Source organism: Halobacillus sp. GSS1 (assembly GCF_017307035.1).
Classification (GTDB): domain Bacteria; phylum Bacillota; class Bacilli; order Bacillales; family Halobacillaceae; genus Halobacillus; species Halobacillus litoralis.
The window spans coordinates 228,114-285,784 of the sequence record NZ_JAFLHE010000002.1; the positions used below are offsets into that span (position 1 = coordinate 228,114).

General features: G+C 43.3%; 59 protein-coding genes and 1 pseudogene (1 of these 60 only partly in view). 35 read left to right on the top strand and 25 right to left on the bottom strand.

Annotation, left to right across the window (positions count from 1 at the left end; all coding sequences use genetic code 11):
- Positions 1–23: 23 nt before the first annotated feature.
- Together J0K78_RS07630 and J0K78_RS20160 are read left to right on the top strand one after the other, a co-directional pair.
- Positions 24–467: a GNAT family N-acetyltransferase gene (locus J0K78_RS07630; RefSeq protein ID WP_206946123.1), complete on the top strand. Its 444-nt coding sequence runs from the start codon at positions 24–26 to the stop codon at positions 465–467.
- 115 nt (positions 468–582) lie between these two features.
- Entirely contained in the window at positions 583–705 is a 123-nt protein-coding gene (locus J0K78_RS20160) for a hypothetical protein (protein WP_255534785.1), read from the top strand.
- A 264-nt stretch (positions 706–969) separates the two neighbouring features.
- On the opposite strand, the gene J0K78_RS07635 is transcribed toward J0K78_RS20160, so the two are convergent.
- Complete coding sequence (locus J0K78_RS07635; protein WP_206946124.1) at positions 970–2,754, bottom strand: sulfatase family protein; 1,785 nt, start codon at positions 2,752–2,754, stop codon at positions 970–972.
- 170 nt (positions 2,755–2,924) lie between these two features.
- Positions 2,925–4,028 (bottom strand): GGDEF domain-containing protein, encoded by a 1,104-nt coding sequence (locus tag J0K78_RS07640; protein ID WP_206946125.1) that lies wholly within the window; start codon positions 4,026–4,028, stop codon positions 2,925–2,927.
- Between the two features lie 216 nt (positions 4,029–4,244).
- On the opposite strand from J0K78_RS07640, the gene J0K78_RS07645 reads away from it, so the two are divergent.
- The 5 genes from J0K78_RS07645 to J0K78_RS07665 all read left to right on the top strand — a co-directional run bounded on the left by J0K78_RS07645 (position 4,245) and on the right by J0K78_RS07665 (position 8,326).
- Positions 4,245–4,454: a transcription initiation factor TFIIIB gene (locus tag J0K78_RS07645; protein ID WP_206946126.1), complete on the top strand. Its 210-nt coding sequence runs from the start codon at positions 4,245–4,247 to the stop codon at positions 4,452–4,454.
- A 135-nt stretch (positions 4,455–4,589) separates the two neighbouring features.
- Positions 4,590–5,672, top strand: coding sequence for a mechanosensitive ion channel family protein (locus tag J0K78_RS07650; RefSeq protein ID WP_206946127.1), 1,083 nt, complete (start codon positions 4,590–4,592; stop codon positions 5,670–5,672).
- Between the two features lie 224 nt (positions 5,673–5,896).
- Positions 5,897–7,348 (top strand): nitrilase-related carbon-nitrogen hydrolase, encoded by a 1,452-nt coding sequence (locus tag J0K78_RS07655; RefSeq protein ID WP_206946128.1) that lies wholly within the window; start codon positions 5,897–5,899, stop codon positions 7,346–7,348.
- A 13-nt stretch (positions 7,349–7,361) separates the two neighbouring features.
- Entirely contained in the window at positions 7,362–7,901 is a 540-nt protein-coding gene (locus J0K78_RS07660) for a LytTR family DNA-binding domain-containing protein (protein WP_206946129.1), read from the top strand.
- Positions 7,902–7,906: 5 nt separating this feature from the next.
- Entirely contained in the window at positions 7,907–8,326 is a 420-nt protein-coding gene (locus J0K78_RS07665) for a hypothetical protein (RefSeq protein ID WP_206946130.1), read from the top strand.
- Positions 8,327–8,399: 73 nt separating this feature from the next.
- Here the strand turns inward: J0K78_RS07665 and J0K78_RS07670 are convergent, their stop codons facing one another.
- The 4 genes from J0K78_RS07670 to J0K78_RS07685 all read right to left on the bottom strand — a co-directional run bounded on the left by J0K78_RS07670 (position 8,400) and on the right by J0K78_RS07685 (position 12,236).
- The gene (locus J0K78_RS07670) at positions 8,400–9,077 is read right to left on the bottom strand and encodes an ABC transporter ATP-binding protein (protein ID WP_206946131.1); all 678 of its coding nucleotides are present in this window, start codon (positions 9,075–9,077) and stop codon (positions 8,400–8,402) included.
- A 1-nt stretch (position 9,078) separates the two neighbouring features.
- The gene (locus J0K78_RS07675) at positions 9,079–10,107 is read right to left on the bottom strand and encodes an ABC transporter permease (RefSeq protein ID WP_206946132.1); all 1,029 of its coding nucleotides are present in this window, start codon (positions 10,105–10,107) and stop codon (positions 9,079–9,081) included.
- Positions 10,108–10,194: 87 nt separating this feature from the next.
- Positions 10,195–11,562 carry a sensor histidine kinase gene (locus tag J0K78_RS07680; RefSeq protein WP_206946133.1) on the bottom strand — a complete coding sequence of 456 codons (1,368 nt, stop codon included), beginning with the start codon at positions 11,560–11,562 and terminating at the stop codon, positions 10,195–10,197.
- Complete coding sequence (locus J0K78_RS07685; RefSeq protein ID WP_206946134.1) at positions 11,559–12,236, bottom strand: response regulator transcription factor; 678 nt, start codon at positions 12,234–12,236, stop codon at positions 11,559–11,561. The genes J0K78_RS07680 and J0K78_RS07685 overlap by 4 nt, the downstream gene beginning before the upstream one ends.
- Before the next feature lie 220 nt (positions 12,237–12,456).
- Here J0K78_RS07685 and J0K78_RS07690 point away from each other — a divergent pair, with 220 nt between their 5' ends.
- From J0K78_RS07690 to J0K78_RS07700, 3 genes are all read left to right on the top strand, one after another.
- Entirely contained in the window at positions 12,457–13,545 is a 1,089-nt protein-coding gene (locus J0K78_RS07690; protein WP_206946135.1) for an NAD(P)-binding protein, read from the top strand.
- 550 nt (positions 13,546–14,095) lie between these two features.
- Positions 14,096–14,980, top strand: coding sequence for an NAD(P)-dependent oxidoreductase (locus J0K78_RS07695; protein WP_206946136.1), 885 nt, complete (start codon positions 14,096–14,098; stop codon positions 14,978–14,980).
- 330 nt (positions 14,981–15,310) lie between these two features.
- A complete protein-coding gene (locus J0K78_RS07700) occupies positions 15,311–16,174 on the top strand; it encodes an aldo/keto reductase (RefSeq protein ID WP_242517766.1) in 864 nt (287 codons plus the stop codon).
- A gap of 214 nt (positions 16,175–16,388) precedes the next feature.
- Here the strand turns inward: J0K78_RS07700 and J0K78_RS07705 are convergent, their stop codons facing one another.
- Positions 16,389–16,967 (bottom strand): DapH/DapD/GlmU-related protein, encoded by a 579-nt coding sequence (locus J0K78_RS07705; protein ID WP_206946137.1) that lies wholly within the window; start codon positions 16,965–16,967, stop codon positions 16,389–16,391.
- A gap of 156 nt (positions 16,968–17,123) precedes the next feature.
- Positions 17,124–17,522: a cupin domain-containing protein gene (locus J0K78_RS07710; protein ID WP_206946138.1), complete on the bottom strand. Its 399-nt coding sequence runs from the start codon at positions 17,520–17,522 to the stop codon at positions 17,124–17,126.
- Between the two features lie 290 nt (positions 17,523–17,812).
- On the opposite strand from J0K78_RS07710, the gene J0K78_RS07715 reads away from it, so the two are divergent.
- A complete protein-coding gene (locus J0K78_RS07715; RefSeq protein WP_206946139.1) occupies positions 17,813–18,235 on the top strand; it encodes a MerR family transcriptional regulator in 423 nt (140 codons plus the stop codon).
- Between the two features lie 113 nt (positions 18,236–18,348).
- Here J0K78_RS07715 and J0K78_RS07720 read toward each other — a convergent pair whose 3' ends face one another.
- The gene (locus J0K78_RS07720; protein WP_206946140.1) at positions 18,349–18,942 is read right to left on the bottom strand and encodes a TetR/AcrR family transcriptional regulator; all 594 of its coding nucleotides are present in this window, start codon (positions 18,940–18,942) and stop codon (positions 18,349–18,351) included.
- A gap of 168 nt (positions 18,943–19,110) precedes the next feature.
- Between J0K78_RS07720 and J0K78_RS07725 the strand changes: the two genes are divergently transcribed.
- From J0K78_RS07725 to J0K78_RS07735, 3 genes are all read left to right on the top strand, one after another.
- On the top strand, positions 19,111–20,106 hold the full coding sequence (locus J0K78_RS07725) for an NADPH:quinone oxidoreductase family protein (protein ID WP_206946141.1): 996 nt from the start codon (positions 19,111–19,113) through the stop codon (positions 20,104–20,106).
- Between the two features lie 144 nt (positions 20,107–20,250).
- A complete protein-coding gene (locus J0K78_RS07730) occupies positions 20,251–20,646 on the top strand; it encodes a nuclear transport factor 2 family protein (protein WP_206946142.1) in 396 nt (131 codons plus the stop codon).
- A gap of 208 nt (positions 20,647–20,854) precedes the next feature.
- Complete coding sequence (locus J0K78_RS07735) at positions 20,855–22,786, top strand: fructose-1,6-bisphosphatase (RefSeq protein ID WP_206946143.1); 1,932 nt, start codon at positions 20,855–20,857, stop codon at positions 22,784–22,786.
- Between the two features lie 114 nt (positions 22,787–22,900).
- Here the strand turns inward: J0K78_RS07735 and J0K78_RS20035 are convergent, their stop codons facing one another.
- Entirely contained in the window at positions 22,901–23,083 is a 183-nt protein-coding gene (locus J0K78_RS20035) for a YjcZ family sporulation protein (RefSeq protein WP_089650981.1), read from the bottom strand.
- Positions 23,084–23,404: 321 nt separating this feature from the next.
- On the opposite strand from J0K78_RS20035, the gene J0K78_RS07745 reads away from it, so the two are divergent.
- Positions 23,405–23,971: an RNA polymerase sigma factor gene (locus tag J0K78_RS07745; RefSeq protein WP_206946144.1), complete on the top strand. Its 567-nt coding sequence runs from the start codon at positions 23,405–23,407 to the stop codon at positions 23,969–23,971.
- Positions 23,964–24,191 (top strand): zf-HC2 domain-containing protein, encoded by a 228-nt coding sequence (locus tag J0K78_RS07750; protein ID WP_206946145.1) that lies wholly within the window; start codon positions 23,964–23,966, stop codon positions 24,189–24,191. The genes J0K78_RS07745 and J0K78_RS07750 overlap by 8 nt, the downstream gene beginning before the upstream one ends.
- A 35-nt stretch (positions 24,192–24,226) precedes the next feature.
- On the opposite strand, the gene J0K78_RS07755 is transcribed toward J0K78_RS07750, so the two are convergent.
- The gene (locus tag J0K78_RS07755; protein WP_206946146.1) at positions 24,227–24,520 is read right to left on the bottom strand and encodes an RNA polymerase sigma factor; all 294 of its coding nucleotides are present in this window, start codon (positions 24,518–24,520) and stop codon (positions 24,227–24,229) included.
- A 167-nt stretch (positions 24,521–24,687) separates the two neighbouring features.
- Complete coding sequence (locus tag J0K78_RS07760) at positions 24,688–25,524, bottom strand: protein-glutamine gamma-glutamyltransferase (RefSeq protein WP_206946147.1); 837 nt, start codon at positions 25,522–25,524, stop codon at positions 24,688–24,690.
- A 555-nt stretch (positions 25,525–26,079) separates the two neighbouring features.
- Between J0K78_RS07760 and J0K78_RS07765 the strand changes: the two genes are divergently transcribed.
- Positions 26,080–28,692 carry a glycoside hydrolase family 31 protein gene (locus J0K78_RS07765; RefSeq protein ID WP_242517767.1) on the top strand — a complete coding sequence of 871 codons (2,613 nt, stop codon included), beginning with the start codon at positions 26,080–26,082 and terminating at the stop codon, positions 28,690–28,692.
- A 154-nt stretch (positions 28,693–28,846) separates the two neighbouring features.
- On the opposite strand, the gene brnQ is transcribed toward J0K78_RS07765, so the two are convergent.
- Positions 28,847–30,217, bottom strand: coding sequence for a branched-chain amino acid transport system II carrier protein (gene brnQ / locus J0K78_RS07770; protein ID WP_206946149.1), 1,371 nt, complete (start codon positions 30,215–30,217; stop codon positions 28,847–28,849).
- A 239-nt stretch (positions 30,218–30,456) separates the two neighbouring features.
- Positions 30,457–30,636, bottom strand: a complete 180-nt coding sequence (locus tag J0K78_RS07775; protein ID WP_160912481.1) for a hypothetical protein — start codon at positions 30,634–30,636, stop codon at positions 30,457–30,459.
- Positions 30,637–30,918: 282 nt separating this feature from the next.
- Here J0K78_RS07775 and J0K78_RS07780 point away from each other — a divergent pair, with 282 nt between their 5' ends.
- The 3 genes from J0K78_RS07780 (at position 30,919) to J0K78_RS07790 (ending at position 32,934) form a co-directional block, all read left to right on the top strand.
- Positions 30,919–32,043, top strand: coding sequence for a hypothetical protein (locus tag J0K78_RS07780; RefSeq protein WP_206946150.1), 1,125 nt, complete (start codon positions 30,919–30,921; stop codon positions 32,041–32,043).
- Between the two features lie 133 nt (positions 32,044–32,176).
- On the top strand, positions 32,177–32,458 hold the full coding sequence (locus J0K78_RS07785; protein WP_206946151.1) for a GNAT family N-acetyltransferase: 282 nt from the start codon (positions 32,177–32,179) through the stop codon (positions 32,456–32,458).
- A 104-nt stretch (positions 32,459–32,562) separates the two neighbouring features.
- Positions 32,563–32,934, top strand: a complete 372-nt coding sequence (locus tag J0K78_RS07790) for an FAS1-like dehydratase domain-containing protein (protein WP_206946152.1) — start codon at positions 32,563–32,565, stop codon at positions 32,932–32,934.
- Positions 32,935–33,187: 253 nt separating this feature from the next.
- On the opposite strand, the gene sda is transcribed toward J0K78_RS07790, so the two are convergent.
- The 4 genes from sda to J0K78_RS07810 all read right to left on the bottom strand — a co-directional run bounded on the left by sda (position 33,188) and on the right by J0K78_RS07810 (position 36,046).
- Positions 33,188–33,439 carry a sporulation histidine kinase inhibitor Sda gene (sda, locus tag J0K78_RS20280; protein WP_370551093.1) on the bottom strand — a complete coding sequence of 84 codons (252 nt, stop codon included), beginning with the start codon at positions 33,437–33,439 and terminating at the stop codon, positions 33,188–33,190.
- Positions 33,436–34,071, bottom strand: coding sequence for an HD-GYP domain-containing protein (locus J0K78_RS07800; protein ID WP_206946154.1), 636 nt, complete (start codon positions 34,069–34,071; stop codon positions 33,436–33,438). The genes sda and J0K78_RS07800 overlap by 4 nt, the downstream gene beginning before the upstream one ends.
- A gap of 52 nt (positions 34,072–34,123) precedes the next feature.
- Positions 34,124–34,738: a TetR/AcrR family transcriptional regulator gene (locus tag J0K78_RS07805; RefSeq protein ID WP_206946155.1), complete on the bottom strand. Its 615-nt coding sequence runs from the start codon at positions 34,736–34,738 to the stop codon at positions 34,124–34,126.
- A 555-nt stretch (positions 34,739–35,293) separates the two neighbouring features.
- On the bottom strand, positions 35,294–36,046 hold the full coding sequence (locus J0K78_RS07810) for a DeoR/GlpR family DNA-binding transcription regulator (RefSeq protein ID WP_206946156.1): 753 nt from the start codon (positions 36,044–36,046) through the stop codon (positions 35,294–35,296).
- A gap of 180 nt (positions 36,047–36,226) precedes the next feature.
- Between J0K78_RS07810 and J0K78_RS07815 the strand changes: the two genes are divergently transcribed.
- The 6 genes from J0K78_RS07815 to J0K78_RS07840 all read left to right on the top strand — a co-directional run bounded on the left by J0K78_RS07815 (position 36,227) and on the right by J0K78_RS07840 (position 41,511).
- Positions 36,227–36,937, top strand: coding sequence for a ribulose-phosphate 3-epimerase (locus tag J0K78_RS07815; RefSeq protein WP_206946157.1), 711 nt, complete (start codon positions 36,227–36,229; stop codon positions 36,935–36,937).
- Positions 36,930–37,490: a 6-phospho-3-hexuloisomerase gene (gene hxlB / locus J0K78_RS07820; RefSeq protein WP_206946158.1), complete on the top strand. Its 561-nt coding sequence runs from the start codon at positions 36,930–36,932 to the stop codon at positions 37,488–37,490. The genes J0K78_RS07815 and hxlB overlap by 8 nt, the downstream gene beginning before the upstream one ends.
- 234 nt (positions 37,491–37,724) lie before the next feature.
- Positions 37,725–38,888 carry a mannitol-1-phosphate 5-dehydrogenase gene (locus tag J0K78_RS07825; protein ID WP_206946159.1) on the top strand — a complete coding sequence of 388 codons (1,164 nt, stop codon included), beginning with the start codon at positions 37,725–37,727 and terminating at the stop codon, positions 38,886–38,888.
- A 20-nt stretch (positions 38,889–38,908) separates the two neighbouring features.
- On the top strand, positions 38,909–39,349 hold the full coding sequence (locus J0K78_RS07830; protein ID WP_206946160.1) for a PTS sugar transporter subunit IIA: 441 nt from the start codon (positions 38,909–38,911) through the stop codon (positions 39,347–39,349).
- A 61-nt stretch (positions 39,350–39,410) separates the two neighbouring features.
- The gene (locus tag J0K78_RS07835; protein WP_305037802.1) at positions 39,411–40,856 is read left to right on the top strand and encodes a PTS mannitol transporter subunit IIBC; all 1,446 of its coding nucleotides are present in this window, start codon (positions 39,411–39,413) and stop codon (positions 40,854–40,856) included.
- A 202-nt stretch (positions 40,857–41,058) separates the two neighbouring features.
- Positions 41,059–41,511, top strand: coding sequence for a hypothetical protein (locus tag J0K78_RS07840; protein WP_206946161.1), 453 nt, complete (start codon positions 41,059–41,061; stop codon positions 41,509–41,511).
- Between the two features lie 710 nt (positions 41,512–42,221).
- On the opposite strand, the gene J0K78_RS07845 is transcribed toward J0K78_RS07840, so the two are convergent.
- Together J0K78_RS07845 and J0K78_RS07850 are read right to left on the bottom strand one after the other, a co-directional pair.
- Positions 42,222–42,656 (bottom strand): hypothetical protein, encoded by a 435-nt coding sequence (locus J0K78_RS07845; RefSeq protein ID WP_206946162.1) that lies wholly within the window; start codon positions 42,654–42,656, stop codon positions 42,222–42,224.
- Between the two features lie 3 nt (positions 42,657–42,659).
- Positions 42,660–42,854: a helix-turn-helix transcriptional regulator gene (locus tag J0K78_RS07850; RefSeq protein ID WP_206946163.1), complete on the bottom strand. Its 195-nt coding sequence runs from the start codon at positions 42,852–42,854 to the stop codon at positions 42,660–42,662.
- Positions 42,855–43,649: 795 nt separating this feature from the next.
- Between J0K78_RS07850 and J0K78_RS07855 the strand changes: the two genes are divergently transcribed.
- From J0K78_RS07855 to J0K78_RS07875, 5 genes and pseudogenes are all read left to right on the top strand, one after another.
- A complete protein-coding gene (locus J0K78_RS07855; protein ID WP_206946164.1) occupies positions 43,650–44,306 on the top strand; it encodes a methanogen output domain 1-containing protein in 657 nt (218 codons plus the stop codon).
- 378 nt (positions 44,307–44,684) lie between these two features.
- On the top strand, positions 44,685–45,638 hold the full coding sequence (locus J0K78_RS20040) for an ABC transporter permease subunit (RefSeq protein ID WP_206946165.1): 954 nt from the start codon (positions 44,685–44,687) through the stop codon (positions 45,636–45,638).
- Complete coding sequence (locus J0K78_RS07865) at positions 45,631–46,671, top strand: ABC transporter permease subunit (protein ID WP_206946166.1); 1,041 nt, start codon at positions 45,631–45,633, stop codon at positions 46,669–46,671. The genes J0K78_RS20040 and J0K78_RS07865 overlap by 8 nt, the downstream gene beginning before the upstream one ends.
- A gap of 128 nt (positions 46,672–46,799) precedes the next feature.
- Positions 46,800–47,744, top strand: coding sequence for a lipase family alpha/beta hydrolase (locus J0K78_RS07870; protein ID WP_206946167.1), 945 nt, complete (start codon positions 46,800–46,802; stop codon positions 47,742–47,744).
- A gap of 198 nt (positions 47,745–47,942) precedes the next feature.
- Positions 47,943–48,254, top strand: a pseudogene (locus J0K78_RS07875) (sortase); the annotation flags it as partial.
- A 104-nt stretch (positions 48,255–48,358) separates the two neighbouring features.
- Here J0K78_RS07875 and J0K78_RS07880 read toward each other — a convergent pair.
- From J0K78_RS07880 to J0K78_RS07900, 5 genes are all read right to left on the bottom strand, one after another.
- Positions 48,359–48,655: a hypothetical protein gene (locus tag J0K78_RS07880; protein WP_206946169.1), complete on the bottom strand. Its 297-nt coding sequence runs from the start codon at positions 48,653–48,655 to the stop codon at positions 48,359–48,361.
- A gap of 73 nt (positions 48,656–48,728) precedes the next feature.
- Positions 48,729–48,872 carry a hypothetical protein gene (locus J0K78_RS07885; protein ID WP_167355989.1) on the bottom strand — a complete coding sequence of 48 codons (144 nt, stop codon included), beginning with the start codon at positions 48,870–48,872 and terminating at the stop codon, positions 48,729–48,731.
- A 230-nt stretch (positions 48,873–49,102) separates the two neighbouring features.
- A complete protein-coding gene (locus J0K78_RS07890) occupies positions 49,103–50,449 on the bottom strand; it encodes a GntP family permease (RefSeq protein ID WP_160912554.1) in 1,347 nt (448 codons plus the stop codon).
- 24 nt (positions 50,450–50,473) lie between these two features.
- Complete coding sequence (gntK, locus tag J0K78_RS07895) at positions 50,474–52,012, bottom strand: gluconokinase (protein WP_206946170.1); 1,539 nt, start codon at positions 52,010–52,012, stop codon at positions 50,474–50,476.
- A complete protein-coding gene (locus tag J0K78_RS07900; RefSeq protein ID WP_206946171.1) occupies positions 52,005–52,739 on the bottom strand; it encodes a GntR family transcriptional regulator in 735 nt (244 codons plus the stop codon). The genes gntK and J0K78_RS07900 overlap by 8 nt, the downstream gene beginning before the upstream one ends.
- 278 nt (positions 52,740–53,017) lie before the next feature.
- Between J0K78_RS07900 and J0K78_RS07905 the strand changes: the two genes are divergently transcribed.
- The 4 genes from J0K78_RS07905 to J0K78_RS07920 all read left to right on the top strand — a co-directional run.
- Positions 53,018–54,010 carry a Gfo/Idh/MocA family protein gene (locus tag J0K78_RS07905; protein ID WP_206946302.1) on the top strand — a complete coding sequence of 331 codons (993 nt, stop codon included), beginning with the start codon at positions 53,018–53,020 and terminating at the stop codon, positions 54,008–54,010.
- 162 nt (positions 54,011–54,172) lie between these two features.
- Positions 54,173–55,381, top strand: a complete 1,209-nt coding sequence (locus tag J0K78_RS07910) for a Bcr/CflA family efflux MFS transporter (RefSeq protein WP_206946172.1) — start codon at positions 54,173–54,175, stop codon at positions 55,379–55,381.
- Positions 55,382–55,581: 200 nt separating this feature from the next.
- Positions 55,582–56,157: a TetR/AcrR family transcriptional regulator gene (locus J0K78_RS07915; RefSeq protein ID WP_206946173.1), complete on the top strand. Its 576-nt coding sequence runs from the start codon at positions 55,582–55,584 to the stop codon at positions 56,155–56,157.
- 80 nt (positions 56,158–56,237) lie between these two features.
- Positions 56,238–57,671, top strand: partial view of a bifunctional cytochrome P450/NADPH--P450 reductase gene (locus tag J0K78_RS07920; protein ID WP_206946174.1) — the beginning only. 1,722 nt of this gene lie beyond the right edge of the window; 1,434 of the gene's 3,156 nt are visible here — the first part of the coding sequence; its start codon is at positions 56,238–56,240; its stop codon lies off the right edge, out of view.

The window sequence follows — 57,671 nt, forward strand, 5'->3', positions numbered from 1 at the left end:
AAATTGTAGTAAGGAGTGGTTCAATGGAATTCAAGTTCAGGTCGATTAAGATGGAAGATGTGAAACAAATCGATTCATGGAATTATGAAGGCTTTGTAGAAAAAGTGGAAATGAAGCCTTATTTTGAGTCATTTCTGCAAACAGGTCAGTTAAGAGGTCCTGGTGGATGTGAGGGATATGCCGCTTTCGTGGATGAGGAAGTTGTTGGATTGTTTGAGTTCAAGGTAAACGGAAGCATCATGGAAATCGGGTTAGCCTTGAGACCAGATTGGATAGGAAAAGGGTTAGGGGCAACCTACGTGAAGCAGGGCATAGCCTTTGGCATTCATCACTGTGACCAAGACATGAATGAGGTACGGTTAGAGGTGGATGAACAAAACAAAGCAGCCATTCGTGTTTATGAAAAAATAGGGTTTAAGAAAGTTGAGCAGAAAGATCGTGATATTGAGATGCAAATGGTCTTATAAGACTTTGTTTCTTGAAGCGGGCAAACCTACTGACCATGGGTTTGCTTTTTTTGATGGGGACAATATAACGAGACACACCATGGCACATTTTTCTTGCATGCATAGGATGCCATCTTTGATAGTATGGTCCTTGAGAAAAGGTGGCATGAAGATGGATACGTTTGTATTCATTCTTAAATACTTGATGCACGGGTCCATCATAGTTAGAGGTGCCCTGCTCATTTACTGGTTTGAGTAAAAAGAATAAGAAAAAGATAGGTGAAAAGAATAACATGACTGAGCTTGATCATGATCATAAAAATAATAAAGGTAAATTTCGCAGATTATTAGATGGTTTGCTGGAAGGATGCGTGGGAGTGGGATGTCTTTTCCCTCTCCTTACTTGTGCGTCTTTATCGGCAGTGTCCCTATGGATCTTTTAATCTCATAGATGAAAGGGATAAAAAGGATGAACGTAAGCAGCGTTCATCCTTTTTTAATGATTTCTGATCATGAGACCTCTCTAATTTTCCTGGCAATTGCATGAGGGCATTCCAGGCACTTCGCCGCTTGAAGGCTCCAGTCTTTTTTGGTTGCACTGCTGCTCCAAGGTGTTCAACAATAATCCTTCCACAATCCTTGACTCTGGCGTCGAGTATTGAGGGTCGGCATAATTCTTTTCTTCTAGCGGGTCTGTCGTAAGGTTATAGAGTTCATATTGAGACGGAACAGGTTCTGTTTTTGTTGTGGTTACACAGCAGGAGCATTGGATGTCATTTTCTACCTCCATGGCCTTGCCTTTCTTCTGCAACGTATCACTACACCCAGGGTCACTCCAGAATTGGGGGTTGTCGTAATAGCGGGCGAACTTCCACGTTTCTTCCTCGTGATTCTTCCCGGTTTTGATTTTTGTAATGACGGCTTCAATGTGATTCGGCTGCACAACGGATTCATAAGGGATCCCGGCTGCAGTCGTCTGATTCAACCCTTTGGTAATGTCGTCATCACTCATAAAATAGAGAGGTTCGTTGGCTCTGAAAAAGTGAGACCTTCCTTTGATGAGAGGGGTCAAATCCCTTCCGACCAAGGGTTGGGCTTCGTTGTGGGAGCGGCTCAACTTCTCTCGTATTTGGCCTGCATCGATCCCAGCAAGTCCGAGCATTGTAGGCAGAAGATCGACATGGCTCGTTAACATGTCTGTCTGCTCTGTTTGGGAGAAAAGTTTCTTGCTATGGATCATAAGCGGGACGTGAATGGATTCTTCGTACATGTTATACCATTTTTGATGAAGGCCGCCGTGGGCTCCAAGCAACTCTCCATGGTCCGATGTGAAAATGACGATGGTATCTTCATAAAAGGAAGATTTCTGAAGAGCTCGAAAGACTCTGTGCATGTCTTCGTCCGCCTGCTTTTGCAGACTGTAGTAGAGCTTCCGATAAAAGGGCTGGTCGATGATGGGCTGTAACGCCTGTGGATACGTTATTCGATAACTTTCCTGCGCATCTGGTTTCGTTGAAAGAGATTCTTGATGAGTAGGTGCCGGCGGGATTTGGGGTAGTGTTGGATCGATATTGAATTGGAACGCTGGTGAAAGAGCAGTCAGGACCCCATACAGTGCGATATCATGCGGATTGACGAAGGAACACATGATGAACCAGGGCGAATCTATTTCACTGGTCTGTTTCTCGAGATCCTGGATCAGCTCGATGGTTTCAGTAGCATAAACCTCATCCCGTCCACTGGTTCCGAGAGCTGCCGAAGAGCCGGAATTACGCGGGTTCGATCCGTGGGGTTCAGGTCCAATCCACCCGGAAAATCCGAAGCGGCCCAACCGGTTTGCATCCTCGTAAATTTTCTCCTTTTGTCTATTCGGCACTCCTGTGTTCGGGTCATAGCTTGGAAAGGCATTTTTGGTACCGGGTACTAATATGTCCTCATCGGAGGCGTGCCATTTTCCTTTCCAATACGTCTGATAACCAGCTGCACGGAAATAATCCCCGATGGTCGGTACTGTGTTTGGATCGAGCCAGAAAACATCCGGATCAAACGGTCCTTTCGCTACTCCGGTGGTCTGTGTTACTCCGTGAAGCGAAGGGTATTGGCCGGTGTAAAGCGTAGCCCGGCTGGGAGAGCAGGCCGTACTTCCGGCATAATGATTCAAAAACTCCATACCATTCTTACGTAATAAGTTCTGGGTCACTAAATTTTCTTTCCGCCATTCTCTCAATTCCTTCGTTTCGTACACAGATGGATACCTTTCCTGGTCGACCATCAAAACAAGGATGTTCGGCCGCTTCTTTTTCTCCAAATGACTCACCCTTTCTTCCGTGTTCCCTGCATATTTTAAATATATGTGGCTGCATCTATTTTATTTGGTGGATGCAGGAAGCTTGTTTCAGAAGATAGCAACCCTATGTAAAGTCCTTTAACGTCTGCTTACTAAAATGAGACATAAAAAAAGAGCGTAACTGTGTAAAGTTACGCTCGGTGACTCGCCCACTGATGGCTGGGTGCGATGCACACCTTATTTCTGCCGGTTTGTTTAGCATCATAAAGAGCATGGTCGGCCTCTTTGATCAACAATTTCGGCTTACTGGTCGTTTCATTGTAACAGGCGAGTCCGATGGATACTGTTATGTGAATCATTTGGCCTGTAGTTAAGAGGAAAGAATGGTTTTCTACCTTTTCTCTAATTCTTTCACTGATTTCATTGGCCCGGTCTGTCGGACAATCCAGTAGAATGACTGTGAACTCTTCTCCACCGTTCCGACTGACAATATCGAAGGATCGTACGGTGTTTTTCAGAATCCGGCTCAGTTCTATCAACACTTGATCGCCTTCTTTGTGACCATAGGTATCATTCACCTTTTTAAAATGATCGATATCGATGTACAAGAGTGATAGTTTTTCTTCCTTATGTACCGCCTGAGATGCGATCTCGTTGAAAGATTGGTCGAATTTGCGGACGTTGTTCAATCCGGTCAAACCATCCGTAGCTGCTTCTGCTTTGTATTTATTCAATAGATTTTGGCTTCTACGAACAAATTCCACGACATAGAAAGAGACGAATCCTGCCGTATAAGAGATAATCCAAAAAGAAGGAATCAGAACCAATAAGGTGGTTTTGTTCTGTAATAGATAGACAATCATGCCTGTGAAAATGACATTCGAAGCGGTTAACGTGAGCAGAATCTTGATTCGCTTCGTCAAATTCAGTCTCGTAATGGTCAATGTAATCAGTGTAATGGAAGTGATCATTAATAGAGCAAGAAGTGATGATGTATTGAATCCGATAAGAAAACGGCCCACGACGACGAGGCACATGGCTGCAATCCCAGGGAAGGTCCCTCCGTAATAAGCGACGAGAATGATCGGGATATGACGTAAGTCAACAATGGTGCTGTCGAAGCGCATGCTGTACTGCATAAGGACATTGCTCAAGACTCCCGCCAGAATCCCTGAAACCATTTTGTTCCTGAATGTGGAAGACCGGCTCAGGGGAGCGGCCTGGGTCGTTTGGGTATAAGTGAATAATGATGCGATCAAAAGGGCTAAGTTGGATATTAATTCTTTTAAAATCAATGGAATCACCTATGTATGTAAAGAATTTTCCCCGTATGTGAGGTTATATGGTTTACCTTCACACTAATGTTCCGGGGAAGGGGAGGATTGTTTGGTCCAGCCTGTGTAGTATTATATACTTTTCTTATAAAGGAAGAAAATAGAAAACTAAAAAAAGCTGCGTTCGGTGTAAAAGATTCCAAGAACGTTTGCACCACCGCAGGAGGAGGGGACAGGGTGAAACATCCATCGAATATAGACGAATGCCCAAAATGTGGGGGAAGGGAACTAGGGAGAGGAAAGCAGAACGGATATGCTGTCATGCTTCCCGTTAATAAAGCCATGTCTTTTGGTTCTGAAGTGGAATACATCATCTGCACAAGCTGCGGGTATATCATCGAAAGCTATGTGAAAAAGCCGGAGAAGTTTAAAGGGACGATCGAATAATTGAGGGATCGACTTGTAAGTGAAAGGGAGCAGGCGTCTGTCCAACAACGACAAGGGGAGGAGTTTTCTATTATGTTGTTTAATATATCCTGAGAGGGAATAAAAGGATTATAGACTTGTATGGAGTGAGTATTTATGTCAATCAACCAGGTAACCAACTGGCCTTGGTCAGATATTCTTATCGTGCTGGGCTTCTTATTGTTTCTATTCTTGATCCGTTTGGGATTGAGCTTATTGATCAACCGGGTATTCCGGGACAGGGGAAGTATCCAGCGGGCCGCCTTTTCTTTGATCAATTGGGTTGTGTTCAATGGCCTGCTTTTATTCGTGATTTTCTATTTCTCTGATTCCGCCTGGCTTTTATTTCCGCTATTCACTATCGGCCAAGTAGAGATTACATTATTTCTAATCATTATTGCCGTGCTGATCATTACTTTTGCCTACAGGCTGTCAAAGGTTCTGAATGAACACCTGCTGCCATTTTTCTTTGAGCGACATCATTTGGATAAGGGGATCCAGTTCACGATGGAGCGGATTGTCCATTATATCATTATGGTCGTCGCGGTATTGGTCAGTTTGACGACGGTCGGCATCGATTTGAGTGCCCTGACTGTTTTTGCCGGGGTCTTAGGTGTGGGAATCGGTTTCGGAATGCAGAACATCGCCTCTAACTTCATATCCGGATTGATCCTTCTCTTTGAACGACCGATAAAAGTCGGGGATCGAGTACTTATAGATGATGTCATCGGTGATGTTGAAAAAATCAGCATGCGGGCGACGGTCGTCCGTACGCTTGAGAATGAACACATCATCATCCCGAACTCTTATTTTTTAGAGGAAAAAGTAGTGAATCGTTCGTTTGCGGATCCGAGGCTTCGTTTGACGATTCCCATCGGGGTCGCCTATGGAACAGATGTGCAGAAGGTGAAAAGAATCCTTCTTGTGGTTGCCGAATTAGCGAGGCAGGAGCACTCGTTCGTCCTTGAGTCACCAGCGCCTTACGTGAATTTTAAAGGTTTCGGTGATTCGTCATTGGATTTTGAACTGTTTCTATGGATTTCCGATCCGAAAGAAGTGATCCGGATGAAAAGTGAGCTGAACTTCTCCATTTATGAGCAGCTGAATGAAAACGGGATTGAAATTCCTTTCCCTCAAAGAGATCTGCACATTAAATCTGCTCCCCCATCTTTACTAAAAGGTCAGGAAGAGGACTCTTGAGAGTTATTTAAGTCTAGGCATAAGCCTTCATTAAAGGCTTATGCCTTTTTTTGTGGGTATATAAAAGGGATTTTCCAAGCAGTTAAGAATCGTGCAGGAGTCTGCCCTTTTCACTTTACTATTTGTACCTTTGACCGTGCTTTTTGTCCCTTCTATTCATAAACAGATCCCTCTGCCGCGCTGAGCTCCTAGAATAAGAGTATCAGTGAAAAGGAGGCATGAAATTGAAGAAAAGGTACATTTTTAGTTTATTATTATTAGGGACAGTACTTATGATGTTAAGTAACGGGAAATATCTGATTGCCATAGCTGCCTGGGTGTTTCCGTTCGTTTTCATGGTTGCCGTAAAGGACTTGAGGGGCCGGTGGGCGTGGATTCTTCTTATGCTCATCATGGCTCTGGGGAATCAGTTGAGTTTTAACCGTATGCTTCCGGAATTGGATATTCCTCTATTCGGTTTTATCCCTGCGGTGGCGGGGGCTTTATATGCGCTGCCCTTCGTTTTGCAGAAAATGTGTTACCGGGTGTCCCGATCCTTTCTGGTTACTTTGATTTTCCCGAGCTCTTATGCCCTTCTAGACTATATGAATGTGTATTTGAACCCGTTTGGTACGTTTGGCGTCCTTGGGTATTCGCAGGCCCATTTCCTGTCAATGGCGCAGGTGGCCTCTCTCATTGGGGTGACAGGGCTCACATTCGTCCTTACATGGGTCGCTGCCATCGTGTATTGGCTGACGCTTGATCGGCCGAAAGTACACAGAAAGGGAGTCGCCCTGGCAACAGTCATGGTTCTTTTACTTACCATAGTCTGGGGGAGTTTGAGAGTCAACGGATCAGTGGATCATCAAACGGTTCTCGTTTCAGGCATTCATACGTTGGATCGTAACAATGAAGAGGTCCTGGAGATCTTTAATTTGCGAAATAAGGATTTGGAGGATTTTACCGAGAAAACAGAAAAGCAAATCGAAACCTTAATGGAACGGACCACGGAAGAAGCAGAAGCGGGTGCGAAAATCATTCACCATTCAGAAGGAACCGCCGTGATGGATGAATCTCAGCGCTCCTCCTACTTGAGTCGTTTGCAGCGTATGGCGGAAGAACATGAGGTGTACATCATTACCGTTCCTTATGTGTTTACAGAGGACGCCAAAAAGAATGAAAATGTCTTGTATGTCATCGATCCGAACGGAGAGATTGCCTTAGAACACTATAAATATGGCGGCAATTTTATTGAACAGACGGTAACGAAAGGGAAGGAGATCCAGGCTGTTGATACGCCTTATGGTCGGTTAACGGGCATCATATGCTGGGATAAAGACTTCCCTTCCGTCGTCAATCAGGTGGGGGAAAAAGACATCGACCATTTATTCATCCCTTCGGCAGACTGGGAAGAAATATCGCCCTATCATACGATTGTGGGGAATTTCCGCGGCATTGAAAATGGAGCGAATACCGTTACCCAAACGGTAAACGGTATGTCCATGATGACCGATTATACAGGACAGACATTGGCGAAAATGAATCATTTTACTACCGATCACTGGGTGATGCGTGGCCATATGCCTGTCCAGGGAACGCACACGTTTTATGCGTTTGCAGGGAAGTATTTTGGTGGAATGGTTCTCGTTGTGTTTATAGGTCTTCTAGTGTTTTTCTTTAAAAAAAGACGCCATTGATAAAGGAGTAGTCATGAAAATTGGATTAGTTTGTGAGGATAGGATTCGAGAGTATGTTGCTGCAAAAGTTCAGGAGCTCGGGATTGAGTTATACGCCAGTGCCGATGTGTATCTTGTGCAAGAGGGGCTGCACCAGGGATTGCTCCCTTGCATTGTTTTTCATCCTGACAACCTTGAAGGGCTGGTGGATTTACTACACCATTATGCGAGGAGATCTGTGACATCTAAGGTGACAGGGATGTTGAATGATGCGTATTACATTCTACCCCACGAAGATATTTTATATTTTGAAGCACTGGATGCCGTCGTTCTCTGTCATACCTCTGAGGAAACCTATCATCTGAAAGAACGGTTGTTTCAACTGGAAAACCGCCTGCCAGGCGACCAGTTTGTCAGAGTGAGCCGGTCTTTTATTGTGCACATCAATGCGGTGACGAAAGTCATTCCATGGTTCAACCGAAGACTTTTATTAACGTTTGCGGGGTCAAAAAAAGAAGTGGAAGTTTCCAAAAGTTACGTCAAGTCTTTTAAAGCGTTTTTAGGAATGAGGTGAGGAAGTTGCGTAAATATTTTTTTGAAGCCCTGATTCTATCGGTATGTGTCGGTGTGATGATCCGCGCATCCTTACTTATTGTGACCGGGCAGCCATTATTTTCACAGATGTTTAGTTATGCAATCAGCGTGTTGATCGCTGTAGTCTCCTGCTCCATCACGTTCTTCATTCATTTTAAGGTCTTAGTGAACAGTCGCTATACGCTACGTGTGAAGTTTACGGTTTCATCGGTTTTGATTTTATTCGTATATCTAATTGGTAACCTGATGTTTGGAGGATTATCCATTGTTTCTGAGGGAGCTTTTTATGTTTATGCAGCCCTCATTTTACTGTTATCCTTCCCGCTTATTCATTACGTAAATAAGAGAATCCATAAATACAATCAATACTTGCACTGGAAGCAGTCGGAAAACAGTAAGGCTTAATAGCCGTGGACTTGATATAAAATATAGCGTAAGAAAAGAGGTCAGAGTAAAACACTCCGACCTCTTATTCCTTTCAAGAAACGATTTTTCCGTCACTCATTTTCACAATACGATCCATGTACTCCAACATTTCTTCATCATGAGTCACGATCAGTGCCGCCATATTCTGGGTTTTAGTGACCTGTTGAATCAACGCCATCGTTTCTCTTGACCTGTTTGAATCCAAGCTGGCCGTCGGTTCATCCGCGAAAAGGATCGCAGGTTCATGGATGATGGCACGTGCCACTGCGACTCTTTGTTTTTCTCCACCGGAGAGGGAAGAGGGATAGGCAGTTAATCGATGGGACATCCCTACTTCATCCAGGATTTTCTTGATCTGTTTTTGTTTTTCCTGTTTGATTCCTCGTCGGTCAGCGATGTCCATCATGATCGAAAGTTGTTCTTCAACCGTTAGGAAAGGGACAAGGTGGGAGCTTTGGAATACGAACCCGAAATGCTGAGCTCTAACCTTTCTCACTTGTTCTGAAGTCCATTCGGCTAGATTTTGATTATTAAATAACACCCGGCCTTTAGAAAGTCGTTGCAGACCGGCAGCAATGGTTAAAAGTGTACTTTTCCCCGATCCTGAAGCCCCTATTAAAGCGGTGACTTCTCCTTCTTCAAGTGTTACATCCACACCTCTCAATACCTCTTCTTCCGTGTCACCATTTATAAATGACTTTCTTACCTGTTCTAATTGTAATCGACTCATGTCAGGCCTCCCCTTGTTGAATGGCTTGTAAAGGTTCAATTTGTTTAATCTGTAATCCTGATAAGGTAGATCCTAAGAATCCCACCACGAAAAATACAACGGATAGTTGAACAGTGGTTGAGACTGATAAGTGATAGGGCATCGTATCAGGAGCGAAAACTTGAAAAGCCTGGCTTATCAAAGCAGCCACAATAAGTGAAGCCATGGTGATCAGGGCCATTTGACTCCAGATCATTTGGAACAAATCAGTTGTACGAATGCCTAGAGCTTTGAGTATTCCATACATGCCTATTTTTTGGACATTCATCATATAAAAGAATATGGAAAATAACAGTCCGCTGATCACAATGAGAAACCAGACAATCATATTCAAAGTCATTTGCTCCGCTTGATAACTTGGGATCGTCGACAAGAATTCACTCTTTGAGAATGCATGTAATCCTCCTATGTTTTCTGTTATCTCTTCACTATAGATCAGCTGATATTCTTTTGTTCTGAACATGCGGTTAAAATCCTTTGAATGGATAAATGCCACAGGGGAATGATTGAACTTCTGGTTATCGATAAAGTCGACAACTTCAAACGTTCCCTCAGACTGTGGACTGGACAGTCGGTCACCAATCTTTATGCCTTCGTCTTTTAATGAGCGGTCGAGGATGACTTCTCCACTTTTCACAGTATTAAGGAGCGGAGTTTCTGTGGAAGTCAGGAAAGCCACACTCTGTTGATTGTCGGACGATGCTTTCAGAGCCCCCATTTGAAGTGAAAAAGCGAATGAATGCTCATCTTCTGTTTTAAAGTTCTCCAGTTTCTGCTTGTCTATATGGGACTGGGTGTAGGAATCATTAGAATCCCCGCTCATATAAAACGTTCCTTCTGGCATATTTTTTATCAAGGATACGTTGTCTTGTGATAGTCCATTCGCCAAACCGGAAATGATGAACGTCAACAGACTGATGAGGGAAACGATGGAGCCTACAATTAAAAATTTCACTTTATTCTTTTTCATTTCTTTCCAAGCCATATGCATGGATCCTTTCATCCTTTCTAAAAAAACCTTTTGTTCTTTTCACTGATTACTTTAAATCAGGCAAGTGAACAAAAGGTTAATGATCCATTACATATGGGGAAGAAGGATTTTAAATGTCGTTCCTTCTTCCAAGCGGCTATATACTGAAATGCTCCCTCCATGGAGGTCGATAACTTCCTTCACGATGGATAACCCTAAGCCTGTCCCTTGTTTGGTTCTGGCAGAGTCTGCACGGTAAAAGCGGTCAAAGATTTGTTCTTTCTCTCCGGATCTTAAACCTATCCCTGTATCTGTGAAAATCACTTCGATTTGATCACCTGACTTATACACCACGATGTCAATATTCCCGCCCGGTTTATTATATTTAACCGCATTGGTTAACAGGTTCTCCCAAACAGCATGAAGGAGTTCCGGATTCCCTTTCACCCACACCTCGTCAAGAGAGTAGGTTAATGAAAGGTTGTTTTCATCCATAAGCCAAAAGTACTTATGAAGGAGATTTCTCAATTGGCCGGTGACATCCACGGGTTTTTTAGAAAATGCATGCCCGTTTGGTTCGAGTGATGATAAGGTCAACAGCTGCTTGGATAATGTAGACATCCTCTTTGCTTCCTCTTGGATCACTTTTAAGTACGTTTTTCGATCTTCCTCAGAAAGTGTGTGGCTTTCTAATAAACGGCTGTAGCCCTGAATATTCAATAAAGGCGTCTGTATATCATGCGACACGTTGGAGACGAACGTTCTTCTCAGCTTGTCTAACTCTCCAAGCCGGGAAATCATATCCTTGAAATTCAGAGCCAGCCGTCCAATTTCATCCTTCCTTTGGATGTTAAGACGGACGTCGAACCCTTCTTCTCCCACTTTATTCGTAGCATGAGATAACTTACGAACAGGGCGTATGATCATGGCGGCCCAAATGAGTACGGCGACTAAACTGAGTATGAAAACAGCTAAACCCATCCACCCCATGAGAATGTGTATTTCATTAAATAAAAGCTTGATGTTCGGCCGCAGGAATAGAGCATACGTAGTGCTATTGTGAGTAAATGGCACACCTACAGAATTTTTCAGCTCATTCGCAAAGAAACCGGTCACGAAAGTCTTTCTAGGAAAATCCTTCATTCCATGATAAGCCTGCCCATTAAGGACATCCTGTACGGTCGCTGGTGATAGATTCTTTTCATCAAAAGACCCACCAAAAGAACGCCTTTCCCCTTGACGGTCGACAACGAAAAGTTGATATCCTATAGAAGCTGTATGCTCGAGATATTGATCAAGGTTCTCCTGTGTTTCTGCGTACTCAGCGATTCTGCTGGCGATTTCCATGTTTTTGGAGTCGTTTTCCGGTTTCAGCTTATTTTGATAGTAGGCATTGGCCATAAAAAAACCGATAAACGAACTGAGTAACATGATGAATAACGTGGTCACCAGGAATTTGGAATACAAGGACTTCATGAGAAGGTCACCTCTAATTTATATCCGACACCACGGACCGTTACAATTCGAATCGTAGAGGTGAGTCTGCCGAGACGTTCACGGATTCTCTTGATGTGAACGTTTAACGTTCTCTCATCCCCTTTAAAATCCAGCCCCCATATATTCTCAATCAAGGCGTCACGATTGAAAACCTGGTTCGGGCGGGAGGCTAATAAAGCTAATAATTCAAACTCTTTTAAAGGCATAAGCAAGTGTTGTTTACCGATCTGTACTTCATAGTTTCGTTGATCAATCTTCACGTCCTGTAATTGAATGACATAATTGCTCGGTCTATCATATCTTCTTAAGACGGCCTGAACCCGGAAAATTAATTCCTTAGGTTCAAAAGGTTTGACGATATAATCGTCCGTTCCAGCCGTGTAGCCCTGCTCTTTATCATAGAGTTCACCTTTCGCTGTGAGTAAAATGACCGGAATATCGTACGTATCTCTTATTTTTCTGGTAAGCGTGTACCCATCCATGTTTGGCAACATCACATCCACAATAGCTAAATCAATCGCGGATTTTTCCAGCAGTTCCAAGGCCTCTAAACCATTTCCGGCTTTATATATATGAAAGCCAGCTTCCCTTAGAGTCACCCCTACAAGATTTACGATGTGATGATCGTCATCGATGATTAAAATTGAGGTCATCCTATTCATCCTTTCTCCACCACTTTCTATGTTACATCGTAAAAGTGAACAGAAGGTTAACAACAGCCTTATTATATATTGGATTTCGTTCGTATAGGGAGGACTCTATAGTCGTATTATGTGGTATAGAGAAAGAATGTATCGGAGCATGCCCTTTAAAGACAGGATTTACATAAATCAGCAGGTTTTAGGAACACTAGGAAAAAAAGGTGGGAACGTTGTGAAAATAGCGATCATCGGAGCAGGACTTGCCGGCCTTTCGTGTGCCGTGGCACTGGAGAAACACGGCTATAGTGCTGATGTTTTCGAACAACGAAACGAAATAGGTTTAGGTTACGATATTGCAGAATTAATGACCCCTATTCTTCATGGACCCATTAATGATTCGGTGAAATTCTTTTCTGAAACGTATGATATCCACTTCAAGCCGGCCAGCAATGTACAGAAGATCTTTGTTCATTCTGAGAACGAATCTGCCTATGTAGAAGGGAATATCGGCTTTGTCAATATGAGAGGCAGATATGAGGACTCTTACGAGAAACAACTGGCTCAACAGATAGTGCATAGCACCATCCATTATGACAGCCACGCAAATTATGAAAACATCTCCAAAGAATATACCCACGTGGTCGTAGCCACGGGTGATCCACAGGACACACAGCAGATCCAGACCTTTGACATCGCTCTCCCTTCAGCTTTTGCCGGTGCTGTCGTCAAAGGGGAATTTGTCCGAAATGAGGTACATACCTGGTTCAATAACGATTTTGCTCCCCAAGGTATGGGCTACTTGATTCCTCACTCCAATACAGAAGCGACTCTTGTCATAGTTTTCCCGCAATATAAAGACGAGTGGCTGCAGAAAAGAAGTGAGTACTGGGAAGCCATGGTTAAGGAAGCCTCTCGAAAGCTTGAGCAGGAGTTAGTAATAGAACATGAATTTACGATCAACGATTATCTGGTTGGAAAATGTCATTATCCAAGAATCGGAAACACATTCTTTGTTGGTAACTGTTTCGGAGCCATTACTCCTTTTTTAGGTTTTGGTCAGACAGGATCCATTCTGACTGGTATTTATGCAGCTCATGATATTTGTGGTCTTGGGGATTATGAAAAGTTATGCAAACCACTCTTCAACGATTATGAAGATTCCCTTGTTCTACGCAGAGGGATTGAAAGGTTGAGCAATCATCAGCTGGATCTAGTGACGAAGTCCCTTCATAATCCGTTGGTAAGGAAGGTTGTGACTCGTCCGAACATGGGTGTCTTGAAAGGTCTGAGCCACTTGCTGAAGCCTTTTATATCGAAATAAATGATTGAATGATGTGAAAGTCGATATTGAAGGTTTTCTGATTTGCCGCTTTCACGGTAGGAGAGAAAAACGTTATCCAGAACAAAATCTAAGTCCCGGTCATCGATTTTTTGATGGCTATTTCATGCAAGAAAAAGATATTTAAGTAAGAGGCCGATTCTCCATATAACAATGGGGAGTCGGTCTTTTTACTTGGGAGAGTTTGGGTATGCAAGGTTTAGGTAATAGAAGTCCAAAGGTGCCAGGGACAACTATGCGCGTTTAAAAAGGAGGATATCATTTTGGGAAAGTGAAGTTTCTCCTCTATTCGGTCATTGCGGGACTATTAGGTGTGGTGGTTACGTATGTGCTCAACGAATTTAACGCTGACTGGCCGTCATTTATTGGGATTTTCATTGGTGTTTTCATCAGTCAATTCGTCTTTTTGTTGTGGCGGCATAAGAAGGACAAACACACTTCGATCTAGTGTCTGGATTCTGCATTTCCCTTCTCTTTAGAGTGCTGAAGTTGCTATACTTGAGACAACTTTTTTTAAGAAGGGAAGAGGCAGATGACTAAACAAACCATTGGTTTCATCGGTGCAGGTGTGATGGGGAAAAGCATGGCACGCAACTTGATGCGCGCGGGGTATGATTTGAATGTGTATACGCGTACGAAAGCAAAAGCAGACGATCTGGTAGCAGAAGGAGCAAACTGGAAGCAAAGTGTGGCTCGCCTATCCGAGCACTCTGATATAATCATTACGATTGTTGGATATCCTTCAGATGTAGAGGAAGTTTATCTCAGTGGAGATGGGATCTTAGAGAATGCGAAGCCGGGATCGTATGTGATCGATATGACAACGTCCTCTCCTGATTTGGCACAGGAGATTGCTGAAAAAGCTGAAAAGGCTGGTATTCATGCGTATGATGCTCCTGTATCCGGCGGGGACGTTGGCGCAAGAAACGGGAAGCTCACGATCATGGTCGGTGGGAATCAGGAGTATTTTGACGAAGTCCTGCCCGTCCTTCAAGCGATGGGTGAAAATATCGTCCTTCAAGGTGAAGCAGGAGCAGGGCAGCATACAAAAATGAGTAACCAAATCGCGATTGCATCCGGCATGTTAGGTGTCTGTGAGGCTATTACATATGCAGAAAAAGCCGGTCTCGATCCGAAGAAGGTGTTGAGCAGCATTGAGTTCGGTGCTGCTGGAAGCTGGTCGTTATCCAATCTCGGTCCGAGGATGATTGACGGTAACTTTGATCCGGGATTTTATGTGAAGCACTTTATCAAAGATATGAAGATCGCCATTGATTCTGCGGAGAATATGCAGATTCCTGTTCCTGGATTGAAACTTGCGAAGCAATTGTATGAGGAACTGAGTGAATCAGGTGGAGATAATGATGGGACGCAGGCGCTGTATAAGTACTATCAAATGATGAATCCAGTCTCATAGAAAAGAGTCCTTGAGGAGATGAACACTCCCAAGGACTCTTTTCATATTGAATGAGGTCCTGCTTCCCAAGTAGAGATTTCATCCTTGAAATTATTAAGTCTGACCACACTAGTTAAAGCGCAGGGAAGAAGCCGATCATCAAGCGTCCGGAAATGTGCGTTTTTATTTTTCATTATAAATATGAATGATTCCAGATGTTTATCCTTGACCTAGAGTTAACTCTAGGCAATATACTGCACGTAAATCAACCACATTTGACTTGAATGTCTTTGGTTTTTTTGGCACAGAGTGAGTGCCGTTCAACACTAACTAAAAAAGGGAGATGTTCTCATGATTTTGAAGGAAACGTATAAGTTATCAAATGGAATGGAGATTCCTAAATTAGGTCTTGGAACATGGATGATTGACAATGACGATGTCGCACAGGCTGTAGTGGATGCTGTGGAAATCGGTTATCGTCATATTGATACGGCACAGGCGTATCAGAATGAAAGTGGTGTAGGTGAAGGAATTCGCGCTTGTGGTGTGGGCAGGGAAGACTTGTTCATTACGACAAAGCTGGCTGCGGAAGTCAAATCATATGAAGAAGCCGTTTCCTCCATTGATCAATCATTAGAGACGATGGGACTGGATTATGTGGATATGATGATCATTCACAGCCCGCAACCCTGGAAGCACTTTGGCGGTGAAGATCGTTACTTCGAAGGAAACCGTGAAGCATGGAAAGCCCTTGAAGAAGCGTATCAAGCGGGGAAAATACGTGCGATCGGTTTATCGAACTTCCAAAAAGAAGATGTTGAAAACATTCTCAGTGCATGTACAGTCAAACCGATGGTCAATCAGATCCTCGCTCATATCAGCAATACACCGTTCGAATTAATTCAATATACGCAGGAACAAGATATTCTTGTGGAAGCTTATTCACCAATCGCCCACGGAGAATTGTTGAAAAATGAAAAAGTGGTAGACCTTGCAGAGAAGTATGGGGTATCCGTACCTCAATTAAGCATAAGATATGTCTTGCAGCATGGACTTCTTCCACTACCTAAAACGGCAAATCCGGAACATATGAAGAATAATGCAGATGTAGATTTCACCATTTCTGATGAGGACATGGATTTCTTGAAAAATATCGAAACCATCAAAGATTACGGTGAGGCGAGTGTCATGCCTGTATTCGGTGGTAAGTTGTAATACTCTGAATCTGAAAGATCACTAAAAAACATCGATTTTGGAACAGCAAAAAGAGGCCGAGAAATCGGTCTCTTTTTTATTTGAATTTAATTCTGCCAGTTTCTTTTAAAAAAAGACAGGCGCATCAGCACCTGTCTTCTAAAATATTTCACTTGTACGCTGTCATAAACTCGTTAGATAGCTTCACATCGCTTCAAGAGATCGACTTCTATTTTTACTCCTGAGATGTATCAATTTTTTTCAGTTCCTTCGCAGGGACGCCTCCGACCATAACGTTCGATGGAACATCTTTCGTAACGACGGAGCCTGCAGCGATGATTGCTCCATCACCAATGGACACATCCTGGAGCACGGTAACATTTGCACCAATCCAGACATTATTTCCGATTTTAATAGGGGCGGGGTGGAGCGTGCTGCGCTTCTCAGGATGGGCGTCATGATTCAGCGTGGCCAATACGACATTATGACCCACAAGCACTCCATCTCCAATAATAATCCCTCCTTGGTCTTGAAAGCGGCAGCCGGAATTGATGAAGACATTCTTCCCTACTTCGATGTTTTTGCCGCAATCGCTGGAGAAGGGAGGGAACATGGAGAAACTGCTGTCGACTGGTTTTCCAATCAACTCGGAAAATAGCTCCCGAACTTTTTCAGGGGGATGGTATTTCCCGTTCAGCTCTGCAGTTATTTTCAATGCTTCCTGTGATACCTTGTGCATGACTTGATGAACCTCAGATCCACCTTCTACAGTCTTGCCTTTATTCAAGTGGTCCAAAAATCCGTTGATATCCATGGGAGTCCTCCTTATTTCATTCATAAGATCATTACTCCCATTCTACCCCTTGGAGTGGACTCTAAGGCAAAAAAGGAGGGGGGACTGTTTACAGCTGACGAGAAAAAAGCCAACCTATACATGGTAAGATTGACTTTTCCCGTTTTTTACTTCCTTTTACAACTGGTCGTACCACTCGTCATCGACAGGTTCCAACCACTCGGTTTCTCCCGGTGTCATGGCTAAGTGGACAAACCAGCTTTCGTTTGTCGCTCCGTGCCAGTGTTTTACATTCGCCGGAATATTCACCACATCGCCGGTTTCGATGAACTGGGCCGGTTTTCCTTCCTCTTGATACCAGCCTTGCCCACCCGTAACCAACAACACTTGCCCCACTGTATGCGAGTGCCAACTATTACGGGCTCTCGGAGCAAAGGTTACATTTCCGATGGCGGTGTTAAGTGGCTTCTCCTCTGTAAACACCATCTGCAAGTAAGCGTCACCGATGAAATTATCAGATTCGACTTTCTGTCCTAGCGGAAAGATTGTGCTGTTCCGCAACTCTTCATTAGCCATGCTCTTAACCTCCCAATTCTTTTAATTGAGTTTTCAAGGAAAAGTATAGACCTTCGTGTACACTTTAAGGCAAGGGGTAAAATGTAAAAGGAACATCTGGTCGTACCCTTGACTTAAAGTTAACTCTAAGTAGTAATGTATAGGTAGAAAATAAAAAAGAACGGGGAATGCAAGTTTTACGAGAAGCGAATGATAAATAATCGTAAAATATAACTTAAGGAAGAACGGATGTAGGGACATCATTATGAATTTGTTCTGTAAATGAAAAAGACAATAAGGATGTGTAAACCATGGGGTATCGTATTGGAGAACTTTCAAAATTGATCGGTGTCAGTGAACATACGTTAAGGTATTACGAAAAAGAGGGTTTAGTTGTACCAGATCGTGACAAGAATAATGTCCGTAATTATTCCGAACATAATAAATTATGGGCGGAGTTCATCCTGCACATGAAAGAAACAGGCATGTCTATGGAAGACCTGAAGAACTATACGCAGTTATGGGAATCAGGAGAAGAAGGTACTGTGGCAATGATTGATATCCTGACCAACCATAGAGATAAAGTGAAAAAGCAGATTGAGATCTACAAGAAAAACCTGAATCTATTAAATAAAAAAATTGATTTTTATCAAAGCAGTCTGGAGGAAAACCGGTCTGCGAATTTGTATGAAACGTTTGTCGATAGAAAAGGAACGGATGAAGAACTAAAATAGTTTAAAGGAGTCCGTTACATGAACAGAGGTAAATCAAACAAGGCTTTCAGAAGATATAGAGGAAAATAATACCTTGCGGACAACATTATAAAAGCGACCGACTAACGGTCGCTTTATTTTTTGTATTTTAGGATTTTCAGAATGGACTCGTAACAGGCCGTACGGTAATAGTCATGCAGTTGATCGTCATCTCTCATCAGCCATTGAATCAAGCTTCCGTCAATCATACAGCGGATGCTGATTGCTGTTTGTTCCACATCGTCCACATCAAAAATCTCTTCTTCCAGTCCTTGATGAACGATTTCTCTGCCGATGGACCAGCAGTTTTCGTAGAATTTTTGATTGATTTCTTTATACGATTCGTTATTCTTTACTTGGGATAAAAAGTCCAGGTACACGCGGTAGAAGTTTTTATTTTCTTCTGGACTGATGAATACGCGATCGATATAGGCTTCAAGCTTTCCTATAGCTGTTTCCTGTTCACTGATGGATGCAGCTTCTTTTTCATAGATGCGTGTCGTGATCCATTCAAACAATTGCGTGAAAACATCAGATTTATTTTTGAAGTAGTAATTCGTGACCCCTTTGCTGACATCGGCATAATCGGCGATATCCTGCAGGGTGACGGATTCATAGCCTTTTTCGGTTGCAGCTTGGAAGGCAGCTTTTAATATCTGTTTGCGTCTCTGTTCTGCTTTTTTTGCCATTTTCTAATATAACCTCCATTGGATGCTCTGTTTATTATACAAGAAAAAGAGAGGATATTCGAATCTTTTATACTGACTGGTCAAAATAAATTGACCGGTCAGTATAAAATGGTCTATGATAGATTTATAATCTAGTTAAATGAGGAAGCAGAAAGGGGAAATGTTCGAATGACAAAAGAATTCCATGCACTTGTCGTGAACAAAACAGAGGAAGATTTTTCAGTGAATGTGGAATCGTTGACTTTGGAAGATCTGCCGGAAGGGGATGTGACGATTCACGTCCACTATTCCAGCGTCAACTATAAAGATGGGTTGGCAAGTATTCCGAATGGCAAAATCGTTCAGTCCTATCCTTTCGTTCCTGGGATCGACCTTGCCGGGACTGTCGTCTCGTCCGAGGATGACCGCTACCAAGAAGGTGACGAAGTGGTCGTGACGAGCTATGAATTAGGCGTTTCCCACTATGGTGGTTACAGTGAATATGCACGTGTCCCTGGCGACTGGGTGGTTCCACTGCCTGAGAATATGACATTGAAGGAAGCGATGGCATTCGGTACGGCAGGATTCACCGCAGCGCTCTCAGTCCATCGCCTTGAAGAAAGCGGCGTTAAACCGGAAGACGGAACGATTCTGGTTACAGGCGCTACCGGCGGTGTCGGAAGTATGGCTGTTTCCATGCTTGCTAAACGCGGGTACCATGTGACGGCTAGTACAGGAAAAGAATCGGAGCATGAATATCTGAAAACGTTGGGCGCACAAGAAATCATTTCCCGGGAAGAAGTGACCCCTGAGAAGATCCGCCCGATCGGTAAGCAGAAGTGGGCAGGTGTGGTCGATCCCGTGGGAGGTAAAACACTGGCCTCTGTTCTCAGCAACACGAAATATGGCGGAGCCGTTGCTGTGAGTGGTTTGACTGCCGGGGTGGAAGTGCCGACAACGGTGTTCCCATTTATCCTAAGAGGAGTGAATCTGCTCGGTATCGATTCTGTTTATTGTCCGAAAGACTTGAGAGAAAAGCTATGGACGCGGATGGCTACGGATTTGAAGCCGGATGATTTAGGAGAAATTGAAAAGGAAGTTTCACTAAAAGAGCTCCCTGATACTTTATCCGATATTTTACAAGGAAAGGTAAGAGGAAGAACGGTTGTAAACCTCAGCTCCTGAATGGTCTTAGAATCAAACAATGTAGAAAGCGTAACCTCAAAAGGTTGCGCTTTTTTTTAGTCTTGAGTATTGTGAAAGCGTTTGAAATAATTAAAGAAAGATAATCTCATCGTAGACCATTAAATGAAAGGGAGGGGAATGGCTATGAATACTAAACAGAACAATGATTCAGGTTCCAACAAAGAACGGGCGGTTTCTTTTCTGAAGCAAGTGGTGGATGGAGAGGTAACAGAAGCGTATCAAAGGTATATCCATCCTGATTTTTTCCATCACAACCCCTACTTCCGCGGGGATAAAGATTCACTGAGGAGTGCAATGGAAGAAGATGCATCCAGCAACCCTGATAAAACGTTTAAGGTAAACCGTGCGATCGAAGAAAAAGACATCGTGGTTGTCCATTCTCATATAAAACAACAGCAGGAAGACATGGGAGTAGCCGTCGTCCATATGATGCGCTTTGCGGATGGACAAATCGTTGAGATGTGGGATATCGGACAGCCGCTTCCAGAAGATTCACCGAATGAAAATGGTGCTTTTTAAGTGAAGTTGTATTTTTGATGATCCCACCGTTTTATAATCGGCTGCTTTTTGGTAGAGAGATCCACTAAACGTGGGAATCTCCTTTTTTATCAAAGAGTATTGTCTTAGATAACATCCTTTGAAATAATTAAAAGGAATAGCAAGGCTTTTCAGAGCGTTTGTCTTTAAATAGGATCTCGTAGTGAATTTTGAAAGGGGATACATAACCTTGAATACAAAATACTTAGACTTACTTGCTCAAAAATACGACAGCGAAGAAAAAGTCGTCACGGAAATTATCAATTTGAAAGCGATCCTTAACCTGCCGAAAGGAACCGAGCATTTCGTCAGTGATCTTCATGGGGAATACCAGGCGTTCCAGCACGTATTGAGAAATGGCTCAGGGAGAGTCAAAGAAAAAATCCGGGATCTTTTTGAAGAGGAGATGTCTGGGAAGGAACTGGACGAATTCGCAACACTCGTTTTTTACCCGGAAGAAAAAATCAAGCTGATCAAGAACGGTTTTGATAATAATGAAGAGTTGGAAATGTGGTACACGCACACGATCGACCGGATGATCAAGCTCATTTCCTATGCTTCTTCCAAGTACACACGCTCCAAGCTGCGTAAAGCCCTGCCGACGCAATTCGTCTATATCATAGAAGAACTGCTCTACAAGACGGATGATGTAACAAATAAAGAATCGTACTATAAGAAAATTGTTCAACAGATCATTTCTCTCGGTCAGGCAGACAAGCTTATTAGTGGTCTCGCTTACGCTACACAGAAGCTGGTCGTGGACCATCTTCATGTCGTCGGCGATATTTACGACCGGGGACCGGAGCCGGATGAAATCATGGAAACACTCATCCATTACCCATCGGTTGATATCCAGTGGGGCAACCACGATGTGTTGTGGATCGGTGCTTTTGCAGGGTCGAAGGTGTGTCTGGCCAACATCCTCCGTATCTGCGCCCGTTACAACAATTTGGAAATCATTGAGGATGCGTACGGCATCAACTTGAGGCCACTGCTCAACCTTGCCGAGAAGTATTATGGCGACCATGCGGCGTTCAGACCTAAGATCCATACCGATGAAAAACCATCGGAACATGAGCAGCTGCAGATTACGAAAATGCATCAGGCGATCGCGATGATTCAGTTCAAACTTGAGAGTTCGATTATTAAAAGGCGCCCGTATTTCCACATGTCTGAGCGGCTGCTGCTTGAAAAAGTGGACTATGACCGGGAGGAAATCACCCTCCACGACAAGACGTATCCACTTGAAAATCCTTGTTTCTCAACCATTGACCCTGAAGACCCGAACCGTCTCCTGGAGGAAGAGGAACAGGTCATCGAGAAGCTGTTGTTTTCCATCCAGCATTCAGAGAAGCTTGCCAGACACATGAAGTTCCTTGTGAAAAAGGGCAGCCTGTATTTGAAATACAATGGCAACCTGCTGATACACGGGTGTATTCCGGTCGATAAGGAAGGAAATATGGAAAAAATGACGATTGAAGACAAATCCTATGCCGGCCGTGAGCTTCTCGATATATTTGAGCATTATCTACGCCATTCGTTTGCCAATCCAAAAGAAACGGATGACCTCGCGACCGATATGGTCTGGTATTTATGGACAGGGCAGTACTCATCCTTGTTCGGAAAAAGGGAAATGACGACGTTCGAGCGCTACTTCATCGCTGATAAAACGACACACAAAGAGAGAAAAAATCCTTACTATTATCTGAGGGAAGATGAAGAAGTCTGCCGGAAGATCCTTGCAGAATTCGAGCTCAATCCTGATCAGGGCCATATCATTAACGGCCACACACCAGTCAAAGAGATTGAAGGGGAAGACCCGATCAAAGCAGGCGGGAAAATGGTTGTCATCGATGGAGGTTTTTCGAAAGCCTATCAATCGACCACAGGCATTGCCGGATATACGCTGCTGTATAATTCCTTCGGCATGCAGCTGGTCGCCCATAAACGCTTCAACTCCAAGGAAGAAGTGCTGCGGGATGGAACCGATGTCTTGTCTGTGAAGCGATTGGTGGATAAAGAGCTTGAAAGAAAGAAAGTTTTGGAGACGAACGTGGGAGAAGAACTGCTGCAGGAGATCTATATTTTGAACAGTTTGATGGAATATAAGTATATGAAGTAACAGAATATGAAAAGGACGATGGCTCATGAAGAGCCATCGTCCTTTTTTAGGTTTTTATCTTTGTCAGGCTTTCGTCCATGCGTTTTGATCAACGTGGACGAAATCATCAAGGGTTTACCACTTAATGCTGCAGCCGACAATGATCAAAAGAATGAACAATACCACAATCAAAACAAAATTGTTTCGACGTGGACGGCAGTGGTACATAGGCGCAGACGGCATGTGTGGCATATTTGCCCCCATATATGGTGCATTTACGTTAGCGCCCATCGTGTACGGAGCATTAACATTTTCCATGTGAAAACATCCCTTTCCTTTTGTTTCTTTGTCACTATATTGTACTCGCCTAACAGAAAGTTGAGCCCGTCAACCTTAAAAATGGGTGCATGTCACGGGTGTACCAAAGAGGTGTTCTTCCAAATGATTTTTTAAAAATCGACTCCAAATAAGCTCTCATTCAATTTAGGCCAGCTGCAAGATCACAAGTCGAGATCTCTTTTCATTTTATGTAGCAGGAAAATGATCTAAATGGCTTCTTTCATCGTATGCTGTGTGAACCGTGCAGGCTACAGGTTTCAAAAGCTGTAAAGGTAACACGGCATCAAAGGAGAACTTTAGATGAGTAAACAAACAGATATAGACTTATATGAAAAAATTTTTTCTAAAGATAAACAAGCCCTTGAGATCCTTTACACCCGGTATGAAAAGCTTCTGTACTACTTCGCCTTTCAAATTGTGAATGATGAACATGCAGCCGAAGAAGTCATGCATGATGTATTTATGAAGCTATGGAAAGGAAGCCGGAAAGGAGCTTATCATCCTGGACGTGGGAAATTCTCAAGCTGGCTTTTGACGATCACTCGAAACGCTGCCATCGACCTTGTCCGTAAAAGGAACGTGCCGGAAGTAGAGTGGAATTCAAACGACTCAGAGGAAAATGGGGAATGGAATGTAGAAGAAAGCCTGACAGTCAAAGAGGATCATAGTTACTTGAGACGAGCGGTTAGAAGGTTGCCTGTTGAACAACGGGAGGTGATTCAGCTCGCTTACATGGAGGGGGCTTCTCAGAACGAAATCTCAGAGAAACAAGGCATTCCCCTTGGAACGGTCAAAGGACGAATGAGACTGGCGTTGGAGAAATTACGGAAATATTTAAAGGAAGAACGGAGGAATTCCATTGAATGAGGAGCTATGCCAAGAGATCGTCCACTATTTAAGAAATCAATTGGATGAAAAGGAAAGAATAACGTTTAAAAAACACTTGAATCATTGTGCGACATGCAGTGAGGAAATAAAAGTGTTACAGGGCAAAGGAGAAGCAGATGAAAGTAGGGAAAAAGGGGCTCCGCCATCCGGAATGAAGAAGCGGGTTTTCCATTCCATTCATAACGGACAGGGTCTTTAACGAGAAGGAAAGGGAACAAAGGCTCCCTGATTATTCTAATGCACGGGAGAATGCTTCTGGCCTTTTGGGCTCTTTTCAACTGTTTCAGCAATCATTTGTAAACATACTTTGGTTATCCCTACAGACACATGTTTCTCTTGGAAATAGTGATGAGGAGTCTTCCAAATAGATTTGAAGATATCAGTTAGAAGGATTTCCGCTTCCCTGGGGTTATGGATACTCCTGCTGATTAAACGGTGCAGGTAAAAGGTGTACTTCTGAGTCAGCTGATCAAAGGCATCTTTCTCTCTTAAGGAAATTCTTGTTAATAGTTCTTTGTCTTTATTCATAAATAATCTCCTGGGACAAAAGTAGTTCTTCACTTATACCCGACTGTGAAAAAAATAAACCAGGGCATAAAAGATACACTCCCCGTTGTGAGTGGGCATTTTTACCCGTGGGGAGTGTTCATCATGGAAAGGTATATAATCGTGAGCTGTTCTAGCCAACGTGAATGTCAATACTTAGGTTTATAACTTAACTCATACAAATACTGCCTGTAGGAAACGGAAGTCTTGTTGTGATGGACAAGGAAGGGCCTTGTTTTGTGAATCGTCCGTCCGCCTGAGAACCTGGCCAATGACTGGAAGGAAGGGCGGGTGATCAACCCTGACAAATAAGCGGATTGCTGGCTGTCGGGTTTTCTTTTTGTGTTCAGACCTTCTATCATTTTTTCTGAAGTCCTGATACTGAATCCATGACCAAAGAATTCATTGTCACCAATCGCGATTGCGTTGACACCTCTGAACCATGAAGTAGTTGGATCCACATCAGGGTTGTTGAAATACACGACATCGCCTGGAACATAATGATTGGCAAAAAAGGAATACAGACCGAGATCATCATCGGTGTGCCAGCTGTATAAGTAAAGGCTTGGAAAGAGCGTGGTGAAGGAAGAAGTGCCCATCGTTTTGAGGAGACCGTGATAAAAATTGATGACACAAGCGGTCGCACACTCGTATTTATACATCGCGCTGTTTTTGAAAATATCCCGGATGGCATCAGCAGGGAAAACCTGCCGTCTCAACAAAAATCCGCCAGCCGTTGTCAGTTGCCAATATTCAGGATTGCAGCGTGCCGTGCGAAAAGTGGCAAAGGGTGATTCTCCAGCGTCCATTTCTTTTGCACTCACAATGATGTTCTTCCTGCTTTGGACTTCAAACATGAGTTCCTTTTCTGATGAAAAAGAGTAGAGGTTTGGAGTTTTTTGTAAGGCTTCTATGATCGTCGTTTCCGTTGTATCTGCTTTCCACGAATCATCTGGTTGAAATGGCATCCCGGATACCTGGATCATACGGTTCCTCCTTTTCAAAGTGAAACATCTGTCCTTGTACCTATCGTATTCATAAGAGAGAGGGATAATGTTTAAGCAGTCTGTCTAAAGATTTCGATGCGAATTAGTGGTTGCCCTTGAAGGCAAATGGAAGAAACCGGGCTTTACCCATGAAATGTAAGAACGAAAAAACAAAAAGAGTAAGGTGAAGAGGAGAGAATGCGTTTTCAGACCAAGGTTTTATTTCAATTATTTTACTTAACGTTATATTTACATACTAATAATGGGAGTTTCATCCGCTATTAGGCGTGGGTGTTTATTTACCGGAGAAGGAAGACCTATCCTTAATAAGTCTTTACTTATGTAAATACAGTGTAAATGACCACCTACCTTCCGCTCAGTTTTTTTGCCTGTTAATTCAACGTAAAAAGGCGCTATGACGCTGAAAAAATTTTGATATTCCCTCCTTAAGACCTACGAAAAACCTCCTCTGATATCGTTTGCTAATTATTCAGATAATGAAATAAGCTTGAAATGTGGATGTTATGCCACAAAAACAAAAACGAGGTGATTGTATTGCAGAAGAAACAGAGAACGAAGAATGTGGGCAGAAGTTTAGCTACGGTAACGGTAGCCACAACACTTCTACTTCCGGCTGTCATTCCGGAATCCAATGTACAAGCGGTAGCGGATACCTACCCGGAAAAAGAATTGGACAAAGCCGCAGCCATGCAGCAGAAGCTTATGGTTCAATCGGTCCAAACGGTTGAAGATGGTGTGAAAATCGTCTTATCTGATAACTATAAGGCTCACATCAAGCTCAAGACTGAAGATGTAGCTAAAATTTCGATCTTGAAGCAGGGAGAAGAGGAAAAAGAAACGGCTGCGATCACAGAAAACGACTGGGATACTCCCGACTTTGAAATGGAAGAAGACGGAGAGACCATTTCTGTTTCTACTGATGAGATCACCGTGAAAATCAGCAAGAAGCCATTTGGCATCAAGTTCCTGGATAGTGAAGGGAATGTCATCAACCAGGACAACCAGGATTATGGCGCAGGTTATGAAGAAGGAAAACCATATGTGTTCAAAGACACGTCGAACGAGGAAGCATTCTACGGTTTTGGAGAGCAGGCGGGTGACCTGAACCGACGTGGAGACAGCATGGGTATGTGGAACAATGATGCTTATAATTATAAAGAAGATACGAAATACTTATATACGACGATTCCGTTTTTTATCGGGCTTAAAGATGAGAAAGCCTATGGAATCTTTTTCGATAATAGTCATCGCTCTTATTATGAGATGGCTAGTGAAAGCGATGATTACTACTACTTTTACGCCAATGACGGGCAACTATCTTATTATTTCGCCTATGGACCGGAAATTCAGGATGTGTTGACGCGCTACAGTCAGCTCACAGGGACGATGCAGCGACCTCCAAAATGGTCGATCGGACTTCACCAGAGTAAATGGGGATACGAAACAGCGGATGAGATCAAAGGAATTGTAGAGAAGTATCGTGAAAAAGATATTCCGCTCGATGGTGTTCACCTGGATATCGACCACATGGATGGTTACCGCAATTTCACTTGGGGAGAAGACTTCACTGAAGATCCTGCTGCTTTCAACCAGTGGCTCGAGGATAAAGGTGTGAGTTCTGTTGCTGTCAGTGACCCTGGTATTAAAGTGGATGAAGGTTACTACATGTACGATGAAGGTACAGCGAATGATTATTGGGCCAAGAACCCAGATGGCTCTCCTTATGTTGGAGAAGTGTGGCCTGGAGATTCTGTCTTCCCTGACTTTGCTAAAGAAAATGTCCGTGATTGGTGGGCGGAAAGCCACCGTCGTATCTTTGATGCCGGAGTCGATGGCATTTGGAACGATATGAATGAACCTGCTGTATTTGATACACCTACAAAAACTCAACCTCTAGATGTACAATACGGAGACATGCTGCACTCCGAATTCCACAACATGTTTGCTCATTACGAAGCGATGTCCTCAGACAAAGCCTTCGATATTTTAAAACCCAACAAACGGCCGTTTGTTCTTACGCGTGATATGTACGCAGGATCTCAACGCTACAGCACGCTGTGGACAGGTGATAACGAAAGTTCCTGGGAGTCCATGCGTTTAGCCATTCCGATGAATAACAATGTCGGATTATCCGGTGTACCATTTGTCGGAAATGATATTGGAGGATTCGCCAAGCGTCCGAGCCCTGAACTTTTCGCTCGTTGGATTGAATTCGGAGTCTTTGTTCCTTTCTCCCGTATCCATGCCGACAACGGAAGTACAGTAGCCTTCGATCCGGATGCGAAGGATATTCCAGGGCAGGAACCATGGCAGTATGGCGAAGAAGTTGAAGCCATCAGTAAGAAGTATATTGAGCAGCGTTACAAGCTGATGCCATACTTGTATAATGCCTTCGTCGAAGCCAGTGAAAATGGCACGCCTGTCCAACAGCCGCTGGTCTATCAGTTCCAGGAAGATGAAAACACGTATGACATCAACCAGCAGTTCATGTTCGGATCTTCTCTCATGGTGGCCCCAGTAGTAGAAGAAGGTGCGACATCAAGAGACGTCTATCTTCCTGAAGGAGAAACGTGGGTCGACTATTGGACTGGAGAAGAACATGAAGGTGGACAGACGATCAATAGAGAAGCTGACCTTGGCACGCTTCCTCTTTATGTTAAAAAAGGAGAGATCGTTCCTCATCGTAATGTGCAAAAACATACAGGTGAGAAACCACTCGAGAATTTGATCCTGGATACGTATCTTGACGATGAGTCTTCCTATACGTTTATTGAAGACGACGGAGAGACGGAAGACTACAAGAATGGAGAGTTTAACCAGACAGACTTCCATGTGAAACGTAAAGGGAAACATGTCGAATTTACATCGGATCAGGAAGTTTCTAATTATGATTCTGCTCTTGAAACCTACACATTGAAATTAAACAATGAAAATATGCCGAGAAAAGTCCAGGCTGCTTCTACGAAGTATAAAGAAGTAGATTCTGAAGAAGAAGTGAAGAATAACGAAAACACTTACTATTATGATGAAGAAAATGGAACGACGTTTGTCAACGTACCTGTAGACGAAACGAAAAAAGTGAAAATCTTCTTCCATAATGATAAGAAAACAGCAAAAGCAAAAGGCAAAGGAAAGAATAAAAAGTAAAGAAAGTGAAAAGGCCCAGGAGCAAAATCTCCTGGACCTTTCTTTTTTGTGATTCCTATCCTATAGAAATGGGAAGACCCTGCATAAGAACGCAGGGGAAATAATAAAAGACCAAATCTCTAAGATTTGGTCTTTTGTGTTTTATTAGAAATGCTCAGTATTCCGTATGAGCAAGCACGGGAGATTCTGTATGTTTTCGTTCTCTCCAAAAGTATCCGAGAAAGGCACCGATCAGAGCTGGGAGCATCCATCCGAGTCCGATTCCGTAAAGTGGAAGGTAGGATTGATAGAAAGCGCTGACCGACTCCATCAGAGGATTAGCGACACCAGGAATCGTTCCCAGGAGCGCATTGTAGCCATCGATGGTACTTACGAAAACAGTCAACATCATAGCGCCGGCATAGACGCTTTGTTTGTGCTGAAAAAGTTTGGAACTGAGTCCGAGCAGGATCAGGACAATCGCCATCGGATATAAGAACATCAGGACAGGGATTGCATATTGAATGATGTTTGTCAGTCCGAAGTTTGCAATCATGAACGATAGCAGCGATAGGATCAGCACGAATGTTTTATAGCTGATTTTCGGATAGACGGTATGGAAAAATTCACTGCAGGCGATGATCAGTCCGATACTTGTCTTCAAACACGCAAGAACAATGATGATAGCGAGCAGAATCGCGCCATATGGACCGAAGTAATGCTCGGCAACCGCTGCGAAAGTAAGGCCGCCATTTTCAAGATTGCCAACGACCGATACGCTGGAAGCTCCCATGTAGGCAATCAGCCCGTAGATCAGCATCATGAGTACCATGGCAAAAATTCCTGATTTCCATGTCGTCTGAGCAATCGCCTTCGTGTCGGTGATGCCCATGTGACGGATCGCGGTGATCACCACAATTCCGAGTGCCAACCCGCCGAGGGCGTCCATCGTATTATAGCCTTCCGTGAATCCTGTCATGAAAGGGACGGAAGCATAATCTCCGATCGGTGCACCGAAATCACCCATAGGTTTGGCGATGGCGGTAATGATGAGAATGGATAAAAACAGTAAGAATGTCGGTGTTAAGTACTTTCCGATGATATCCATAACTTTGGCTGAGTTCAGAGAAAAATAATAGACGAGTGCGAAAAATACGAAACTGAACACGGCAAGCCACAGTTGTGTTTGATCAGGTTGGATGAATGGCTCAAATCCCACCACAAAAGGGACCGTTGCTGTTCTTGGAATCGCGAAAAATGGCCCGATTGTCAAATAAAGAATGATGGCAAATGAAATTCCGAATAACGAATGGATCCGGCCTGCCAGGTCATTCAAACCTTGACTGCCGGACAAAACGATCGCAAGGATACCCATTAAGGGAAGGGCGATGGCTGTTACAAGAAACCCGATCAATGCAGGCCAGAAGGAAGTTCCCGCCATTTGACCCAGTTGGATGGGGAAGATTAAATTGCCTGCTCCGAAGAAGAGTCCGAAGAGCATCGTCCCGATGACGGCATACGTAGAGAATGAGTTTTTCTGTTTCATAAGTTCGTTCCTTTCATGATGTATTGGTTTGCTTTAAAGGAATAAAGATAATCCTAACAAGAATCTCGACAAGCGACAATAGACTTTTCGATATTCTTAGAAAATATCCGTTTGATACCGCTTACTTTAGAAGTGAAGGGAATTCCGGATCCAATAAATGCAAAAAGGACTTCCTGAATAAGGAAGTCCTTTTTGCTCTAAGAGCTCTTTATGAATGACTGGGACGGAAAGGATGTCCTCTATGCGTCTTGTTGAGTTAGTTGATGATCATTGTTTCCACATTCCGGACACTGCGTCCAAACCACATAAGCCGTTTTGTCTTCAAATTCTTTCGGAACGACTTTAATTACTTTTAGAACATTATGGTAGCAGCTTGTGCATCTTTCCTGGATGGACTGCCCCACATCAAATTTTAACATTTGCTCACTCCTGATCACTTATTTCTAATGAGTACCGAAGCCTCAAGAGTTTTTCTAGTATAACGTTTATAAGGAGAGGAGTCAAAAAAGTAGATTGACCTGTTCATAAAAGAACAATCTTGTGAAAAGAGTGATAGGGAGAGTCGTTTAGTGCTCCTCCTACTTTTTATTCTGATTGTTCTGAAATTCATGTTAAAATATGGGAGTTGCTTCACTTTACATAGGGAGACACGGTGAATCAAACGAAAACAAAATAACGGATAGGAAAAGAGGAAACGGTACGTGAAGTTTTTAACGAAACAATCGGTAACAGAATTTGAACAGGTCAACCGGGCGTTGGAAAACGAAGGCTTGAACACGCTGTCTGGAGAATCGGACATCAAACGCTTAGGCGAGGGATCCTGGCACTGTGCTTACTTAGTGGAGAGCGATCAGCTTGTCCTCCGGATTCCTAAAAAGGTCGCTTACGAGGAAGCCGTCGTCTTCAACCGTGACCAGTTAACAGCTGAATACGGAGCGACCGAAGCGTTTTACAAGACAGCGAACCAGGCGCAGAAAGGCATGTGTCCGGAATACTTCCATTATTTTATCGATGAAGACCTTACCTACACGCTTGAATCTTATATGGGTAAAACAATAGGGCTCAAAGGACAGACGCAAAAACAGTCGGAGCAATACGGAAGAGAGATGGGTGATTTCTTCCGAGCCCTTGAAGAAATCGATCCTCCCTATAAAGGGATCGGTTATTTGGAAGTGGCGAAAAACGGAGGATTAAAAGGCGGACTCGACATGGATCTGAGCGCGTGTATCGTCGAAGAGAGAGGAGAATATGAAGAAGAACTTCATAACCTTCTTTCAAGTGCCTATGATTTCAATAAAGAAAAAGTGGCTGCCATCGGAAAGGAATTCATCCCAAACCGCTCCATTGATCGGGAGAAACGTATCCTCACCAATCAGGATACATCGCCAGAAAATTTGATCTTCACAAGTGACGGTGTGAAAATGATTGACCCTGTCCCGCTTCTTTACACAGGAACCTCACTTGCTGCTAACCATGTGTTCAACTATCACACCTTTTTCCATACGGTCCATGATACAAGGCGATATGCAAAAGGAAGTTATCATCAATATGGCCGTCTTTTAAAAGTGCATGCCGATGGCTTTGTGGAAGGTTATACGCAAGGATCAGAACAAAAACGAATGGACCTGCATATTGAAGTGTTTTTGAAACTTGTGTCGATGGCTCATACTCATCTTGAACTGCTTCAGGAAGCAACATTAACTATAGAACAGATCATCCGGTTTGGAACAAAAGAACAAATCGAAAAGCGTCTACAAATCTACCTGACGGAATTAGAGAAATTTACAGTGGAAGTTTCCCGTGGAAAGGGGAGCGATGGTTTTTGAAAAAAGAGGACAGTCGGTCTCTGGAGGTTCTGCCGTTACATAAAGCGGTGGAGGACGAAGCCAGGAATCTTATGGATTTTTAGAGCGTTTTGGATTTATCGATCATTCGCTCAACCCCGACTTGAAAGATCTGATGGGCACCTATACGAAAGAAGGCCATGTATTCTTTGTAGCTCTTGATGATGGTGAGCTTGTAGCAACGGGGGCCGTTACGAAAGAGGATCACCTGGTAGGGAGAATTGAACGGATGTCTGTGAAAGGTTCCTACAGAAGGCAGGGGATCGCACAACGAATGCTTGAAAAGCTTGAGGATACGGCACGTTTCTGCAAGTATGAAAGACTTGTACTGGAGACGCACAACTCATGGAAAGTGCCATACAGCTTTATAAATCGAATGGCTATCACCTTGTTTTAGATGACGGCATGCGTTCTCATTTTGAAAAAGTAATAGGAGATTAAGATTTCACCATGAAGGTGGTGAAATGGACTTCTTTCAATCATGTAAAGGAGATGAGTTCGATGAAAGAAGGAGATGTGTACATTTGGAAGCGCACGTTTACGAATGAGGAAGTCTTGGAGTTCGGCCGGATATCCGGTGATCAGGGCAGACACCATGTGGAACCCGATGACGAGGGAAGACTGATGGTTCAAGGGTTACTAACAGCTACGATCGGTACAAAAATCGGCGGTGATTTGCATTATATAGCAAGGGATATGGTCAGTGAGTTTCTCCGCCCTGTTTTTACTGGGGATACGATTACCTGTGAAGTAAACTTGGAAAAGGTTGTTCAGGCGGATGGGCATAAGAAAGTGGAGATGAAGTCTGTCTATCGCAATCAAAATGGAAAAGAAGTGTTGGTTGGTTCGAGTCACGGAATTATCAGGGATTAGTACATAAAAGATCGGGGAAGGCCTGAATTCTCTGGAGTGCTGGTGGAGTTTGTGGCCTGCCCCGGATGCTGAAGTGGCAATGCACTGGATGCCGGACCGACTTCTATACCTGAATAAAATGAATGGTCATTCTAGAAGGATGGCTTCCTTTGCTATGCTAAACTAATGAATCAGTCCTTTTAAGTCTATGTGTACTGCATGGATAACTGTGCTTCTATAAAAAGGTGGCTTCTAATTTCCAATGAACTTTTTTCTATAACACGTCCGGCGGGCCAACCCTCTGGACATCATTTTTTTGCGGTTCTAAAGAAGGATCATCTTTCCAATTAAGGGATGTTCTATCGTAACAGTTCTGCTTCCTCCTGAGTATTTCTTGATTTAATAGTTCAATGAAATCAGGGCGAAGTTCAAGTTTCTGGGCTTGAATATAAGTTTTTTTCAGTATGTGGTCGCTTAAGTCTCTCACCCTCAACTTTCCTCCTTCAGGAATGAGTATGGGAATCATTTATTTAACAAAGAGTGGTCTCTTTGTTCCATTTGAGATTGGTTTTCTATAAAGAGCGAAAAAAAAGCTAGATATTCTGAATCAAAATGAATGTTTACATAGCTCTTTAGGTCTGCAAGAGCCTGCACATAAGTGAGATTGGGTTTATTGGCATTCATGGAAGACATAGTTGTATAGGCATCGATGATTCGTACAATTTTTGCTGAATCGGGAATGCTGTGATGTGTGAGCTGCGAGGGATAGCCCGTTCCATTTATGTTTTCGTGATGGTGAAGGATTATTAGTGGATCTATATCAATTTCCGGATACTGAGAGACGATGTTTAAACTATATTCGGGATGCTTTTTTATTAGGGTCGAGTCATATCGTGTTAAAGCATACTGGTTATCCAACATGGAGGGAGGAAGTAATAGATTTCCTACATCCCTCATAAGTACGGAGCGTAAGGATTTAATGGTCAAGCATTCATTTAATGAAGAGAATCTACAAAAATCATAATACATGGCAGTGGTTAAAGTGGAATGTTCATAAGAGTCTGCGTGGTGTTTTTTCAGTTTACATAACAATTTTTTAATGGGAGGTGAGTATAAATACAGCAGATGTGAATCCATTTGCTCTTTATTATTTTTCATTCCATAGCCTCCTGCGACAACCTCAACATTTACCGTCATCCTATGTTTTGATTCATTTGGTTGCCAAGTTGGAATTCGAATTAGTGGGTTCCAGGCCTCTCCAAAAAGTGTCGAAAATGGTTTGGAGCAACTGTTCCTTTTCTGGTACGGCATCATAAACGTGAGAGAGAGTGGCACCTTCAAGCAGACAGTAATAAGCACTGGCAAGGTAAAAGGGTTCATGCTCAGGTTCAATTTGTCCTGTTTCTATCCCCATTTGAAAAATGCTTTCCAAGTAGGTAATCACAACCTCTTTGGCAAGTTTGAGCTTGACATCAATGATATCTTTCAAGTCGATCGGTGGAACGATCAGAGCCGTCTGCCAAAAAATAGAGATGAACTTTTCTTTATTCGAAGTCGTATAGGCCGTATATAAAATATCGGATAAAGCTTTCTTTGTATTCGTTTTTCTAATGCTTTTTTTTCTTCGATCCCAATACTCGTAGTGGAATTCCAATAAGTGATCTAAAACGGCAAGATACAAATCTTCCTTGCTGTTGAAATAACTATAGATGGATGATTTAGTAATCTGTGATTCTTTTGCAATGAGAGCCATCGAAGCTCCTTGGTAACCATGAACAGCAAAGAATTGAAGAGCATTCTGAATGATCGCTTGTTTTGTTTTCATAAGTTCCCCCCATTAAACATTTATCGTTCTATCTTTCATTATAAAGGATTACATGATGAGAGGAACATAGTGGATTAGGTTTCCGAACGGTCGGTCATCAAATTTCAAAAAAAAAGATTGCTGACGATCCTTACTGTAGTCATTAAGAATTAATGAATAAATGATTTTTTAGTGGTATTTAATACTCTAAGAGAGGGATCCCTCCTTATGTATCTTCATTCAAAGAGGATATTACTATATTATTTTTAACACTTTATATGACAATTGGTAATAGGTCTAAAGTTCTTATTTCTGAAAAATCTAACAACGAATGCGCCCTTGGATTTTAAGTTATTAACCGAACGGTCGGTTGTAAATTCTGATGTGTGAGCAGCTCTGCGCATATGCCGAAAACATCATGTGATTTACATGTTTTGCGTATGGTTTCCAAAGTGGTTAACCAATGAATCTGTGACATAAAGAAAGCCGGCCCTTTCAGGCCGGCTTTTTATTGGTATTCATACATTTCATGAAGAAGGGGCAAGAGTTTGGGCTGCACTCAAATAGAAAGCGGGCTCACTTATCAATGATCGTAATGCCCTGTTTTTCATACAAACGTTTAATATCCTCATGCACATTTTCTGTGATTAAGTACGTCAAATGGTCGGTCGGACAAACAATATGGTTGGAAACGGTATCCAGCTTATCGTTGGTTACCATGCCTAACACTTCAGTAGAAATCGACGCCATTTTCCTTTTGATCAGTGCTTCTGAGGAACGGGGGATACTGATTCCGATTTCAGGATCTATGTTGTAAATTCCCATGATATATAGATCTGCTCTCATCGTATTCAGTGCTTCATAGGTGTCGATCCCTAAATTCACCATGGATTGTTTAAATAAGGTTCCTCCGATCATGATGACCTCGATGTCGTTATGGTTGGAAAGCGCCATGGCTATCGGAGGGCTGTTGGTAATCACCGTCCCTTTTAATGATAAAGGAAGCTGGTGGACCAGTTGTAAGTTCGTTGTCCCGCCATCGATCAACAGGACCATATCATCTTCAATATATTGTAGGGCTTTGTTCGCCAGGTTCGATTTCGTTTCATTGAAAATTTCCTGTCTTGTAGAAAAGTCCTGAACGGGAGGTCCTTTCCTTAATGCCCCGCTATGGACTCTTTTGATGACGCCCTGGCTGTCTAATTCTTTCAAGTCTCTTCTAATGGTATCTTCTGAAACAGACAGGCGTCTGCTTAAGTCGCTGGCAATGACTTTGTGCTCTTCGTTTACAATATCGATAATGGTTTGCTGGCGTTCTTGTTTAAGCATACACGAAAGACTCCTTCTATGATTTCTTCCAGTATATCACGGATCTTCGCTTTCATAAATCTCAAAACAGCATTAAGGTGCAAATAAAAGCAAAAACATGCAAGAAAACGCTTTACATTTTCTTGTTTATGCCTTAATATTTTGACAAAGGCGCATAAACACAAATAAGGAGGCACAAACATGCAAAGAAGTATAACGATTGCACCGTCTATCATGTGTGCGGATCTCTGCAATCTTGAAAAAAGTGTCAGAGAGATTGAAGAAGCAGGATTGGATACGTTACACATTGACATCATCGATGGAACCTTCAGTCCAAGCATGCCTTTGGGAATCAATACGATTGAACAATTAAGAAAGATAACAGATATGAAATTCGATGTTCACATTATGGCTAATACCAATGAATTCTTTATACAGGAAATGCTGCGGATCGGAGTGGAACAAATCACCTTCCATGTGGAGACAAGCTTCCACCTTGACCGTTACATCAATTTAATTAAAAAGCATGACACCAAAGTGGGAATTGCATTGAACCCAGCGACATCATTATCGGTCCTGGATTATGTGTTACCGCAAGTAGACACGGTTCTCTTAATGCTGATCAACCCTGGATTTGCGACAGATAAAGGTGAAAAGCAAGTGTCATATGCTACGAAAAAAGTAGAGGATCTGGCTAAGCTGATCCGTTCCAAAGATTTGGATACAAAGATTGAAGTGGACGGCCGCGTATCCTTGAATACGATTCCGACACTGGTCAGAGCCGGGGCGGACATCCTGGTGGCCGGAAGCACGAGTTTGTTTGAAAAGAGTAATAGTTTGAAAGATAACAAAAAATTGATGGAATCACTAATACAAGAAGGATTGCAGGAGGAGGTTGGAATCAATGGTTAACTATAAGGAAGCAGCAGGAGTCATTACCAATGAAATCACATCCACACTGAACAACGTGGACAGCCAGGAGATTGAACGTTTGATCGAGCAGATCAATCAAGCAGAAAAAGTTTTCTTCGTAGGTGTAGGACGGGTGCTTTTATCATTGCAATCCATCGCCAAAAGGTTAGCGCACCTCGGTGTTCAGACTTTCGTGGTCGGTCAGATTACAGAACCAGCCATGACAGAGAAGGACCTCTTGATCGTTGGATCCGGAAGCGGCGAAACAGCCTTTCCTCTCATCATCGCTAAAAAAGCGAAAGAACTGAACGCAACCGTCGCCCATATCGGTACGAATCCGAATAGTTCCATGAGCCAATATGCAGATGTGTTCGTACGACTTCCTATTAGCTCCAATCCAGAAACTGCTGAAGAAGTACAATCTCATCAACCGATGAAAAGCCTGTTTGAACAAAGTCTTCTTCTTTTGGGCGACACCATCGCATTGATGATCGTGAAAAAAGAAAAGATCGAGCTGAATTCCCTTTGGGAATACCATGCGAACTTAGAATAATAGATTCATATAAATTCCAGGCACTTTTGATATAGAAAGGAAGATCAGCTGGGGTGATCAGGAATCCTCAGGCGAATCTTCAATTAATAATCTGTTGAGATATATTGTAAATTTATACAAAAAGGGTATTTTTCTTTTTTCTCTATAGACGCTCTATCATTGTCCTATTATACTGGTTTTTATGGTTTACTGGCTGGACGAAGCAGGAGAACCTGACATAAAGGAGGCCTACAAATGAAAGCGCTACATTTTGGGGCAGGTAATATCGGTCGAGGTTTAATCGGATACCTTCTGAACAAGACGGGGTGTGAAGTCTGCTTTGTGGATGCAGACCAACAGCTGGTTGAAAGCATGAATGATAAAAAGCAGTATGTGATCGAGTTACTGGATGAAAATCACACGCAGGAGATCGTTTCCCCGGTGAAAGCTTTGCATACAAGTGCTGAAGATAAAATTATCGAAGCTATGTTAGAAGCGGACCTTATCACGACATCCGTAGGAGCACAAAATCTTTCAAGAATGGCTCCGGTCTTATCCAGAGGACTTCTGTTAAGACAGCAGCAGGGCAAACCTCTCATCGACGTGATCGCCAATGAAAACACGATTAACGCTTCTTCTCAGTTGAAAGAGGAAGTGAGACAAATAGTTTCCCAACAACAAATGGATGATATCCTATCTGCCGTTGGTTTTCCGAACACTGCGATTGACCGTCTTTCACTGTCCGAAAAACGGACGGAAGGGGAGACTGCCCTTGTGGAACCCTATTACGAATGGATCATCAACCATTCGGAGATGGTGAATAGGGAGCTTCCTCCAGTGAAAAATGCCGTTTACGTGGACACTTTGAAACCCCATATTGAGCGCAAATTGTACATGGTGAACATGGGGCACGCTGCCACCGCATATATGGGATTTTTGTTTGGCTATCCAACCATTCAGCGGGCATTGCAGGATAAAAAACTGGAGCAGTTCTTAAGAGCAACCCTTCAAGAGTCTTCCCGTTATTTCACCCATATCCATGAAATGGACGAGCAGGGGCTGGAAGTGTTTATTGAAAAAACAATCGAACGCTTCAAAAACGAAAACATCAGCGATGATCTTTTACGTGTAGGAAGGGCACCGATTCGGAAGCTGGGACCAGAGGAACGGTTAGTCAAACCAGCCCAAGTCCTTCATGAATTGGACTTGCCGAACGAGAACCTGACCACTGCGATAGCGGCCGCGCTTTTATTTGATAACACTGAAGATGAGGAGTCTGTGACGCTTCAAAATTATATCGGAAATTATGGAATCGAAGCAGCCATCGCTCATTTTACAAAGTTGAAAGATGACGAAATTGTATCGAAGATCAAGAATCATTATTTGGAATTGAAAAAGGAACAAGCGTTAAAAAGCTGATAAGAAAGGGTGCTGACTATATGCTAAGCGAACAACTGAAAGGGAATATCCATTTTTTGAAATCTGTAAACTCCTGGGAGGATGCAATCACAGAATCGGCTGCTCCTTTATTGAATGATGGTTCGATTACTTCTAAATATGTAGAGGATATGATTGAAAACGTCCACGAAAATGGACCGTATATCGTCATTGTTCCAGGAATTGCTATGCCTCATGCCAAAAACGAAGACGGCGTTGTCAAAAAGACAGGGATTTCGCTTCTGAAATTAGAAGAGGCCGTGCCGTTCCCAGAAAACAAAAAGGTCAATCTTCTGTTCACACTAGCTGCTGAAGATACCTCCGGACACTTAGACTTGATTTCCGATTTATCTTCCTTGCTGATTGAAGATGACGTGAGAGAAAAGCTGGAACAGTCTAAGAGTGAACAGGAAATTATTGATTTGCTTCAGACGGTTGAATAAGTCCCGTTTCCTGAACAGAAAGAGATGATTCTTTAAATTATATTTGAAAGGGATGAGATAGATGGCAAGTCCAGCTAAGGCAACAACAGACAGCAATGTAGTAGACATGAATCGTCCTTCTGCAAGAGCCAGAGTACAAGCTTTCGGCGGCTTTTTAACCAATATGGTTTTGCCGAACATCGGCGCATTTATCGCCTGGGGTCTGTTGACCGCTTTGTTTATACCGACAGGATGGATCCCTAATGAGCAGTTGGCGCAAATTGTCGGTCCAGCCATTAAATTCCTGCTTCCGTTGCTTCTGGCCATAACCGGCGGACGTATGGTCGGTGGCCAGCGTGGAGCGGTCATGGGAGCAATCGGTGCCATTGGATTGATCGTCGGGTCCGATATTCCGATGTTCTTAGGTGCGATGGTGATTGGTCCACTTGGCGGATTGATCATAAAGAAATTTGACCGTGCGATGGAAAACAGAATTCCTGCCGGGTTTGAGATGATTGTGAACAACTTCTCCCTCGGTATTTTAGGCTTTTTGTTAATGATCGTATCGTTCCTGTTTATCGGTCCAGTGATCGAATCGGCGAACAACTTTGTCACGTCAGCTATTGAAGCGCTGGTGGCTACAGGTTTACTCCCTTTACTTTCTTTGATTAACGAACCGGCAAAAGTATTGTTCCTGAATAACGTGATCGACCAGGGGATCTATTATCCGCTCGGCATGCAGGCGGCAGCTGAAACAGGCAAGTCCATTTACTTTACTGTCGCATCCAACCCAGGACCAGGTCTTGGATTGCTGTTGGCGTTTACTTTCTTCGGTAAAAAGACAGCTCGACGAACAGCACCAGGCGCTATCATTATTCATTTCTTCGGTGGTATCCATGAACTCTATTTTCCTTACGTATTAATGAAACCCCTTACAATTATTGGGATGATTGCCGGAGGGGCGACAGGGATTGGCGTATTCAGTATGTTTGATGCAGGGCTCGTCGCAGGACCAAGTCCCGGATCAATCTTTGCTTACCTGGGGCTTACCCCTAAAGGAAGCTTTATCGGCATCATCGCCGGAGTTCTTGCTGCCGCGGCTGTGACCTTCTTAATTACATCACTGATTCTAAAAATGGAGAAGAATAATGATGAAGAAGAGGATGAGCTTACCGAATCCATCGAAAAATCAAAAGCGATGAAGCAACAAGGGAAACAAGTGGCAAGCAGCAGTAAAAAGGATGAAAAGATCGATAAAGTTTCTTTCGCCTGTGACGCAGGTGCAGGAAGTAGTGCCTTAGGTGCTACGACCTTTAGAAAGAAGCTACAAAAAAGAGAAATCGATGGAATTGAAGTGAAACACTACAGAATTGAAGATGCACCCCAGGATTCCAACATCATCGTCGTTCATAAAGATCTCTATGACCGTGCCAAACATGCTCACCAGGACAAAGAGATTATCACCATTGAAAACTATATTAGTGATCCTAACCTGGATGAACTGCTGGACAGGTTGGAGAATCGGTAAAAAAACAAATAAAAAAAGAAGGTTCATTTAGGAGCCTTCTTTTTTTATTTGTGATAATGAGAAACGATTTAGTATTTATCTTGAAACTGAGTCTTCCGCAAACGGGCAGGATTGTGGAAGACTCAGTTTCGAGATATAGCTTATTTAATAAATAACTCTTGTCCGGGAATATTAAATGAAAAAGTAAAAGGAGATCACATATATGTGGATCAATATAGTGATCGGTCTAGTTATTCCCTGGGTAACAATCGGTTATTTATTCAAAAAAAATCCAGTAGTCATCCTATTGATGTATCCACTAGGGGTAGCTATTGCATTTATAGGCAGTGATTGGGGTTTCGGACTTTTTTGGGAAGTTACTCCGACTTATGAGCAGAACCGTTCTTTGCCAGCGTTTCCTTTCAAAATCGGTTACTTGCCTCTATTGTCTGTTTTGTTTGGTTATATAAAAGCAAAGGAAATAGTCAAAACACCTCTGCTTATTATTTTATTCACGATCATTACCGCTTTTATGGAACTTGTAGGGGTTTGGACGGGGAAAATAAGCTATTTTCATGGTTGGAATATTTTCTTGACACTTTTCATTTATTTATTTGGGTTTATGGGAACGGCCTTTTATATGAAAATACTTAAGAAGTATAAAATTTTAGAGTAGAGATCTATTTCTTCTCTATCATACGAGCTAGTACAGAGGCAATGGTCATTTAATGCAAGCCTTAAATAAAAGGGGGCGATTGTTCAATAATTAAGATACATTAAAGTAATAGAGCAGATTGGAGAAAATATGTAATGTCCTTGTTTACGGCTTATTTAATTATATGAAACACATTATTCTGGTTGATTTGTTACTTTGGTACCGCTTGGCTTGTTCGACTTATTCCTCTCCATCACTATGAGAAGAATAAGTGGTTCCATGAACAGCCATTTGAAAGAAGTTTTTTTAGGGTAGATCACGTACATAAATGGAAAGACAAACTCCCTGAATGGGACATATGTTGAACTTCCAAAAAAAATATCTTAACAAAGAATTAAGCCTAAGTTATATTTTAGTAAACCCACCTAGCCAATTTAAAATGGCTTTTATATGCTCAAATGTTAACTTTTTTTGTTCAAATACCATTTTGCATTATTCAAAGGTACAATCGTCCTAGGCTTTTTAGAATTAAACAGCGAATAGAGAAAATAGCAAAAGCACCATTTTAAAAGAGTTTATGTTAACGAATAAGCTGTACTAATACTTATTTCAATAGAAAACATGCAACTAAGGGAACCCATTCTTAATGAGGTTCCCTTTTAAATCCAATATTTTGTTGTGTGAGTAACAGCGTTTGAAGTTTCTCAACGCTTAAAGAGCAGAAAGCTTTGTCAGGTTTCTTTCATAATATGGCGGAAAATGATTGGAGCTAATAAAGAGAAAAGGAGTACACTTAACGTTACCCACCAACCGATCGATTTAAATGTGTCTTCGGGAATTATAAATGTGTATCCCAAATAGGATAAGAACAAAACACCTTGAAGTACCTTCAATGTTTTCGCATCGGCTTGATTCTTCTCGGCTACAAGTCTCTCATCCGTCTCCGATATAATAATTTTAGGGTTCCTTTTTATTTTCATTAGTTTGAGGAAGGAAGCTAGTGCTGCACTGAAAGGAATAAGTGATAAGGCTAAGAAGGCTTTGCTGTTAGTAAAAGAAATGGCCGTTGTTTCGAAAATAAACCAGGTGATAAAAAGGGCTAAGCTAACAAATAACGATATACCAATGGTTAATTTAGTTTCCTTGACTAACTTTTCAGCACTCATTGATCATTCCTCCCAGAATAAATCATCTAAAGTTTTATTTAATGCTTTACATATCGCCGTACACAATTTCAGACTCGGGTTATAGTTTCCAGCTTCGATTAAATTGATGGTCTGCCTTGTAACCCCTACAATTTCAGCTAATTTTTCTTGAGAAACATCGGCTTCAACACGGGCGATCTTCATTTTTTTGTTTTTCAAAAAAACTCATCCCCTCCTCCTACATTTATACTATGCAACACATTACAAAATGTCAATTATAATTTACTTTTTGTAATGTGTTTTGAGTAAGAGTTTCACCGTGGGTTATAAAACATTTGTAACTTCCACAATTGTAACTGTAGGGAAACTAGTTGATTAAGAGGTCCAGTCCCGAAATTTTGGATTTATAAGGTTTATACCTTGAAGTCGAGATTTAGGGAGGGGTTGAGGTAATAGACTCCCCCAAGATCTATCTCGAACTCGAGTCTTACATAAACGGCGGCGATTATTCAATAAGAGTAATAGTGGGCAAGGGGAATATATACTTAAATAGTTCTTGGTGTACTTACTATATTGTAAAAGCATTGGGAATGCTGTTTTCTTCTGATGTGCGTTTTGGGAATCACTTGAGGTGTTATCCTATTGTTTTATCAGGGAGGGGGTATATTATGGGTACTTTCGAAATTATGGGTTTTGTGTTCGGGATCTTGTCCTTCACTTTTGGTATTACTGCCTTTTCGACAGCCATGAGTAATAGTAAAACCATTCTGCTCCTATAATTCCAATTCGAATGGGTTTTGACATGGAACTCCTCCTATTTATCTTTTATTCTTACTTCCTTCATACAGGACTCTTTTCATTTTATCAGTTCACAACGGTGCCAAAAACAAACACTCCTTCCGCATTGGTGTGGAAAGTTTGAGCAGTCAGCATATAAAGCGTTAACTTTTTGTAGGAACTTTCTTGAAAGTCCTCTATAATAATAGTAAATAAGATAGGAGAGTAGGGAATACAATGAGAGACACTGTGAATCTTTCAGGGACGATTTTCCTGTCGAAGCTAATTGCCCAATATGCTCACTTGCACAGCCGCACGGTCGGGTCAAAAGCTGAAGAGTACATCCGGCAATTAGGAATTAAGACAGGGGAATGGCTCGAGTCCTTTTATAGTGAAAAAGGGCAGGAATGGACTCCTGATCAATATGCCCGTGTGATTGTCGACTTGAAAAATTCAATTGGCGGCCACTTCGAAATATCAGAAGTCCATGAAGATCGTGTCATTGTGAAGGCGACAGCCTGTCCCTTCGGTGAAGCTGTCCATGATGCTCCTCACTTATGTATGATGACGTCCAGTGTGTTTGGTGGAGTGGCCTCCAGAAGATTGGGTTATGGGAAAGTGAATTTGCGCAAACGGATTGCCCTTGGAGATGGAGGTTGTGAAGTCGCGATTTACTTCAAGCCGACAGAGGAAGAAGACGGCATCGTATATGAAGACATTCCGATCACTCCTGAACAAGGAGATCCGTTCAACTGGGAAGAAGAGGCCATCACTGCCTTGAATAACGAACTAAGAAAGAGTGATGAGATGGTAATGGAATTATTGAAAGAATTGGAGCGTCTCCGTGAGGAAGTAGAGGAGATAAAAGGGAATATTTCCACATCGTCCTCATGAATAGCTTTTCCCCTTCTCCGATTTCCTTTGCTTGTCCCCCGCTCTGTTGATCCATTACAAAAGGAACAGGATAGAGTTCATTTCGCTAAATCAACCAGATAGAAATTCCATTATAAACAGGATATAAAGAGCCCTATTCGGAGTGATGAATAGGGTTGTTTTATTTTAAGCCGCCATGAGAGCTGCATCTGATCGATTTACAGGATAAGAGTCTTAGGAAGTTTCTTAAAACTATATGAAAAAGAAACCCAACGGCTCTCCACTTAACCAGGATGAGTCAAAAGGAGGAGAAGGGAGAGAAAATGTAGAAATTATAGGAATGGAAATATACATAATATGGAATTAACCCATAGTACATAAGAGAAAAGAGGAGCTGCTGTGACTCTCACATTCTTCCGGAAATCGATTTACCAATTCAGCCTGACATCCATGGGTATCCTTTTGATTGGATCGCTTCCTTATTTATTCTTTAACATGAAAGCTCAGATGTCGGTATTGTTGATGATTGAAAGAAAAGAGTTAAATAATACCCTCTTTCTGCACGATACGATTGTGTTAAATGTCCAGGAATATGGGGTGCACATGTGGCATACCATACGACTCGTTTTTTCGGGTGGTGGGCTTGAGTACTATCATCGGGGGAAGTACTTTCCGCTTTTTCCTGAGTTGATGGAGTTATTTACCAAGTCTATGATGTATCTACTTTTAGGGTTGGCACTTGGTCTGGTTGTGGCGGTTCTAATCACCATGATGATCATGTCATTATCCAATAAATTGCGGGCGTTCCCTAAAATGGTCTTGTTTGTTCTAGAATCACTGCCTGACATTTTTATTATCCTGGTCCTTCAATTGCTTATCGTGTGGATCTACAAGAATACGAATATCCTCCTCTTTTCTATCACAAGTACTATGGACAGCGATCCATGGTTACTTCCTGTCCTGGTATTATCTATTCTTCCTGGCATTTATGTAACGAAGTATTTGTTATTAGCCTTTGAGTTTGAAGAAGAGCAGCCGTATGTGAAGTTAGCCTTAAGCAAAGGGATGAGCAAGTGGAGAATATTGTTCATTCACATGTTTCGAAACTCTGTGCTGACCTTATTCAACCACTTTAAAAGTATCTTCACTTTCGCATTAGCTAATCTGCTGATGTTGGAAATCATTTTTGATATTGATGGGTTTATGACGTTCATTTATGAGCATAGTGTATTGAATCCCGAAATTTTGACAATTGGCTTATTCCTCGTATTTGTTCCGTTTTTTATCCTGTTTACGATCCTTCAATGGGTGTTGGAGTCGAAGTTTTTGAAGGGAGGGGTAACGGTTGACTAATACAAGTAAAGCCTTGGTTTTTATCGGTTCTCTTTACCTTATTGGTTTAATGATCGCAAGTTTTGCTTACAGCTTTTTCATACAATCTGAACTGGCAGAACCGGAGAAGTTATTATTTGATGATGAAGGCAATATCCTTGCCCTGGCCCCTTTTCCACCTTCGATCCAATATCCATTAGGGAGTGATATTGACGGGAACAGTTACCTCGTTAAAGTGATGGAGGGCGCGAAATATACCATCGGACTCTCGGTAATCATTGCTGTAGGAAGAATGCTTTTATCTGTGGTTGGTGGGTATTTGCTATTTTTACTTCCGGCTTCGATGAAACGTCTGTTTCGAGGGTTATCTGATACGCTGCATTATGCTCCTGCCACTATTTTTACATATGTGCTCATCACCCCGGTCGTTTTAACATTTAGCTGGAGCTATGATGTGACAACGAAAATTGTGTTTCCTTGTTTAGTGATCATTGCTGTAGGTGTACCTGTGTTGTCTTTATATGTACAAAAAGAAATAGACCTCGCTTTAGAGAATGAGTTCATCGATAGCGCGCGGACCATGGGAGCAAGTAGATTCCACATCTTTAGAAAACATATCGCGCCTTACCTAACCCCGAAAATCTTCATCACGTTTGTTCAGCAGATCGGGCAGTCTCTGATTATTTTTGCGCACCTCGGACTATTAAATGTATTCATTGGAGGCTCTGAAACGAGAGTAATGGAATACGACGTCATGACAGGAGAAGCCAGAACCGAAATCTTTTCCATGTCGAACGAATGGGCGGGGATGATTAGTGATAACTTTCAGTATATGAGACCTTTCCCATGGATGGTTCTTGCTCCTGTGGCTGCCTTTGCTTTGACGATATTGGCCGTCAACGTCATTGTTTATGGGCTGGAAGCGAAGCGGAAGCCGAAACGAGCGAAAGGGTTGAAACAAACGAGTGAACCTGCAGACGTTTTCTTGGACAAAGAGAAATTTCGTATGGTCAAATCATTCGACCATCAGAAAGGGAGGGAGAGTCGTATCTAAAAAAATCCTTCATCCAATCGATGGTTCCCATCCGCATCGGAAAATAGACCATGCGGTATAGGACCGATGGTAAATGTTTCTCTCCTCCTTTTCATATAGTTTAAGAAGTGGTGGTGAGGAGGGGGAACATGAGAAAAGAACACGTCCCATTGATTGTGATTCCTGGTTTATTCGGTTCGATGAGTGATGAAATCATACCTGGAACAGGCGGGTGGAGTTTCGGTCTTGCGGGGATGGTTTATGAACCTTTTGTGCTCATGTTGGAAGCGATGGGGTACCGGAGAGGGAAGAACTTGTTCATCTGTTTTTATGACTGGAGTCAGACAATAGAGCATTCCGCGAGTCAATACTTGCTGAAGACGGTTGCTCTCGCTAAGCGCCAGACTGGAGCGGAACGGGTGAATCTCGTCAGTCACAGTATGGGAGGCTTAGTTGCTAGGGCGTATGTCCAAGGGAACGAGTACCAGAATGATGTCGATCAGCTGATTCAACTCTGTACTCCGAATGCCGGCTCAGCACCGAACTATAGTTATTGGACCGGTGGAGAACTGCCGACAGCGCAAAAGGATAAGATCAACTTTGTGCACTTTTATATGCGGTGGTATTTGGAGTATCTGAGTCATCATTACAAGGGGAACCGGATGGATGTCATTCATAGGCACTTTCCGGGTTTACAGGATATCTTACCTGGGAGCGATTATCAGAACTATTTAATCATGAACGATCGAGGCAACCGCAGCCTTCTCCCCTATTCTCAAATGAAGACGACCAATGCTTTTCTCGATTCGCTGAATGCTGAACGCGCCATTATAAATGAACGGAGCATTGATGTAACGGTCATCGCAGGATCGGGAGAAGAATCGATCAAGTACTTGGAAGTCGTTTCTTATACAGGAACGGGAGCGTGGGTGGATGGGGAGGTAACCGCTGCCTCTTATACGAATAAGGGGGACGGGGATGCCATAGAAGAAAGTGTTTTTCTGCTGGACGGAGACCACTACACAGTGGAGGGGACACACATTGAAGTCCTCTACAAATCCAAGGACATCCTTCGCCGCAAAATCGGTTCATAGGCGGAGGTCAATACCCTTTTTAGCTTGGTGGTTGCTCAGGTGCCAGTACAAATCTACGATGATCTGTAAAAGATATGTATCCTTTTTCACTCTTCCTCGATTATTGTAGATTCGTAAGTATAAAATGGTAGAGGAAGATAACGATTGAGAAGGTAGATGTTGCTGTATTTCACACGGATCATGTTGGTATGCAGTTTTCCGGGGGAAACAGGACATACAGCATGCTCCGGTCACCGGGATACTGTCTTCCGCCGCCTGGGGGAAGTAGGTGTCGGTGATCGGTTGACGGTCAAGTCTGAAGCTGGTGTGTTCACCTACAAGGTTCGTAAGGTGAGAATCTTCGATCAGGATGACCACACGATTATCGTTCCTAGACCGAAGGCAACATTGATTGTATCCACCTGTAACCCTTTCGATTTTATCTGCCCTGCACCAGAAAGATATATTCTGATTGCGGATTTGATAGTGGACGAGCGGAAAAAAAGGGAGAAATCCCCGCTTTACCCTTAAACGGCAGGTTTCCTAAGCAATGAAGAAGAAGCGCCCATCCCCGCGGAGGATAGGCGCTTCTTTTATATATGGAAAGAGGAGATTAGAGTTCATCCCCCGCCTCATTATCGTTCAACCTTTGTATTTAAGGATTCCAGGTTGTTGTTCAATTTTTTCAGTTCTTCAATCATAACGTTTAACTTTTCTTCTATTCCACTGAATGTATGAGAAGCGGCTTCACAGATGTCTTTCATGATGCCGGATAGATCCACATCATCGGAGTCATCCGCTAAAGGGTTCCGGGAAAGGTGATTCAACAATGATTCTTGACTGTTAAGGTTTGAAGCTAGTTTCAGAAGGCTGTCTAAATCCAGACCACTAGATGAAGGCGTGTATTTCTCTTCCGGTTTTTTCCTTTTCATATTATGTCCCCTTTCTATTTAGATATATATAGAGGGCTATGTTTATGCACAGCCCTCTAAGCTAAATCATGTTTTAGCTGATTGTTCCAAGAATCTCATTAATACATGAGATGACAATCTGGCGTTGCTCACTTGATCCTAGTAGAACCGCAACCAAAAGTGCCAGCAAAAACAAAACAGCAATAACCACAGCGACTAAGTTTCTTAAGAAGTTCATCATGTTTCCTCCTTCATCACAAGAATGTGTGCAGGAGACGTCCCTTACATAGATACTCTATGAGAATTTAGCAAGAGTGCTTGTATGATAGCCTGTTTAATAGAATATGGGTGGAAGGCTTTCCTCTCATTCGTCACCTCATCATAAGAATAGAGGTAGAAGGGGAGAGGAGGAGGATTCTAATAGAAAAGACGGTCGAGAATGTCTCGACCGTCTTTTTTGATTTCCTTTTATACAAACAGGCTCAGTAATAGAGTAAAGGCAAGGCCAAGGACAGAGATGATTGTTTCAAGCAGTGTCCAAGTGGCGAATGTTTCTTTCATTGTAAGTCCGAAGTATTCTTTGAACATCCAGAACCCGGCGTCGTTGACGTGGGAGGCAACTAAGCTGCCGGCTCCTGTAGAAAGTACCATAAGCGCTAGGTTGACATCCGTCTGTCCTAATAGTGGGATGACTAGTCCGACAGTCGTCAAGGCTGCAACTGTAGCCGAGCCTAAAGAAATCCTAAGAATGGCGGCAATCAACCACGCGAGTACGATCGGAGACATGGTGGACCCTTCAAAGAGTTCAGCGACGTAATCGCCGACACCACCGTCGATCAATACTTGTTTAAACGCACCGCCACCGCCGATGATCAAGAGCATCATCCCGATTTGGGAGATGGCTGTCGAGCAGGATTCCATGACGTTTTTCACTGGAATGTTTCGGGCAATTCCCATGGTGTACATCGCTACAAGCAGGGAAATGACCATAGCCGTGGAGGCGTTACCGATAAGATTGATAATGGATAAGAACAGGTTTGTTTCAAAGCCGGCCATTTCCTGGATCAAGGTAATGATTGTGGAAATAGCGATGAGGATAACCGGAAGCATCGCTGTGAAAACACTGATGCCGAATTTTGGTGTATCTTCAAGGTCGAAGTTCTTTTGTTCGCCTAAGGAAGTGATATCCCCCTGTTTTGTAAACGAATCAGGTACAAGTTTTTGAGCCATCTTCGTGAAAATCGGTCCCGCTACGATAACGATCGGGATGGAGATGATGATTCCGTAAAGCAGCACTTCTCCGAGATCCGCGCCATATTCACCGGCAATGACCGTTGGCCCCGGGTGTGGTGGCAGAAATCCGTGGGTGACAGACAAAGCAGCCGCCATCGGGATTCCTAAATAAAGAATAGAAACCTTCAATTCTCGTGAAATTGCAAAAACGATCGGGATAAGAAGGACGAGTCCTACTTCAAAGAACAACGCAATTCCGATGACGAAAGAAGCGGAAACGACCGCCCATTGAATGTTCTTCTCACCGAATTTGTTGACGAATGTCATGGCAATACGCTGCGCACCGCCGGCATCGGTAATCAGCTTACCGAGCATCGCTCCAAGTCCGAAGATCAGGGCCAGGTGTCCAAGCGTCCCGCCTAATCCAGTTTCAATCGTTCCGACAATCTCTTCAAGCGGCATTCCGAGCAGGATCGCTACTCCAAATGAAACAATAATCAAAGAAACAAATGTATTCAGTTTCAGCCCCATAATCAAGATCAGCAGGGCGACGATTCCTATAGCAACCATTACTAATGGCATGATGATCCCTCCATGTTGTGTGTTTTACTTGTGAATTAAACGTCTTTGGTATTCGGCAATCCTTGTATAATCACTGCTCAGTCTTCTGGATAAATCGATGAAGATCGGCAGCAGTTGACGGTATTCGTGAGAGGCTTCCTCTACTGGTGTGTGTTGATGGGTACTTCCGATCATCTCGGAAGCTACTTCAAACGACTCTACTTTTCCTGTGGCATAGAGTCCTAGAATACAAGCCCCGAGACAAGAGCTTTCATAGCTTTCCGGCACAGCTACTTCTGATTCGAAGATGTCAGCCATCATCTGACGCCATACGTCTGAACGGGCGAAACCTCCCGTCGCCTGGATTCGGGTTACTGGTGTGTCCATACATTCGACGAGGGCGAGATAGACGGTATACAAGTTGTATATGATTCCTTCCAGGGCCGCACGAATCATGTGCTCTTTTTTATGAGACATGGTCAGTCCAAAGAATGATCCGCGGACATCCGGATTCCAAAGCGGTGCCCGTTCACCGGCTAAATAAGGGTGGAAAATCAAACCTTCTGCTCCAGGTCGCACACCATCAGCAATTTTTGTCAGGACTTCATAAGGGTCTATGCCGAGGCGCTTCGCTGTTTCAATTTCTGCTGCCGCGAATTCGTCTCTGATCCAGCGCAGGATCATCCCGCCATTGTTGACAGGTCCGCCGATGACCCATTGATCTTCGGTCAGGGCGTAACAAAAGATTCTTCCTTTTTCATCGGTCTTGGGCTGATCGATTATCGTCCGGATCGCACCGCTCGTCCCAATGGTGATCGCGACTTCTCCTTTACCGATAGCGTTTACACCGAGGTTCGATAAAACACCATCGCTCGCACCGATAATGAAAGGAGTTTCCGGGTCTATGCCGATTTTCGCTGCCAGGGAACGGTTGCAGGAAGTAAACGCTTCCGTTGTGGGCACAAGCCTTGATAATTTATCAGGGGAGATCCCTGCGACTTGTAGCGCTTCTTCATCCCAGTCCAGTTTCTCCAGGTTCATCATTCCAGTAGCAGAAGCAAGCGAATGGTCAAGAACATAGTCATTAAAGAATTTATGGAAAATGTATTCTTTGATCCCGATGTACTTGCTGGTTATGGAATCGATTTCAGGATGCTCCTGAACCATCCATGTGACTTTACTCAACGGAGACATAGGGTGGATCGGTGTGCCTGTACGTCTGTAAATCTCATGACCGTTCCATTCGTCTTTGATTTTTTGTGTCCATGCTTCACTTCTGTTATCTGCCCAGGTGATACAGGAGGTCAGGGGATGGCCGTCTTTGTCTACGGCGATCAGACTGTGCATCGCACTACTGAAGGACACGAAAGAAATGTTCTTGTCTTTATGATCAGCCATAATTGCGGTCATGACTGTGACAACCGCCTGGAAAATTTCATCCGGATCCTGCTCGGCTGTTGAGATATCCGGAGTATGCAGGGGATACCCCTGGCTTTCCTTTTGAATGACCTCGCCTTTTTCACTGAATAATACGGCTTTTGTACTTGTGGTACCGATGTCGATACCGAGCATGAAGTTAGTCATCTTCTTTTTCGACTCCTTTAGTAAAGGTTTCCTGTGCCATCCATAATTCTTCGACGCGTCCTTTGGCGACATCATCGAAATTTTTGTGCAGGGATTGGACCATAAGGTCGCGGTCCTTCTTATGGATCGCTTCAATATATAATTCGTGGTTCTCTATGATTCGTTCAAAATCCTCATACATCTCTTCAAACCTGTACCGCATAGAAAGGAGGACGAGGCTTTCGAGTGTAGGTTTCAAGTTGTTCCAAATCATCTGTATATGAGAATGACCGATCGACCGGATAATCGTATCGTGAAACTCCAGGTCCTGTTTGGAAAATTCATCGGCATCCTTATATTGGATCGCTATTTTCATCATTTCAAAAATCTTGCTGAGATCTTTGACCAGTTCTTCTGTCTCCATATGGACGAGCCGTTCAAATACGAAACTCTCAATGAGCAACCGGACATCGTACATTTCCTGGATTTCTTTTTCTGTGATATCGAGAACCCGTGCGCCCATCCTTTCCAATCGGATGAGATTTTCCGAAGCAAGGGCTTTCAATGCATCCCGCACAGGAGAGCGGCTGACGGAGAATTCGGAAGCCAGCTGATTCTCGGACAGGATTGAACCGCTTTCAACCGTGCCCGAGATAATCCGCATGCGGAGCTCGCAGGCGACACGTTCCCCGGCGGATGCTTTCGATAACCATTGGGACGGATACAAAAATTCTTTAGAATCCTTCATGTATTCACCTCGTTTTGTTCAACTCTGTATACTTGTATACAAGTAGTGTAGTACAACTTTTCTATTTTGAAAACGCTTTTTATGTAAAATGTCGAAAAAAATCGAAAGAGGGTGATTGGGAAAGGTAGTCCTCGTCGTCGTTTTTTTCTATTTTTATATACCACCCGGAATGAGTCGGAATGCTACTTCTATTTTTTGGTACAGGCCGTTTCCTATGCTAAAGTGGGAACAGACGAGGGGTCAGACATCGACTTCTACGAAAAGAAGGACGGGGAGGAATTTCAGTGAAAACGATCAAATGGGGAATTGTAGGATGCGGGGACGTCACAGAAGTGAAAAGCGGACCTGCTTTTCAGCTGATTGAACAAAGTTCCCTTCAAGCGGTGATGAGAAGGAATGGCGAGAAGGCGAAAGACTACGCGGAACGTCACGGCGTGCCTAAATGGTATGACCAGGCGGAAGATTTAATCCATGATGACGAAGTGGACGCAGTATATATTGCGACACCACCTTCTTCTCATAAAGAATACACCATCATGGCAGCCAAAGCCGGAAAGCCTGTCTACGTGGAAAAACCGATGGCCAACAGTTTGGAAGAATGTGAAGAAATGGTTCGTGCATGTGAAGAGCATGGTGTACCTTTATTTGTAGCCTATTATCGAAGGTCACTGCCGAGATTTTTGAAAGTGAAAGAACTGATTGATGAAGGCGCAATTGGGGATGTACGCTTCGCGTCTATGCAGCAGACCCAGCAGATCGTCGCGAAGGATGAGAATGGAGATTGGCCGTGGAGAGTCATTCCTGAAAAGAGTGGCGCCGGATTATTTTACGACGTTGGTTCCCATACGTTGGATCTCTTCGATTATCTGCTTGGACCTTTGAAAGATGTGAGAGGATTTGGGCTCAACCTTGCTGATTCCTATCCCGCCGAAGACACCGTCAGTGGTGTATGGCAATTTGAAAGCGGAGCGGTGGGAACAGGCGTATGGAATTTCTCTTCTTATAAAAATGAGGATGATAACCGTATCGTCGGAACAAAAGGAGAGATCCAGTTTTCCACCTTCGATGACAAACCGGTGGTCCTGGTCACCGATAAAGGGGAGGAGTCTTTTTATATCGAGCGTCCGAAACATATTCAACAGCACCATATCCAAACGATTGTGGATGAGCTGCTTGGAGAAGGGACGTGTCCTAGCACAGGGAAAACCGCGCTCCGCACCAACAGGGTGATGGAGCAGCTAGTTCATGAGTATTATCAAGAACACAAATGAGACCACACCGTTCCATAAATGTTTTATGGGACGGTTTTTCTGTGCTTATGCATAGACTTCCGCGAGAAATGAAGATAAAATCAATGTTTAACAGCTTGAAGATCTTAGGGACATGATTCAAGGAGTTATAGATTTTAGATTGAATAGAAGAAGGTGTTTCTTATGTTACATAATCCAAAAGGCAAAGAGAGAATAGGGCTTGCGTTTCTTCTTGGCATGCTCGGGATTCTAGGGCCATTGAACATTGATATGTATCTGCCGAGCTTCCCGGGGATCGCCTCCGATTTAGAGACAAGTGCCTCTCTTGTTCAGCTCAGTTTGACGACCTGTCTGATCGGACTTGCCGTCGGTCAAATTGTCGTGGGTCCCGTCAGTGATTCTCAGGGGAGGAAGAAACCGCTCATCGTTTTCCTTTCCCTTTTCGCACTGGCGTCCTTCCTTTGTGCGCTTGCGCCGAATATCCTGGTGCTCGTGATCGCCCGTTTCATCCAGGGGTTCACAGCTTCTGCCGGCGTCGTGCTTTCAAGGGCTGTCGTGCGTGACGTATTTTCAGGGAGAGAGTTGACGAAATTCTTCGCCTTACTCATGGTGATCAATGCGACGGCTCCGATGATCGCACCGATGACAGGGGGAGCGATTTTACTTTTACCATTCGCCACCTGGGAGACGATCTTTTTCTTTTTAAGTATCGTAGGTATTGCGATTGTTCTGACTGTCGCGGGAAAATTACCGGAAACCCTTCCGGTGGAAAAACGAATCCCGAGTTCTGTGAAAGAATCAATCCTGACGATCGGACGCCTGTTGAAAGACCGCTCGTTCATCGGCTACGCCCTGACGATCGGTTTTGTCCATGGCGGGAGTTTCGCTTATGTATCCGGAACGCCGTTCGTTTACCAGGGCATCTACGACGTATCCCCTCAGGCCTTTAGTGTCCTGTTCGGAATTAACGGACTCGCAATCATTACCGGAAGCTTTCTAGTCGGGCGCCTCGGTGGGATTTTCCATGAAAGAAGTCTGCTCCGGACCGCTGTCATTGTTGCCGTCAGTGCCACCGGTTTTCTTTTAGCGATGACCATCATTGAAGGACCGTTGTATTCGATTGTCGTACCGATTTTCATCTACATGACGGCGATGGGGATGGTGCTGACAAGTACGTTCACCTTGGCGATGGAACATCAGGGGCACCGGGCCGGGAGTGCCAGTGCGGTGCTCGGGATGCTGCCCTTGTTATTTGGCGCGACCGTTTCCCCCCTTGTCGGCCTTGATGAGACGACAGCTGTACCGATGGGAGCAATCCTGTTTACGACCGCTTCGATTGGTGCGGTGATCTTTTTCACATTGACGACGAAAAAACAGCATGCCCAAACCTAATGATCATTCAAAAGTGGTGTCAGCGCTAAGCTCTTTTACAACAGTAAAGAGCGGGAGCTGGCACCGTTTTTATAAGTTATGAAGTAAAGGAATTCTAAAAATTTAAATGATGAGTCATTCGATTGATTGAAGGGAAAGATAATATATACTAAAATAGATAGGAATGAATGTTCATTCCGCATAGGAGGGAGGATGTTTATATGCCGACATCCACAAATAAAAGAGATCATATCTTCCATAGTGCGCTGTCACTATTCGCCGAACGCGGTTTCGATGCAACGACGATCCCGATGATTGCGAGCGATGCAAAAGTAGGAGCGGGTACGATCTACCGCTATTTTGAGAACAAAGAAGTTCTAGTCAATACATTGTTTCAATATTACACAGGCTTGTTCACAGAGACCCTTGAAGAAGGATATCCCAAGGGTGCAGGAATCCGTGATCAATTTCATCATTTGTTTCAAGGGATGGTGCGTTTTACAAATGAACATGAGCATGCGCTTTATTTCATTAAAACTCATAACGCGGCCTACTTTCTTGATGAAACAAGCAAGAACCAGTTCAACCATTTGTTGATGATTCTCCAGGAATTCCTTGATGAAGGGAAAGAAAAAGAAATCATCAGGGATCTGCCGTCAAAAGCGTTGATTGCTATCATCTTCGGAGGGTTTCTTGAGCTGTTCAAATTGATTCGTGCAGGTGAGATCGAAGCGACGGATCAATTGTTAGCCGGTGTCGAAGAAAGTTGCTGGGATGCTGTGCGTCATCATGAGTAAGGAGACAGTGTCTCCTTTACAATAAACGGAATGAATATTCATTCCGGTATCTACAATTATGATCAAAGAGGTGGTTAACCATGAATCATACAGAAAATCTTCCGCAACCTAAGTCTTATGGACCGCTCGGGAATTTGCCGAGTATTGATAAGGAAAAACCCGTACAGTCGTTCATGAAGCATGCCCGTGAACTCGGCCCGATCTTTCAAATCCAATTTCCGGGACGGACCAGTACGTTTATTTCGAGTGCCCGTTTTGCTGCTGAGATCTGTGACGAGACCCGTTTTGATAAAAAGGTAGGCCCTGCTCTCCAAAAGGTGCGTGCTTTTGGCGGAGACGGTTTGTTCACGAGTGGAACAGATGAGCCGAATTGGAAGAAAGCTCATAATATTCTGCTGCCGAGTTTCAGTCAGCAGGCGATGAAAGGCTACCATGACAAAATGATCGACCTCGCTTCCCAGCTGGTTCAAAAGTGGGCGAGACTCAACCCCAATGAAGAAGTGGACGTTCCCGATGACATGACCCGTCTGACGCTTGATACGATCGGATTGTGCGGGTTCAATTATCGATTCAACAGTTTCTATCGGGAAGATGCGCATCCTTTCATTGAAAAAATGGTGCGTGCCCTGGATGAATCCATGAGTCAGACGCAGCGCCTGGGCATTCAGGATAAGCTGATGGTCCGATCCAAGCGACAGTTCAGAGAAGATATCGATTACATGTTCAATCTTGTTGATCAACTCATTGAAGAACGAAAACAGGCAGGAGATCAGGGGGAGGACGATCTGCTTGGGCACATGCTGAAAGGGAAAGATCCAGAAACAGGTGAAGCCCTGGATGATAAGAATATCCGCTTCCAAATTATCACCTTCCTCATCGCTGGACACGAAACGACGAGCGGACTGCTTTCCTTTGCCATGTATTATCTATTGAAACATCCAGACAAGTTACAGAAAGCTTATCAGGAAGTAGATGAAGTGCTAGGTGATGATACCCCTTCCTTTAAACAGGTGAAACAGCTGAAATATGTGCGGATGATATTAAACGAAGCGTTACGTCTATGGCCGACCGCCCCAGCATTTTCTGTTTATGCCAAAGATAAGACAACCCTTGATGGCGAATATGAGGTGGAAGAAGGAGACACGTTCACGCTGCTCATCCCGGAGCTTCATCGTGATACCACGGTTTGGGGAGAGGATGCTGAGGAATTCAACCCGGAACGATTTGAAAATCCAGCAAGCATTCCTCATCACGCGTACAAGCCTTTTGGTAATGGTCAGCGTGCGTGTATCGGACAGCAGTTCGCCCTTCATGAAGCGACTCTCGTTCTCGGCATGATTTTACAGCATTTCGATCTTGAAGATCATACGGATTATCAATTGGACATCAAAGAAACGTTGACGTTCAAACCGGATGGTCTGACGATGAAAGTGAAATCCAGAAGAGCATTCACCGGGTTCCAAACACCAGAGGCGGATGAAAAGAGTGAAACCAAAGACATGCCTGCACGTGAG

Excerpts from the sequence above, each read along its gene's own strand:
- J0K78_RS07800 (WP_206946154.1), bottom strand. The coding sequence starts at position 34,071 with ATGAAAAATAATAAAGAGCAAATGGATTCACATCTGCTGTATTTATAC.
- J0K78_RS07675 (WP_206946132.1), bottom strand. The coding sequence starts at position 10,107 with ATGCATATGGCTTGGAAAGAAATGAAAAAGAATAAAGTGAAATTTTTA.
- J0K78_RS07700 (WP_242517766.1), top strand. The coding sequence starts at position 15,311 with ATGATTTTGAAGGAAACGTATAAGTTATCAAATGGAATGGAGATTCCT.
- J0K78_RS07885 (WP_167355989.1), bottom strand. The coding sequence starts at position 48,872 with ATGAACTTCTTAAGAAACTTAGTCGCTGTGGTTATTGCTGTTTTGTTT.
- J0K78_RS07630 (WP_206946123.1), top strand. The coding sequence starts at position 24 with ATGGAATTCAAGTTCAGGTCGATTAAGATGGAAGATGTGAAACAAATC.
- J0K78_RS07745 (WP_206946144.1), top strand. The coding sequence starts at position 23,405 with ATGAGTAAACAAACAGATATAGACTTATATGAAAAAATTTTTTCTAAA.
- J0K78_RS07890 (WP_160912554.1), bottom strand. The coding sequence starts at position 50,449 with ATGCCATTAGTAATGGTTGCTATAGGAATCGTCGCCCTGCTGATCTTG.
- J0K78_RS07755 (WP_206946146.1), bottom strand. The coding sequence starts at position 24,520 with ATGAATAAAGACAAAGAACTATTAACAAGAATTTCCTTAAGAGAGAAA.
- J0K78_RS07910 (WP_206946172.1), top strand. The coding sequence starts at position 54,173 with ATGTTACATAATCCAAAAGGCAAAGAGAGAATAGGGCTTGCGTTTCTT.
- J0K78_RS07845 (WP_206946162.1), bottom strand. The coding sequence starts at position 42,656 with ATGAGTGCTGAAAAGTTAGTCAAGGAAACTAAATTAACCATTGGTATA.
- J0K78_RS07900 (WP_206946171.1), bottom strand. The coding sequence starts at position 52,739 with ATGAAGGATTCTAAAGAATTTTTGTATCCGTCCCAATGGTTATCGAAA.
- hxlB (WP_206946158.1), top strand. The coding sequence starts at position 36,930 with ATGGTTAACTATAAGGAAGCAGCAGGAGTCATTACCAATGAAATCACA.
- J0K78_RS07790 (WP_206946152.1), top strand. The coding sequence starts at position 32,563 with ATGAAAGAAGGAGATGTGTACATTTGGAAGCGCACGTTTACGAATGAG.
- J0K78_RS07685 (WP_206946134.1), bottom strand. The coding sequence starts at position 12,236 with ATGACCTCAATTTTAATCATCGATGACGATCATCACATCGTAAATCTT.
- J0K78_RS07880 (WP_206946169.1), bottom strand. The coding sequence starts at position 48,655 with ATGAAAAGGAAAAAACCGGAAGAGAAATACACGCCTTCATCTAGTGGT.
- J0K78_RS07830 (WP_206946160.1), top strand. The coding sequence starts at position 38,909 with ATGCTAAGCGAACAACTGAAAGGGAATATCCATTTTTTGAAATCTGTA.
- J0K78_RS07840 (WP_206946161.1), top strand. The coding sequence starts at position 41,059 with ATGTGGATCAATATAGTGATCGGTCTAGTTATTCCCTGGGTAACAATC.
- J0K78_RS07775 (WP_160912481.1), bottom strand. The coding sequence starts at position 30,636 with ATGTTAAAATTTGATGTGGGGCAGTCCATCCAGGAAAGATGCACAAGC.
- sda (WP_370551093.1), bottom strand. The coding sequence starts at position 33,439 with ATGATTCCCATACTCATTCCTGAAGGAGGAAAGTTGAGGGTGAGAGAC.
- J0K78_RS07715 (WP_206946139.1), top strand. The coding sequence starts at position 17,813 with ATGGGGTATCGTATTGGAGAACTTTCAAAATTGATCGGTGTCAGTGAA.
- J0K78_RS07695 (WP_206946136.1), top strand. The coding sequence starts at position 14,096 with ATGACTAAACAAACCATTGGTTTCATCGGTGCAGGTGTGATGGGGAAA.
- J0K78_RS07725 (WP_206946141.1), top strand. The coding sequence starts at position 19,111 with ATGACAAAAGAATTCCATGCACTTGTCGTGAACAAAACAGAGGAAGAT.
- J0K78_RS07710 (WP_206946138.1), bottom strand. The coding sequence starts at position 17,522 with ATGGCTAATGAAGAGTTGCGGAACAGCACAATCTTTCCGCTAGGACAG.
- gntK (WP_206946170.1), bottom strand. The coding sequence starts at position 52,012 with ATGACTAACTTCATGCTCGGTATCGACATCGGTACCACAAGTACAAAA.
- J0K78_RS07660 (WP_206946129.1), top strand. The coding sequence starts at position 7,362 with ATGAAAATTGGATTAGTTTGTGAGGATAGGATTCGAGAGTATGTTGCT.
- J0K78_RS07805 (WP_206946155.1), bottom strand. The coding sequence starts at position 34,738 with ATGAAAACAAAACAAGCGATCATTCAGAATGCTCTTCAATTCTTTGCT.
- J0K78_RS07835 (WP_305037802.1), top strand. The coding sequence starts at position 39,411 with ATGGCAAGTCCAGCTAAGGCAACAACAGACAGCAATGTAGTAGACATG.
- J0K78_RS20035 (WP_089650981.1), bottom strand. The coding sequence starts at position 23,083 with ATGGAAAATGTTAATGCTCCGTACACGATGGGCGCTAACGTAAATGCA.
- J0K78_RS07815 (WP_206946157.1), top strand. The coding sequence starts at position 36,227 with ATGCAAAGAAGTATAACGATTGCACCGTCTATCATGTGTGCGGATCTC.
- J0K78_RS07705 (WP_206946137.1), bottom strand. The coding sequence starts at position 16,967 with ATGGATATCAACGGATTTTTGGACCACTTGAATAAAGGCAAGACTGTA.
- brnQ (WP_206946149.1), bottom strand. The coding sequence starts at position 30,217 with ATGAAACAGAAAAACTCATTCTCTACGTATGCCGTCATCGGGACGATG.
- J0K78_RS07720 (WP_206946140.1), bottom strand. The coding sequence starts at position 18,942 with ATGGCAAAAAAAGCAGAACAGAGACGCAAACAGATATTAAAAGCTGCC.
- J0K78_RS07825 (WP_206946159.1), top strand. The coding sequence starts at position 37,725 with ATGAAAGCGCTACATTTTGGGGCAGGTAATATCGGTCGAGGTTTAATC.
- J0K78_RS07650 (WP_206946127.1), top strand. The coding sequence starts at position 4,590 with ATGTCAATCAACCAGGTAACCAACTGGCCTTGGTCAGATATTCTTATC.
- J0K78_RS07870 (WP_206946167.1), top strand. The coding sequence starts at position 46,800 with ATGAGAAAAGAACACGTCCCATTGATTGTGATTCCTGGTTTATTCGGT.
- J0K78_RS07915 (WP_206946173.1), top strand. The coding sequence starts at position 55,582 with ATGCCGACATCCACAAATAAAAGAGATCATATCTTCCATAGTGCGCTG.
- J0K78_RS07730 (WP_206946142.1), top strand. The coding sequence starts at position 20,251 with ATGAATACTAAACAGAACAATGATTCAGGTTCCAACAAAGAACGGGCG.
- J0K78_RS07680 (WP_206946133.1), bottom strand. The coding sequence starts at position 11,562 with ATGAAGTCCTTGTATTCCAAATTCCTGGTGACCACGTTATTCATCATG.
- J0K78_RS07670 (WP_206946131.1), bottom strand. The coding sequence starts at position 9,077 with ATGAGTCGATTACAATTAGAACAGGTAAGAAAGTCATTTATAAATGGT.
- J0K78_RS07855 (WP_206946164.1), top strand. The coding sequence starts at position 43,650 with ATGAGAGACACTGTGAATCTTTCAGGGACGATTTTCCTGTCGAAGCTA.
- J0K78_RS07810 (WP_206946156.1), bottom strand. The coding sequence starts at position 36,046 with ATGCTTAAACAAGAACGCCAGCAAACCATTATCGATATTGTAAACGAA.
- J0K78_RS07760 (WP_206946147.1), bottom strand. The coding sequence starts at position 25,524 with ATGATCCAGGTATCCGGGATGCCATTTCAACCAGATGATTCGTGGAAA.
- J0K78_RS07785 (WP_206946151.1), top strand. The coding sequence starts at position 32,177 with ATGGGCACCTATACGAAAGAAGGCCATGTATTCTTTGTAGCTCTTGAT.